Genomic DNA, 46,988 nt, shown 5'->3' with positions numbered 1-46,988 from the left:
CTACACCGACATCTTTGCGTTCATCGTGCTCATCATCATCCTGACGCTGCGCCCCTCGGGCCTGCTGGGTGAGCGTGTGGCCGATCGCGCCTGAGGAGCCTCACACCATGAAGATACAGAACACCAAAACCAACTGGATCCTCGGCGCCGTCGCGCTGCTGGTGCTGCCGCTGATCCTGCAATACTTTGGCAACGCCTGGGTGCGCATTGCCGACCTGGCCCTGCTGTACGTGCTGCTGGCCCTGGGCCTGAACATCGTGGTCGGCTACGCCGGCCTGCTGGATCTGGGCTACGTGGCGTTCTACGCCGTGGGCGCCTATCTGTTTGCGTTGATGGCTTCACCGCACTTGGCGGACAACTTTGCGGCGTTTGCCGCCATGTTCCCCAACGGGCTTCACACCTCGCTGTGGCTGGTCATACCGCTAGCGGCGTTGTTAGCGGCGTTCTTCGGTGCGCTGCTCGGGGCGCCCACGCTCAAGTTGCGGGGCGACTACCTGGCCATCGTGACGCTGGGCTTCGGTGAAATCGTCCGCATCTTCCTGAATAACCTCGACCACCCCGCCAACCTGACCAACGGCCCCAAGGGCCTGGGCCAGATCGACTCGGTCAAGATTTTCGGGCTGGACCTGGGCAAACGCCTGGAGCTGTTTGGCTTCGACATCAGCTCGGTGACGCTGTACTACTACCTGTTCCTGGTGCTCGTGGTGATCTCCGTGATCATCTGCTACCGCCTGCAGGATTCGCGCATCGGCCGGGCCTGGATGGCCATCCGTGAAGACGAAATTGCCGCCAAGGCCATGGGCATCAACACCCGCAACATGAAGTTGCTGGCCTTCGGCATGGGTGCTTCGTTTGGTGGCGTGGCGGGCGCCATGTTCGGTGCGTTCCAGGGCTTCGTGTCGCCCGAGTCGTTCAGCCTGATGGAGTCGGTCATGATCGTCGCCATGGTGGTGCTGGGTGGTATCGGCCATATCCCGGGCGTGATTCTGGGTGCCGTGCTGCTGTCGGCGCTGCCTGAAGTGCTGCGTTATGTCGCAGGCCCGCTGCAGGCCATGACGGACGGCCGTCTGGACTCCGCCATCCTGCGCCAGCTGCTGATTGCGCTGGCCATGATCATCATCATGCTGTTGCGTCCCCGTGGTTTGTGGCCAGCGCCCGACCACGGCAAGAGCCTCACGCAGAAGACCTGAACACCGCAGAAAGTCAGAACATGGCAGAGAACACTCACAATTCAGCCAAAGACGTGGTGCTGAAGGTTGCAGGCATTTCCAAGCGTTTTGGTGGCCTGCAAGCCCTCTCCGACGTGGGCATCACCATTGAGCGAGGCCAGGTCTATGGCCTGATCGGTCCCAACGGCGCAGGCAAAACCACGTTCTTCAACGTGATCACCGGCCTGTACACACCCGACAGCGGCACCTTCGAGCTGGCGGGCAAGCCCTACGAGCCCACCGCCGTGCACGAAGTGGCCAAGGCAGGCATTGCGCGCACCTTCCAGAACATCCGCCTGTTTTCGGACATGACGGCGCTCGAAAACGTGATGGTCGGCCGGCACATTCGCACCAAATCGGGGCTTCTGGGCGCCGTGTTGCGCACCAAAGGCTTCAAGGAAGAAGAAGCGGCCATTGCCAAGCGTGCACAAGAATTGCTCGACTACGTGGGCATCGGCAAGTTTGCCGACTACAAGGCGCGCACTTTGAGCTACGGCGACCAGCGCCGCCTGGAAATCGCCCGCGCTTTGGCTACCGACCCGCAGCTGATCGCCCTGGACGAACCTGCCGCAGGCATGAACGCCACCGAAAAGGTGCTGCTGCGCGAGCTGATCGACCGCATCCGCAACGACAACCGCACCATCTTGCTCATCGAACATGATGTGAAGCTGGTGATGGGCCTGTGCGACCGCGTGACCGTGCTCGACTACGGCAAACAGATCGCCGAAGGTACGCCTGCCACTGTGCAGAAGAACGAAAAAGTGATTGAGGCCTATCTGGGCACCGGAGGACATTGAGAATGGCCGAAAAATCCAACAAGGTACTGCTGCAGGTCAAGGGCCTGAAAGTGGCCTACGGCGGTATCCAGGCCGTCAAGGGCGTGGACTTTGAAGTGCGTGAGGGCGAACTGGTCTCGCTGATCGGCTCCAACGGCGCCGGCAAGACCACCACCATGAAGGCCATCACGGGCACGTTGCCCTTGGGCGACGGCAGCATTGAGTACCTGGGCGAAAGCATCAAGGGCAAAGGCGCCTGGGACCTGGTCAAGAAGGGCCTCGTGATGGTGCCGGAAGGCCGCGGCGTGTTTGCGCGCATGACCATCACCGAGAACCTGCAGATGGGCGCATACCTGCGCCGGGACAAGGCGGGCATCGTGGCGGACATCGAGAAGATGTTCACCATCTTCCCGCGCCTGCGCGAGCGCAAGGACCAGCTGGCCGGCACCATGTCGGGCGGTGAACAGCAAATGCTGGCCATGGGCCGCGCGCTGATGAGCCAGCCCAAGGTGCTGCTGCTGGACGAGCCCTCCATGGGTCTGTCCCCCATCATGGTGGACAAGATCTTTGAAGTGGTGCGCGATGTGTACGCCCTGGGCGTCACCATCTTGCTGGTGGAGCAGAACGCCAGCCGTGCGCTGGCCATTGCCGACCGCGGTTATGTGATGGAGTCTGGACTGATCACCATGTCCGGCCCCGGCCAGGACCTGCTGAACGACCCCAAGGTGCGCGCTGCCTACCTGGGCGAGTAAAACTACGCAGCCATCTGGCCTGCGTGCCGTGCCTCACAACGGCATTGAAAAAGGGCGCGATCCGCAAGGCTCGCGCCCTTTTTTGATCGAAACCGCTGCTGGTTGTCAGAAGCGGTACTGCACGCCCACCGTGGTCAGCTTGACGTCGGCATTGCCATCCGAGAACTTGAACTTGTGGTTCTCCCACTCCACCACAGCCGCCCATTGGGGCGTAAACGCCCAGCGGGCACCCAGGCCGTACGACAGGCCAAACCCGTCTTCCTTGCCCGTCTGCACGCCCGTGCCAGCCTGCGCCGAGGTGCGCGTGCGACCGTAGGTGGTACCCACCTTGCCGAACACGTCAAACTGCTCGCTCAGTGGCGCGCGGCCCACCAGGCTCAGGTTGAACCCGTGCGCTTTCGTGTCACCGCCCAGGCGGTGTGCTTTGCCCGCGTCGATATAGCCAAACTCCACGCCCATATTGGGATGGAAGAAACCGCCGGTGTAGAGCTTGAGTGCAGAGTCGGAATTGTCAGAGGCCAGACCCGCAGGGCCGCTGTTCAGATCGTATTTGGACCGGCCACCGCTGATGCCGACGTAGCCGTCCTGGGTGTACGGAACCCATGAGCTGCGGTCAGCGCGTGCGGGGGATGTGGAGGAAGAGGTCTGCGCCTGGGCGCTCATCGCTGCGCAAGCGACGGCCAGGGCGACAGGAAGAAAACGGAAAGAGGTTGTCATCGTTCGGGGTCCTTGGGGGCGGGGTCTCGTGGGAACACTAGGGTGAGAAAGCGCGCGTGACACCGCCGTTGCTGGTGGTTTATCGCGTCATCGCGCGCTGGGCGAACGTTCAATTTAGGGGCCATCCTGCCCAGAGCCTGTGGGCTCACGGGGTCCGTGTCCGTAGGACTGGGCTGACCTGCACGCCTGTACGGCGGAGGGGTATGTGGCAGGCGTAGCAAGTGAAACGGCGTGCGCAGAGGTGCTATGTTTTATATAGCTACTAGCGCTTTTGTATCAAGCGCTAGAGGCCATTTTTATACATAATCTGTCTTCCAGCAGTCCGCGCCCGTCCCGGTGCGGCGTTACGTCCCACTTCTCGCTCCACGCTTTGTAGGCCACCCTATGACCGCGCTTCAATCCTTGCCCATTTCTCTGCAGACCATCTTGCTTTTGGTGGCCAGCAACATCTTCATGACCTTCGCCTGGTATGGGCACCTCAAAAGCCTGGCCACCTCGCCGTGGTACATCGCGGCCTTGGTGAGCTGGGGCATTGCCCTGTTTGAATATCTGCTGCAAGTGCCTGCCAACCGCATCGGCTACACGCAGTTCAACGTGGGGCAGCTCAAGATCATGCAAGAGGTGATCACGCTGGCGGTGTTTGTGCCGTTTGCGGTGTTCTACATGGGGCAGCCGCTCAAATGGGACTATCTGTGGGCAGGCTTGTGCCTGGTGGGCGCGGTGTATTTCATCTTTCGCGGCGCCTGACCGCGCGGCAGCAGCCAGAGGGTTTGCCGCTTTTTGAAACCCCCATGGGCCGTCAGGGCACACGGTTAAACTCCGCGGGTCACAAAATAGTCATGCAATCGACATGGCTTTGTCATTGTTCAGAAATCTGACCCCGATCCAGGAGCTTCCATGCTGTTTGCCAAACTGTTGCCACGCGAAGGCAACTTTTTCGAAATGTTCAACCAGCATGCGGACCGCATCGTCGAGGCGGCCCGTGCCTTCTCGCAACTGGTGGCCAACTACAACGACCCGCACCTGCGCGACAAATACAACCAGGACGTGGACAACGCCGAGCGTGCGGCCGACCGCGTCACACACGACGTCAACAAGGCCATCCACAAGACGTTCATCACCCCCATCGACCGCGAGCAGATCCACACGCTGATCAACACGATGGACGACGTGGCCGACCTGATCCAGGATTCGGCAGAGACCATGGCGCTGTACGACGTGCGCCACATGACGGAGGAAATCACCCGCCTCACGGACCTGAGCTTGAAGTGCTGCGAGCGTGTGCGCGACGCCGTCAAGCTGCTCGACAAGATTGCCGACCCCGCCGTGGCCGAGGCCGCGCTCAAGACCTGTGAAGAGATTGACAAGCTGGAGTCGGACGCCGATCGCGTGATGCGCAGCGCGATGAGCAAGCTGTTCCGCGAAGAGCCCGATGTGCGCGAGGTGATCAAGCTCAAGGCCATCTATGAGCTGCTGGAAACGATCACCGACAAGTGCGAAGACGTCGCCAACTGCATCGAGGGCATCGTCCTCGAAAACTCCTGATTCCCGCGGGCTGATCAGCATGGAAACCGTACAAACGGCCCTGTGGGTTGTGGTGATGCTCGTGGCGTTGGCGATCCTGTTCGACTTCATGAACGGGTTTCACGACGCCGCCAACTCAATAGCCACGGTGGTGTCCACCGGTGTGCTCAAGCCCGGACAGGCAGTGTTGTTCGCGGCATTTTTTAATTTCATCGCGATTTTTGTCTTTCACCTCAGCGTGGCAGCTACCGTCGGCAAGGGCATTGTTCAACCCGGCATCGTGGACACGCACGTGGTTTTTGGTGCCTTGGTGGGGGCCATCAGCTGGAACGTGATCACCTGGTACTACGGCATCCCCAGCAGCTCGTCGCACGCGCTGATCGGTGGCATTGTGGGTGCGGTGATTGCGAAGGCCGGAGCGGGCGCATTGATCTCGTCCGGCATCCTGAAAACGGTGGCGTTTATCTTTGTGTCGCCGCTGCTCGGATTTTTGCTGGGCTCTCTCATGATGGTGGCGGTGGCGTGGATCTTCCGCCGGGCGCGACCCAGCCGCGTGGACAAGTGGTTCCGGCGCCTGCAACTGGTGTCGGCGGGCGCATACAGCCTGGGCCACGGCGGCAACGACGCGCAAAAAACCATCGGCATCATCTGGTTGCTGCTGATTGCGACGGGGTACACCGCGGCGTCCGACGCGTCGCCCCCCGTGTGGACCATCGTGAGTTGCTACGCCGCCATCGGCCTGGGCACTATGTTCGGCGGCTGGCGCATCGTCAAGACCATGGGCCAGAAGATCACAAAGCTCAAGCCTGTGGGTGGCTTTTGTGCCGAAACGGGCGGGGCGATCACGCTGTTTATGGCCACCATGCTGGGCATTCCGGTGTCCACCACCCACACCATCACTGGCGCCATCGTGGGTGTGGGCTCCACCCAGCGCGCCAGCGCGGTGCGTTGGGGCGTGGCGGGCAACATCGTGTGGGCGTGGGTGCTGACCATCCCGGCCAGCGCCTTTGTGGCAGCGGTGGCGTACTGGATCAGCCTTCAGATCTTCTGACCGGGTCGTGTTGTCTGTTGGTGAAATTGCTGCTATTTTGATAGCTATATGCGCAATGTAGATAAGCGCTAGAGCCCAATTTGATTCAAATTTCGCAGTCCGATAGGCTGAGCGCGTCGGCAGCGTTGGCTGCGACGCCGCTCGGTTTTATTGCGAAATTTTTCGGGCTTCTTCGATCTGGTACTCAAAGTACCTTTGAAAGCTGAACGCCAGGCTGGCCATGAGCACGGTGGTGCCAAAAAGCAAGGACACCACGATGGCGCCAATGGTGATCCACCGGGTTTGCCCGGCCGCCGCGTCGGTGGGGGTCGTGGGGTTGTAGCGCGCGTTCCACGCTTCGGGTGTCATCAGCGCGTACAGGATGGCGCGCAGCGCGCAGCCTGCAATCGTGAAGCCCAGCAGGGGGATCAGGATCCAGCTGTAGTGGTCGTCCTGCCCCAGTTCCTGCACCCGCTGAATGCCGTAGATGCCCAAAGCCGTTGGAATAGGCAGCAGCCAGCCGAGCATGTCGGTCAGGCCGTGCAGATAAAAGCGGTGCAGACCCAGCGGCCCGCCCACAAAGGCGAGCCAGGCCGCCACGGTTTTGTTTTTCATCGCCGGGCCGCCCCAAGATGAAAGACGGCCCCCTCAGGGGGCAGCGACCACACGAAGTGGGGAGCGTGGGGGTAATGTTTCATCGCCGGGCCGCCCCAAGATGAAAAGCGGCCCCCTCGGGGGGGGGCAGTGACCACACGAAGTGGGGAGCGTGGGGGTAATTTTTCATGGGCCGATTATTCAGGCGAAGTGGTGTCGCCTGCGCCAAGGGTCTTTTCCATCAGCACAATGTCGCGCCACGCGCCGAACTTCCAGCCTACCGAGCGCATGACGCCCACCTCGGTAAACCCAAGCGCCCGGTGTACGCCAATTGAGCCCGCATTGGCAGAGTCGCCAATCACGGCCAACAGCTTGCGCACACCCGCGGCCTCGGCCTGTACCGCCAGCTCGGTCAGCAGTTTGCGGCCCAGGCCCATGCCGCGGGCTTCCTCGGCCATGTAGATGGAGTCTTCGGCCGAAAAGCGGTAGGCCGGGCGTGGCTTGAACCAATTGGCATAGGCAAAGCCCAGCACCTTGCCGTCTTGTTCGGCCACCAGCCACGGCAGGCCACGCGCCAGCACATCGGCACGGCGGCCGGCCATGTCGGTTTCAGATGGGGGATCTATTTCGAAGGTGCCCGTGCCGTGGAGCACATGGTGTTGGTAAATGGCGGTCATTGCAGCGATGTCGCTGTCAGTGCTGGGGCGGATATTGAGCATGTCAGGGAGAAGTGGATATAATCGCGGGCTTTGCAGCGTGTCGCTGGCCGGGTGGCCATGTCGCGTGTCTCAAGCGTTGCGAATATGGTTGCGTACACAGTGGCTCAAGGCAAATGTTGCCGGAGTTCACCACCCGAAGGATAAATCATGGTCGTCATTCGACTTTCCCGCGGCGGCTCTAAAGGTCGTCCTTTCTTCAATATCGTCGTTGCTGACAAGCGCGTGCGCCGTGATGGCCGCTTCATCGAGCGCATCGGCTTCTACAACCCCACCGCCAAGGAAACCGAAGAAGGCCTGCGCATCGTTCAAGATCGCCTGTCCTACTGGGTTGGCGTGGGCGCTCAAACGTCGCCTACCGTGGACCGTTTGATCACGCAAGCTGCCAAGAAGGCTGCTTAATGCTCCCTTACATGGGCGGGTTCCGCGGGCATGCCCAGCGGAACCCGCCCTTTTCTTTTTGTATTGCGCACACCATGGCCACGACCCTGACCCTCGAACCCGCAGAACTTCCGCCCGATGCGATTGAGGTGGGGCATATTGCCGACGCCTGGGGCGTCAAAGGCTGGTTCAAAGTGGTTCCCTACAGCTCCAACGCTGAGGCGCTGTTCGCGGCCAAGCGCTGGTATCTGCAGCCTTCGGACCGGGGCGCCAAGTCCTTCACGGGTACTGCGCTGTTGTCGATCCGGCAAGCCAAGGACCACTCGGACACCGTGGTGGCCTGGGCCCAGGGTATTGACGACCGCAATGGCGCCGAGGCCTTGCGCGGCGCGCGCATTTTTGTACCGCGGTCGAGCTTTCCGTCCACCACCGAAGACGAGTACTACTGGGTCGATCTGATTGGACTGGATGTCATCAACCGCGAAGGTGTGGCGCTGGGCCAGGTGCGAGAACTGCTGTCTACCGGCCCGCAAACCGTGCTGGTTCTGGCGTATGAACAAGACGGAAAAGCGCACGAGCGCATGATTCCTTTTGTCTCGGCCTTTGTCGACAAGGTGGAGTTGCCCGAAAAGCGCATCACCGTCGACTGGCAGCCAGACTACTAAAGTCGCTTTGCCACGCCGTAGCGCTGCGCACCATGCGCTTTGACATCATTACCCTGTTCCCCGAGCTGTTCGCGCCCTTTTTGGCGAGCGGCGTAACCCGGCGTGCCTATGCCAGCGGACAGGTTGATGTGCGGCTATGGAACCCACGCGACCAGGCGGAAGGCAACTACCGCCGCGTGGATGACCGGCCTTTCGGCGGTGGCCCGGGCATGGTCATGATGGCCGAGCCTCTGGCGCGGTGCCTGGCGGCCATCCGTGCTGAGCGCGGCGAGGATGTGGCATCGCAGGCGCCCGTGGTGCTGTTTTCCCCCATCGGTGAACCCCTGAACCACGGCGCGGTAGAGCGCTGGTCTGCCAGCGCTGGTGCGGTGTTGCTGTGTGGACGCTACGAAGGCATCGATCAGCGATTCATCGATGCACACGTGAATGTGCAGATTAGCCTGGGCGACTTTGTGTTATCCGGCGGTGAAATTGCTGCCATTGCACTGCTCGATGCGGTGGCCCGTTTGCAGCCAGGTGTGCTCAATGACGAGGGCAGCCACCAACTCGACAGCTTTAATCCCGCATTGGATGGCCTGCTGGATTGCCCCCACTACACACGCCCCGAAGAGTGGGCCGGGCAGCAGGTGCCTGCCGCGCTGATGTCGGGCCACCACGCGCAGATTGAGCGTTGGCGGCGCGACCAGCGCCTGGCGATTACGGCCCGGCACCGTCCGGATCTGATTGACGCAGCCCGCCAGGCAGGGCGTCTGGGCAAGGCGGATGAAGCGGTATTGGCCAAGCTCGCTTGAATTGTTATAATCAGAGGCTTTTCGATCCTCTGGCCGGCCGTTTTGACAGGGAGTTCTCCCGCAAAACACTGAGACGTCAATCCCGACGCAGCCATTTTTGGCGCGGACAAGATCGTTGGACATCAAACATGAACCTGATTCAGACCCTGGAAGCGGAAGAAATTGCCCGCTTGAACAAGACCATCCCCGAATTCGCCCCTGGTGACACCGTCATCGTGAGCGTGAACGTGGTGGAAGGTACCCGCAAGCGCGTGCAGGCTTACGAAGGCGTGGTGATTGCCAAGCGCAATCGCGGCCTGAACAGCGGCTTCACCGTGCGCAAGATCTCCAGCGGTGAAGGTGTGGAGCGTACGTTCCAGACCTACAGCCCGCTGATCGCTGGCATCGAAGTCAAGCGCCGTGGTGACGTGCGCCGTGCCAAGCTGTACTACCTGCGTGACCGCAGCGGCAAGTCGGCACGTATCAAGGAAAAGCTGCCTTCGCGCGTCAACAAGGTCAAGGCTGCAGCCACCGCCGCATAAGGCGCGGGCTCGTCCTGACCCTAGCCGCTACAGCATCTGCCTGTAGCGGCTTTTTGCTTTTTGCGGTCGTCTTTTGTTTTGTACTGAATCCCTTGTCGTGAACCCGTCTCCCACCCCCGCGTCATCGGTGATCGCGCCTCTCTCGACGCTTCCCGATTTTGATCCCCGCCTTGTGCCCGTGCTGGGTGTGGATGCGCACTTGCCAGCGGTACCTCGCGAGGCGCAGACGCCAGAGGCCCTGCGCGCCCGTTTTGCGCAGCCACCCCGGTGGGAGCCCGAGGTGGTGCTGGAGAAGAAGTTCATGAACCGCGAGCCCGCCCACGCGTCGGTGCTGCTGGCCATCGTGCTGCGCGAGGAACCGATGGTGCTGCTGACCGAGCGCACGGCGCACCTGTCAACGCATTCCGGGCAGGTGGCTTTTCCGGGCGGCCGCGCCGACCCGGAAGATGCATCGCCTTCAGACACCGCCTTGCGCGAAGCCTACGAAGAAGTTGGATTGGGTCGGGAGTTTGTCGAGGTGCTGGGCCATTTGCCCCTCTACGTGACGGGCTCGTCGTTCATCATTACGCCGGTGGTGGCGCTGGTGCAGCCCGATTGCGTGCTCACCCCCAATCCTTACGAAGTGGCAGATCTGTTTGAAGTGCCGCTGGCTTTTCTGCTCAATCCGGCCAACCACCAGCGCCATGTGTTTGACAGGGACGGTGTGCACCGGGAATGGTTTTCCATGCCGTATCAGGATGGTCCCAAGAACCACTACATCTGGGGCGCCACCGCGGGCATGTTGCGCAACTTCTATCGCTTCATGCAGGCTGGATGAAGCCCCCCTGAGTCGCTTCACGCCTTCCCCCGGAGGGGGACGCCCCCAGCGCGGCGGGGCGGCCCTTGCGCGGGGACACTGGCTTAGGTCGTGCCAGTCTTGCGGGCTGTGGGTGTGTTGCAGAGGTTCTGCGTAAACACGTGCTCCTGTGACTTGGCCCCAGTATCATTGCCCCCCATGAGTTTCTTCGCCATTCTGTTCGCTTTGCTGATCGAGCAGGCACGACCTCTGGCACGCAGCAACCCCATTCATGCAGGCCTGCGCGCCTGGGCGTTGTCCGTGAGCCGCAATTTTGATGCGGGCAAATCCCACCATGGCTGGGTGGCCTGGAGCCTTGCGGTGCTGCTCCCTGCGTTGATCACGCTGGCCATCCATTGGTTGTTGTTGTGGGGGCTCGGCTGGCCTTTTGCGGTGCTTTGGAGTGTGGCGGTGCTGTACGTCACGCTGGGGTTTCGCCAGTTCAGCCACCATTTCACGGGGATTCGGGATGCGCTGGAAGAGGGCGACGAAGATGCCGCCCGCGAGCGTTTGGCGCATTGGCAACAAGTCGATGTGGGCGCACTGCCGCGCAGCGAAATCGTGCGCCACGTGATCGAGTATTCGGTGCTGGCCGCGCACCGGCATGTGTTTGGGGTGCTGGCGTGGTTTTCGGTGCTTGCTGCCTTGGGGCTTGGACCCACCGGTGCCGTGTTGTACCGGCTGGCGGAGTTTGTATCGCGCTACTGGCACTACAAGCGGCGTGCAGGCGCGCAGCCTGCGAGCGAGTCGCTTCAGAGCGCTTCTGCTCAGGCCTGGACGGCTGTTGACTGGCTGCCTGCCCGACTCACCGCCTTGAGCTTTGCTGTGGTGGGCAGTTTTGAAGAAGCCATCGAAGGCTGGCGTTTTCATGCGCAGCGTTTTCCCAACGACAACGACGGCGTGGTGCTGGCGGCTACGGCGGGAGCCATCAACGTGCGCCTGGGTGGCGAGGCTTTGAAGGCTCGCACTGAACTGCACACCCCCCAGGGCCTCGAGATTGACGCCGACATGGCAGACAGCGACTCCACCCCCGGGCGCGCGCCTGAAGTGGCGCATCTGCGCAGCGTGGTGGGGTTGGTGTGGCGCTCTGTGGTGGTCTGGATGCTGCTGTTGGCGTTGTTAACCCTGGCCCGGTTGCTGGGCTAACTAAGCTGGCGGCATCGTTTGATGCCGGAGCCGATGCGCAGTCTGCTCCGCTGGAGTCAATAGCGTCAGTAGCGTGTGTGACTGAGTTCGTCAAATAGATCACTATAAATTTTATAGCGTGTAGCGCTTATTCCACCTGCGCTAGCGCCTGTTTTGACTGCATCAAGTACTCCGCAGCCTGGCTCGTGCAGGTGGGTGCAGTTGTAGAACTTGCAGTGGGTGGCGTGTGCGGCAATGTCAGGCATGCACGCGGCCAACTGCATGGGCGCAATGTGATGCAGCCCAAACTCCTGAAAACCTGGCGAATCGATCAGCGCTGTAGTGCGCTCTTTGTCCATCCAGTACCAGTGCGTGCTGGTGGTCGTGTGTTTGCCTGAGTTCAGTGCCTGCGAGATCTCGCCGGTGAGCACGGTGGCTCCCGGCACCAACAGATTGATCAACGTGCTTTTGCCTGAGCCCGAGGGGCCCAGCACCAGCGTGGTCTTGCCAGCAAGATGCTCCATCAGCAAGGCGCGGTCGACATCGCTGGAGAGCGCCAGCGACAGTGGCAGCACGCCATAGTGCTTGCCTTCCCCCATGTGGCGGTAGGGCAGCAGCCGCTCCCAGGCGCGGGCGAACGGCTCGACCAGGTCACTCTTGTTCAGCGCAATGATGGGTGTGATGCCCTCGGCTTCTGCCGCAATCAAGGCCCTGGCCAGCTGGCTTTCAGAAAACACGGGCTCGGCAGCAATCAGGATGAGTACCTGGTCCAGGTTGGCGGCAAACGACTTGGTGCGGATCTCGTCCTGGCGGTAAAAAAGATTGCGGCGCTCCTTGACCTTTTCGATCGTGCCTTCTTCGCCTTGGCCAGGGGGGGGCGCCTGCCACAGCACATGGTCGCCCACCACCGCCTGGCTTTTTTTGCCGCGGGGGTGGCATATGCGTCGCGCGCCGTCTGGCGTTTCGACCATGCAATGGCGCCCATGGCTGGCCACCACGGTTCCTTCCATGAGGGCGCTGCGTTCAGCCATGGGGTGTGTGTTGGGTCATGCGGTCAGGCCACCAGCGCGTCAAACTGGGTGGCGCACTCAAAGTCGGTGGCCGAGATTCCGTTCACATCGTGAGTGTTCAGGCGCACCACGCAGCGGTTGTAGTGCACTGACAGGTCGGGGTGGTGGTCCTGTGCGTTGGCAACAAAGGCCAATGCGTTCACAAACGAAATCGTTTCGTAGTAGTTGGCAAAGTGATACGTCTTCTCGATGGCTACGTCGGCACCATCGCCGGTCAGTTTCCAGCCTTCGATTTTGGCCAGGTTTGCTACAATTTCTGTAGCTGTCAGCGCACGTCGAGTAAGCGCTGACCAGTCTTTTTTCTTCAGCATAGTGGTCATGGTTGTGCAGGTAGTTGCATGCGTGCCAGCCGTTCGGTGGCGGGTGGATGCGAGTAGTAGAACTTCACGTACACCGGGTCGGGTGTGAGGGTGGAGGCATTGTCTTCGTACAGTTTGAGCAGTGCCGACGAAAGGTCGGTGCCACTGGCTTGGGCGACGGCGTAGGCGTCTGCTTGAAACTCATGGCGACGGGAGAGCTGCGAAAAAACGGGGGAGATGAAAAAGGTGAAAACGGGCAGCACCAGCATGAAAAGCAGCAATGCCAGCGCATCGTTGGGCGCTGCAGCAGCCACTGCCGCGTCGAAGGAGATATTGGGCGCCACGCCCAGGCCTGTGTAGAACCACACCTGTGTGGACAACCAGCCCAGCAGCGCAAACCCTGCCAGGCTCAGTCCAAACATGGTCACGATGCGCTGAATGATGTGCCGGTGCTTGAAATGCCCCAGCTCATGGGCCAATACCGCCTCGACTTCACCCGGGGCCAATTGCCGCAAAAGCGTGTCGTAGAAAACCACACGCTTGGCCGCGCCAAACCCTGTGAAGTAAGCGTTGGCATGGGCACTGCGGCGGCTGCCATCCATCACAAAAAGTCCTTTGGCCGAAAAGCCGCAGCGTTGCATCAACGCCGTGACGCGCGCCTTCAGGGATTCATCCTCCAGGGGCTGGAACTTGTTGAACATGGGGGCAATAAAGGTGGGGTAGATCACCATGAGCAGCAGGTTGAACCCCATCCAGAACGCCCATGCCCATAGCCACCAAACCGGGCCCGCTGCGCCCATCAGCCAGAGGATCAGCGCAGCCACGGGCAAACCGATGATCGCTCCGACCACCAGGCCTTTGAGGGCGTCTGCCAGCCACAGGCGCCAGGTCATTTTGTTGAAGCCAAAGCGTTCTTCCACCACAAAAGTCTGGTACAGCGACAGAGGCAGGTCGATAGCGCCACTGATGGCTGCAAACGCTACCAACAACGCCAACTGCTGCCAAAAACCACCGCCCAGTACGGCAAGCAAGACCTGGTTCAGGGCATCCAAACCGCCGAGCAGCGTCCAGCCGAGCAGCACTGCAGCCCCCAGGGCCATCTCCAGCATGCCCAGCCGGGCTTTGGTGATGGTGTAGTCGGCTGCTTTTTGGTGCGCGGCCAGTGCAATCCGCTCGGCAAAGGGGGCGGGGACCTCGGCGCGGTGGCGCGCCACATGGCGAACCTGGCGGCTTGCAAGCCAGAATTTGAGCGCGAGACCCAGTACAAGTGCGGCGGCAAACGCCAGCGTGAGCGCCACGGAAGGCGAAAAAGTGTCGGTGAATGGGTCTATGGTGGGCATGTGCGGCGAGTTTAGGCCATCGGCGACAATGCGCGCCATGTCAGAAGCCAACAACCCCACCCCTCCCGCGCTTGCGAAATCCGACCAGAACCTTGTCTGGCTCGACTGCGAAATGACGGGCCTTGAACCCGATACAGACCGTTTGCTGGAGATCGCCGTTGTCGTGACGGGTCCCAGTCTGGAGCCTCGCATCGAAGGCCCTGTTTTTGTGATTCACCAGTCAGATGAACTGTTGAACAAGATGGACGCCTGGAACAAAGGCACCCACGGTCGCAGCGGTCTGATCGACAAGGTGAAGGCATCTACCGTGACCGAAGAAGAGGCCGAGCAGCAGATCATCGCGTTCTTGAGTCGCTACGTGCCCAAGGGCACAGCGCCGATGTGTGGCAACAGCATTGGTCAAGACAGGCGCTTTCTGGTGCGCTATATGCCCAAGCTCGAAAGGTTCTTCCATTACCGCAACATCGATGTCAGCACCCTGAAGGAGCTGGCCAAGCGCTGGAAGCCTGAGGCCTACACCAGCTTCAAGAAGGCCCAAAAACATACCGCATTGGCAGATGTGCACGAATCCATCGAGGAGTTGGCGCATTACCGGCAACACCTGTTGTCGGTGTAGGTTGCCCAGGAGGCGTCGGCCAGAGCGACGTCGTTCTGGCGCTTCTTTGTAAAAGGGTATTGCGGGGAAACCCTAAAGCATGCAATAATCGCTGGCTGCGCAGGAATCACTACGCAGATTGTGCATCTCCCCTCACACACCGGGCTTGCCAGCCGACTGTTTTGACAGTTCAGGACTGGCGAATAACGCCCACCCGCACCGACCTTCAGCATAGAGTCAGCGCAGGTTTCGTTTGATGGTTGATGTTTTTTAACCATTTAACGAAGCCACTCACGGGCTGCGCCTGTGATCGTCTTCGTGAGAGAAAAATCATGACCGACACCTCTTTGGTGCAGGGCGAATTCGCGCCTGCAGATACTTCCTTTGCTGCCGACCTTTCTGTGCAGTCTTCCCCTCTGGATGCAGTGATTGCTTCCGCCGACACTGAAGCCGATGCGGCTGTCACCGCCGAACCCAATGGCTTCGTCGAGCTGGGCCTGGCCCCTGAACTCGTTCAGGCCGTAGCCGACCTGGGCTACACCCAGCCTACAGGCGTGCAACTCAAGGCCATTCCCCTGGCCATGGGCGGTGGCAATGACTCCACCAAATTCATCGACCTGATGGTCTCCAGCCAGACAGGCTCTGGCAAGACTGCCGCCTTCCTGCTGCCTGTGCTGCACACGCTGATCAACCAGCAAGCCGCTGCCGAAGCCGAAGAACGCGCTGCTTTCGAGCGCTCCGTGGCTGAAGCCGCTGAGCGTGGCGAACCGGCTCCCAAGCGCGCCAAGCGCAAGGACCCCACCAGCTCGCGCAACTTCAAGGCCGCCACCCCAGGTGCTCTGATCGTTTGCCCCACGCGCGAATTGGCGCAACAGGTTGCACATGACGCCATCGACCTCGTCAAGCATTGCCGTGGCCTGCGCGTTGCCAACGTGGTGGGCGGCATGCCTTACCAGTTGCAGATCGCCAAGCTGCAGAACGCCGACCTGGTGGTCGCCACCCCCGGCCGCCTGCTGGACCTGCAGCGCTCGATGCAGATCAAGCTCGACAAGGTGCAATTCCTGGTCGTCGACGAAGCCGACCGCATGCTCGACCTAGGTTTTTCGGACGATCTGGCCGAACTGAATCAGCTGACCAGCCAGCGCAAGCAGACCATGATGTTCAGCGCCACATTCGCGCCCCGCATCCAGCAACTGGCTATGCGCGTGATGCACGACGGCGGTTCGTCGGTCCAGAAGGTGACCATCGATTCTCCGCAAGAGAAGCACGCCAACATCAAGCAGATGCTGTACTGGGCCGACAATGCCCAGCACAAGCGCAAGCTGCTGGACCACTGGCTGCGTGACACCACGATCAACCAGGCCATCGTTTTCGCCAGCACCCAGGTGGAGTGCGACGGCCTGGCCAATGACCTGCAGCAGGAAGGCTTCTCGGCCGTGGCACTGCACGGTGCCCTGAGCCAGGGCCTGCGCAACCGCCGCCTGATGGCGCTGCGCGCCGGCCAGGTGCAGATCCTGGTGGCGACCGATGTGGCTGCGCGCGGCATCGACGTGCCCACGATCACCCACGTGTTCAACTTCGGCCTGCCCATGAAGGCAGAGGACTACACCCACCGCATCGGCCGTACCGGCCGTGCCGGCCGCGACGGCCTGGCTGTGACCTTCGCCGAGTTCCGCGATCGCCGCAAGATTTTCGACATCGAAAGCTACAGCCGCCAGCAGTTCAAGGCAGAAGTGATTGTCGGCATGGAGCCTTCACAGCGTTCGCCCCAGGCACCTCGTGGTGGCGATTTCGGCGGTGGCGGTGGCCGTGGCGCCCCAGGCCGTTCGTACGACAACCGTGAGAATCCATCGCGTGGCCGTTTCGGTGGTCCGGCCCGCAGCGGCGGTGACCGTGGTGGCAATGACCGTGGCGGTTTCGGTGGTGGCTTTGGCGGCGGGTTCGCTGGCCGTGGCAGCGACAACCGCGGCGCCCCCCAAGGTGGTGGCCGTGAAGGTGGCTACCAGGGTGGCAATGGTGGCGGCGGCTACGGCGCTCCCCGTGAAGACCGCGGCTTTGGTGGCGGCGCTCCCCGCCGTGACGCTGGTGACAGCTATGGCCGCAAGCCAGGCTTTGGCGACGCCGGCCAGGGCCGCTTCGCTCCCCGCGCCGACGCAGGTGCCCCACGTGGTGACTTCGCTCCGCGCAAGCCCGCTTTCTCCAAGCCAGCTGGCGCTGGAGGTGCCAAGCCGTTCGTGGCACACGACGCCCGCAAGCGTCCTGCACGTCCCGCACGCTGATCTTCTGTGCTGAACCCTGTTTGCAGGGTTTACAAAGGGCTGGCTCCGCAAGGTGTCAGTCCTTTTTTGCGTGGGTGCTGCACTCAGGCTCGGTTTTCGCCAGCCATGTCGTCAATAATTGCCCACGGAGGAAATTGTAGTGGTGTCATCTCTATCCTCGGGGGCCGATTACGAGCACATGTTCGAGTTGACGCCCGTGTCGTTGTGGCTGGAGGACTTCAGCGAACTTAAGCAGCTGTTCGACGGTTGGCGCGCGCAGGGGGTGACAGATATCCGTGCCCATCTGGCCCAGGACCGGGCCCGCCTGCGCCAGTGCAGTGGCTCTTTGCGCGTCCTGCAGGTCAACCGCCGCACACTCGAGTTGTTCTCTGCCGACAGCCTGGAACATCTGGTCGCCAACCTCGACAAGGTCTTTCGCGACGACCGGCACGATACCGCCGCGCACGAGCTGGCGCAGCTGTGGGACGGGCAGCTGGAGTTCTCCAACCAGACCGTGAACTACGCGCTCGATGGCCGGCGCCTGGACGTGCAGGTGCGTGCGCGCATCCTGCCCGGCCACGAGCACGACTGGAGCCGTGTGCTCGTTTCGCTCGAAGACAACACCGTGCAGTTCAACGATGCGCGCCGCATCCAGCGCAGCGAGCAGTACGCGCGCGACCTGTTCGAGCATTCGCCCGTGTCGCTGTGGGTCGAGGACTTCAGCGCGGTCAAGAACCTGCTCGATGGCGTGCGTGCCCAGGGCATCGGCGATTTCAAGACCTTCCTCAAGGTGCACCCGGACTTCGTGGCCCGCTGCATGCAGGAGATCCGCGTCATCGACGTGAACCAGCAGACCTTGCGCATGTTCGGTGCCTCCAGCAAGGAGATGCTGCTCAACAGCATCGGCCGCGTGTTCCGTGGCGAGATGCACGAGTCCTTTGGCGAGCAGCTGCAGGACCTGTGGGAGGGCAAGACCTTCCAGCAGCGCGAGGTGGTGAACTATTCGCTCTCGGGCGATGCGGTGAACATCCACATGCAGTTCTCGGTGCCCGACAGCCACCGGCACGACTGGGGCCTGGTGCTTCTGTCGCTGGTGGACATCACTGCGCGCAAGAAGGCCGAAGCCTACCTCGAGTACCTGGGCAAGCACGACGTGCTGACCCAGTTGCGCAACCGCGCCTTCTATGCCGAAGAACTCAACCGGCTCACGCGCAAGGGGCCCTGGCCGCTGTCCATCATCGCCATCGACCTCAACGGCCTCAAGGTCGTCAACGATGAGCAGGGCCATGCAGCCGGCGACTCCATGCTGCGCCGGGTCGGCGAGGTGCTGGCCAAGGCCGTGGATGCCCCGGCCTGCGCGGCACGCATCGGTGGCGACGAGTTCACCGTGCTGCTGCCGGGCACCGACGAGCGTGGCGCCGTGGCATTGCAGGAGCGCATCATCTCCATGCTGGACCTGAACAACCAGTTTTACCCCGGCCAGCACCTGAGCCTGGCCATGGGCATCGCCAGCTGCCAGTCCGGCGATGCGGTGGAGGCCACCATCAATCGTGCCGACCAGGCCATGTACGCGGAAAAGAACCGCTACTACCAGCAAAAGAACATCGACCGCCGGCAACCGGGGTCGTGATGCCGGAGCCGGTGCTGGGGCGGGTCAGAGATTGATGGGCATGCGGCCGATGTCGGGCCAGCGGTGGTGCAGGTAGATCCAGGCCAGCATGCCGATGCCCATCATCAGCAAGGATGACAGGGCCAGCAAAATGGTCGAATGCATCACCAGCGGGGCGATCACGCCCGCCACCAGTCCGTTGGCAGTGGAACCCACAAAGGCCTGCATCGACGAGGCCATGCCCCGCCGCTCGGGGTACAGGTCCAGCACCAGCAGGGTCACCACCGGCACCATGAGGGCCCAGCCAAAGGCAAACACCGCAATCGGCAGCAGTGCCCACCAGGCATGCACAGGGAGCAGCAGGTTGGCCGCCAGGTTCAGCAGTGCCACCGTGAACATGATCAGAAAGCCGTGGCGGATCTGCCGCTTGGGCGGAATGCGCCCCGCCAGGCGCCCGCTGAGCCACGCTCCGCCCATGATGCCCGAGATGGTGAGGATGAAGAACCAGAAGAACTGCGTGGGCGCCAGCGACAGGTGATCGCCCAGGAAGGCTGGCGCCGACAGCACGTACAGGAACATGCCATTGAAGGGCACACCGCTGGCCAGCGCCAGCAGCACGAAGCGCGCGCTCGAACCCAGCTGCATGTAGCCCTGCATCAGGTGGCGCATGTTGAAGGGCTGGCGCTGCTCGATGTGCAGCGTCTCAGGCAGCAGCCGGTAGTTGGCCGTCCACAGCACCACGCCCACCAGGGTCAGGAACCAGAAGATGCTGTGCCAGCCGGTGTGCACGAATAGCCAGCCACCCACGATGGGCGCGATGGCCGGGGCCACGCCGAAGTAGATCGTGACCTGGCTCATCACCTTCTGGGCCTGGGCGGGCGGGAACATGTCGCGGATCACCGCCCGCGAGACCACGATGCCCGCGCCCGTGGACAGGCCTTGCAGCGCACGGAACACCACCAGCTGACCGATGGTCTGCGATAGCGCGCAGCCCGCCGATGCCAGCGTGAACACTGCAATGCCCCAGAGGATTACCGGCCTGCGGCCGAAGCTGTCGGCCAGCGCGCCGTGGAACAGGCTCATGAAGGCAAAGCCGAACAAGTAGGCCGACAGCGTCTGCTGCATCTCCACCGGCGTGGCACCCAGCGCCGCCGCGATGCCCGAAAACGCCGGGATGTAGGTGTCGATGGAGAACGGCCCCAGCATGCCCAGCACCGCCAGCAGCACCGCCAGGGCCCAACGGGGTGCTTTCCAGAGCAGGTGGGCTTGTGGGTTCATCGTTGGATGGTATGTCGCTTGGGCAATAAAAAAGCCTGCTACTTTGGGTAGCAGGCTTTTTATGCCCGAGGGCTTTGATTTGGTGGGTCCTGAGTGACTCGAACACTCGACCTACGGATTAAGAGTCCGCTGCTCTACCAACTGAGCTAAGAACCCAAATCTAAAATTTGTCTGCGTTGCTGCAGAGCCTCGAATTATGCATCAGTTTTTTGGTGCTTGGCAAGTAGCCCCCAATTTATTGCATTGCATTGCGGCTGGCAAGCTCTACAAAAAGTCCGCTGTGGTCCAGCTCGCCCAGTCCATGTTCGACACCCTCTGCGTACAGATTTTCGAAAAGCGCCGTGATGGGTGCGTCAAAGCCAATCTCGCCTGCTGTGGCGAGGGCGTTGCGCATGTCTTTGAGTTGTACCGCCATGCGGCCGCGCGGGGCGAAATCTCGGTCCACCATGCGCTGGCCGTGCAGTTGCAGGATGCGGCTGTCGGCAAAACCGCCGCTGATGGCCTCGCGCACCTTGGCCATGTCGGCACCGCCTTTGGCTGCGAACAACAGCGCTTCGGCCACGGCACCGATGGTGATGCCAACGATCATCTGGTTGGCCAACTTGGTCAGTTGGCCCGCGCCATGGGGACCGACGTGGGTGGCGCGGCCAAAGGCGGCAAACACGGGTTGCGCCCGCGCAAAGTCTTCGGCCCGCCCGCCCACAAGGATGGCGAGGGTTCCGTTTTCAGCGCCCACCGTACCGCCGGACACTGGTGCATCCAGGTGGGTTAAACCCATTTCCCCTAATCGCGCCGCATGGTCGCGGGCTTCGCGGGGCTGAATGGACGCCATGTCGATAAATAGTGCGCCTTTGCGCATGGCCTGCGCAGCGCCCATCTCAAACAGCACTTGCCCCACCACTGGGCCACTCTCCAGCAGGCTCACCACCATGTCAGCACCGCGTACCGCATCGGCCGCGGCGGAGTGCACGGCGATGCCGAATGCCTCCAGCGGCTCGGCTTTTGCCCTGGTGCGATTCCAGGCGTGAACCTGGTGTCCGGCCTCTTGCAGGCGGCACGCCATGGGGCGCCCCATCATGCCGATGCCCAAAACAGCGATGCGAAGCGGTGTGGTTGTCATGGCGTCATTCTCTTTTTTGAACGTTGTCTCTGAACGCATCATGGGCTTTTTTGGTGCGTGTCCCTGTCAAGGAGCTTGCAGCGTGGCCTGATTGCAAAGATGATGGCCGCGCAACGAGGGTTTCATCCAAAGGAGACTTCACCCATGACCTTGCCCCTGAACGACCCCGCCTGGCTGGAGCGCATGTACAACAACCGCGCGCTGGTGCCAGACCACATGGACTACCTGCAGCGCTGGGCCCTGGATTCGGCCCAGGTGCGTGCCAATGTGCCGTGTGTGCTGGATGTGGCCTATGGCCCGGGTTTGGGCGAGACGTTGGACATCTTCCCATCCGCGCGTGCGCCTGCTGCGCCCGGGGCGGGCGTCCCGGTGCTGGTATTCATTCATGGCGGGTACTGGCGATCGCTCGACAAATCAGACCATTCGTTCATCGCGCCCCCGTTCACGCAAGCGGGGTTTTGTGTCGTCAACCTGAACTACGCGCTGTGTCCGGGAACGCCAGAAGCGCCCGTGACGATTCCTCACATCGTGCGGCAGATGGAGAAGGCGCTGGGTTGGGTCTACAACCACATTGCAGGCCATGGAGGCGACCCCAAACGCATCACCGTGGCAGGACATTCGGCAGGCGGGCAGTTGGCCGCGATGCTGTTGACCAGTGTCTGGCCTTTGATCGGCAAAGGCCTTCCGGACGGGCTGGTGCGCAATGCGCTGTCCATCTCGGGCGTGCATGATCTGGATCCGATCATGTACACCCCGATGTACCAGTCGGTCTTGCATCTGACCGAACAGCAGGTGCTGCAATGCAGCCCCTCCCGGCTGCTGGAGCCGCCCGCAGGGCAGTTGTATTGTGTGGTTGGGGGTGACGAAAGCCCCGAGTTCTTGCGGCAGAACCAACTGATGCAGAACGCCTGGGGCAGCCACTTTGTGCCCCGCAGCCAAGCCTTGCCAGGGCTGCACCACTTCAGCATCGTGGATGCCTTGGCGAAACCCGGACATGACCTGCACCACATGGCGCTGAATCTGCTGCGCGCCTGACCCTTGGCGCGCAGCAAACGCAGGGTTCACATCAACAGGTGCTCGCCTGCGTTGTCGCCGCCCAGGATTACGTAGTTCACCTTGCGGACATCCATCAGCTTTTTGCCACCCGCATAGCTGATGGAGCTTTGCACGTCCTGCTCCATCTCGATCAGCGTGTTGGCCAGCTTGCCCTTGATGGGTTCCAAGATGCGCTTGCCTTCGACGTGTTTGTATTCGCCCTTGTTGAAGTCGCTGGCCGAGCCGTAGTATTCCTTGAACAGCGCGCCATCCACTTCCACGGTCTCACCGGGTGACTCCTCGTGGCCCGCAAACAGCGAGCCGATCATCACCATGCTGGCGCCGAAACGGATGCTCTTGGCGATGTCACCGTGGCTGCGAATACCGCCGTCGGCAATGATGGGCTTGGTCGCCACGCGGGCACACCACTTGAGGGCTGACAGCTGCCAGCCGCCCGTGCCAAAACCCGTCTTGAGCTTGGTAATACACACCTTGCCCGGGCCCACGCCCACCTTGGTGGCGTCGGCGCCCCAGTTCTCCAGGTCGATGATGGCTTCGGGCGTGGCCACGTTGCCTGCAATCACAAACGCCTTGGGCAGCTTGGCCTTGAGGTAGCCAATCATGTTCTTCACGCTGTCGGCATGGCCATGGGCGATGTCGATCGTGATGTATTCGGGAGTGAGCCCCAGTGTCACCAATTGGTCCACGGTGTCGTAGTCGGGCTTTTTCACGCCCAGCGAGATCGACGCGTAACAGCCCTTAGCATGCATGTCTTTCACGAACTGGATGTTGTCCAGGTCGAACCGGTGCATCACATAAAAGTAGCCGTTCTCGGCCATCCAGGCGCAGATTTTTTCGTCCACCACCGTTTTCATGTTGGCGGGCACCACTGGGATGCGGAACGAGCGGCCGCCCAGTTCCACGCTGGCGTCGCATTCCGAGCGGCTCTCCACGCGGCATTTGCGGGGCAGCAGCAAAACGTTGTCGTAGTCGAAGATTTCCATCAGATTCCAAGCTCCATCAAGGGACGCAGCAAAACAATTTCTGCTGCGGTGGGCGCTTGGCTTTCAGACCGGCTTTGTGAGCGTGAACGTGATAGTCCACACCGAACCCTGCTGAGCGCAGGCACAAAAAAACCGGACGTCAAGAAACTTGGGCCCGGTGATTGATTCTACCCGCCTCAAAAATGGCCGTCATAACGGCGGCGGTATTACCTGCATACGGACTGGGCTGCTGCCACGATGCGGCCTGTGGGGTCTTGCACCCAGCCCACCAAGTGCAGCCGTTCTGCATTGGCGCCCTCGGCGATGCGCATGGACCGGGCCTCCATCCAGCGGTGAGCGCTGCCCTGGGTGGGCTTGTCTTGGGGGCCCCAGGTGCCCTGCAGCATGTTTCTGACGATCTGGCGGGGCACGGCGGTCCCATCTGTGCCTGCAGGAACAGCTTCGACCAGCAGAAGATGAAAACTCCAGCGGCTGTCCGGTGTGTTGTGCCGCGGCGCCGCGCGCGACGGGGTGAACGCGATCGCAGTCCCCAGGTAGTCGTTGAACGGCAAACCTTGGGCCACCCGCAGCTTGGAAGGGGATGGCGCTTCCACCGTGGCGATGTGCACATCGGTGGTTGCGGGCAGCTTGCGGCCCAAGGCTTGCAGGCGCACCAGGGCATCGTTGGTGGCGGCGGCCGACAGCGGGGCGTCGTCAGCAGCGCGGCCCGGCACGATCCAGTCCAGCACCATCGCACCGGCCGCGGCAGAGGGTGCGGGTGTTTTTGCGTCGCTCCAGCAGGCTTCGCAGTCGGCGCTGATGAAGCGTTCGAACACAACCACGGGCTGGGGTGCGCCGTCGCTGCTGCAACTGGCCTGAGCCAGCGCGTAAGGGGCATTTACCAGCGCCAGCAGAGCGGCCAGGGTGGGGGCAATGTTTTTCATGGGGCAGGGCGGTGGGGAGCGGGCGCTTTCTACAATGGCCGCATGTTCCCACAAGACCCGTTTTCGGGCGCGCCAGATGCCCTGGTGCCCCCACACTCCGGTGCCGCCTCGGCCGCATCGCCCCTTCTGGCCCATCTGAACGACGAGCAACTGGCCGCCGTCACGCTGCCCGCAGGCCACGCACTGATTCTGGCGGGTGCAGGCTCAGGCAAGACCCGCGTGCTCACCACCCGCATCGCCTGGTTGATGCAAAACGGCTACGCCACGCCCGGCGGCATTCTGGCCGTTACTTTCACCAACAAGGCCGCCAAGGAGATGGTGGCGCGCCTGTCGGCCATGTTGCCCGTCAACGTGCGCGGCATGTGGATTGGCACCTTCCACGGCCTGTGCAACCGGCTTTTGCGCGCGCACCACAAGGCGGCGGGGCTGTCTCAGTCTTTCCAGATCCTCGATACGCAAGACCAGCTCTCCGCCATCAAGCGCCTGTGCAAGCAGCACAACGTGGACGACGAGCGTTTTCCGCCCAAGCAGCTGTCCTACTTCATTGCCAATTGCAAGGAAGAAGGACTGCGCCCCGGCGATGTGGAGACGCATGACAGCGATGCACGCAGAAAGGTCGAGATCTACCAGCTGTACGAAGAACAATGCCAGCGAGAAGGCGTGGTGGATTTTGGCGAGCTGATGCTGCGCAGCTACGAGCTGCTGCGCGACAACGACCCGATCCGCGAGCACTACCAGCGCCGCTTTGCGCACATCCTGGTCGATGAGTTCCAGGACACCAACAAACTGCAGTACGCCTGGCTCAAGCAACTGGCGGGTAACGAAGTGGGTGGGCGTTTTGAAGCCCGCGGCAGCGTGATTGCCGTGGGCGACGACGACCAGAGCATTTACGCGTTTCGCGGCGCACGCGTGGGCAACATGACCGACTTTGTGCGTGAGTTTGACGTGCAGCGCCAGATCAAGCTGGAGCAGAACTACCGCAGCTACAGCAACATTCTCGACTCGGCCAACGCCCTCATCAGCCACAACAGCCGCCGCCTTGGCAAGAACCTGCGCACCACGCAGGGCGCGGGCGAGCCCGTGCGTGTGTACGAGGCCAGCTCCGACCTGGCCGAGGCGCAGTGGATGGTCGATGAGATCAAGCAACTGGTGAAGAGCGACGGTTTTGAGCGCAAGGAAATCGCCGTGCTCTACCGCAGCAACGCGCAAAGCCGGGTGATCGAATCGGCGCTGTTCAATGCCAGCGTGCCCTACCGCGTGTACGGCGGCCTGCGCTTCTTCGAGCGCGCCGAAATCAAGCATGCGCTGGCCTACCTGCGCCTGCTGGAGAACCCGCACGACGACACCAGCTTCACGCGGGTCGTCAATTTTCCACCGCGTGGCATCGGCGCGCGCAGCATCGAGGTGCTGCAGGACGCCGCCCGCGCCGCAGGTTGCTCGCTGCACGATGCGGTGAGCGCCGTGCCCGGCAAGGCGGGCGCCAACCTGGGCGCGTTTGTGGCCATGGTGGATGTCCTGCGCGAGCAGACGCAGGGCCTGAACCTGCGCGGCATCATCGAGCAGATGCTCGAATCCACGGGCTTGCTGGAGCACTTTCGCACCGAGAAGGAAGGCGCCGACCGCATTGAGAACTTGCAGGAACTGGTCAACGCCGCCGAGAGTTTTGTCACGCAAGAAGGCTTTGGGCGCGATGCTGTAGCGCTGCCGCTCGATGAGCACGGCACACCACTAACCCAAAGTGCGCAAAGCCCGGTCAGCCAAGGAATCGACCCCAATGCCCCCGTTCTGGACGAACCGCTCAAACCTGCCATTCCCGGCATCGTGGACATCGACACCGGCGAAACCCTGTCGCCCCTGGCCGCCTTCCTGACCCACGCCGCACTGGAGGCGGGCGACAACCAGGCCCAGGCCGGTCAAGACGCCGTGCAGCTCATGACCGTGCACGCCAGCAAGGGCCTGGAGTTTGATGGCGTGTTCATCGGCGGAATGGAAGAGGGCCTGGTCCCGCATGAAAACTCCGCCAATGAGCGCGACGGCCTGGAAGAGGAACGCCGCTTGATGTACGTGGCCATCACCCGCGCCCGCAAGCGCCTGTACCTGAGCCACTCGCAAACACGCATGCTGCACGGCCAGACGCGCTACAACATCAAGAGCCGTTTCTTTGACGAGCTGCCTGAGGCCGCGCTCAAGTGGATCACGCCCAAGCAACAGGGGTTTGGATCGTATGCTCCTAATTCAGGAGCTGGTAGCGCTTATGGATCAAGCGCTAGAGGCCAATTTGGCTTTAAATCCGAGACATTCGCCAGCCCGCCCGTGCCGGTGCAGAAGACCGCACCATCCCACGGCCTGCGCGCAGGCACCAACGTGTTCCACACCAAGTTCGGCGAAGGCAAGGTGCTGGTCATTGAAGGCACGGGCGACGATGCGCGTGCGCAGGTCAACTTCCCGCGCCACGGCACCAAGTGGCTGGCGCTCAGCGTGGCCAAGTTGACGGTGGTGGAGTAAGCGCTCCATCTGAAAAGGGCGGGTGAGCACACCCGCCCGTAAGTGAATGAATACAAATTGGACGATCCATAGATAGGGATTGGACGGTTGAAGAATGCGGTTTGGACGACTGTTTGATCCATAATGGACGCATTCTTAATGCGCATTGGACGAACTCATGAACCTGATTGAACGGCACATCGCCGGCCCGGTCAGAACGGCGTTGAAAGACACGCCCGCAGTCTTGGTCAACGGCCCTCGCCAAAGCGGCAAAACCACGCTGGTTCGCCAACTGGCCGGGCAGATGAGCTACTACACACTGGACAACCCCTCTACGTTGTCCGTGGCGGAAAACGACCCGGTGGGTTTTGTCGAAACGTTGGACCGGGCTGTCATCGATGAAATCCAGCGTGCTCCGAAGCTCATGCTGGCGCTCAAGATGTCCATCGACCAGGATCGCCGCCCCGGTCGCTTCCTGCTCACAGGCTCCGCCAACATCCTGGCCCTGCCACAGATTGCCGACAGCCTGGCTGGGCGCATGGAAACCCACGCCCTGCTGCCGCTGTCGCAGGCAGAACTGCAAAACCGCCCCAACGATTTTTTGCACCGCGCCCAGGCGCAGGACTGGCCCCCCCTGCACACCCGCAGCAACCTGCAGGAAGTGGCCTTGGCGGGCGGCTACCCGGAGATGCGCGAGCGTGCCACCCTGGCGCGGCGCCAGGCCTGGGCCAGGGCCTATATCGCCCACCTGGTGGAGCGCGACGTACAAGACGTTGCCCACATCGACCAGCTCACCCAAATCCCGACCCTGCTGGCCGTACTGGCCACGCAATGCGCCCAGTTGCTCAACTACACCCAACTGGGGGGGCAACTGGGGCTCAACGCCAAGACCGCCGACAAGTACATCGGCATCCTGGAGAGCCTCTTCCTCGTGGGGCGTTTGCCTGCCTGGAGTCGGCACGAAAACAGCCGCCTCGTTAAAACCCCCAAGCTCCATTTTCTGGACGCAGGTCTGCAAGCCACCCTCACACGCCTCACGCCTGACCTGTTAGCCACGCACCGGGAGCGCTGGGGAGCCACGCTGGAAACTTGGGTGTATGCCGAGCTGCGAAAAGCCCTGGCGCTCAGTGACGACGCCTGGTACCTCTCGCACTACCGCGACAAAGACCAGGTCGAAGTGGATTTCGTGCTCGAAAACCCCATGCGCCAGCTCATCGGTATCGAGGTCAAGGCCGCCGCCACCGTGCAGGCGAAAGATTTCAAGGGCCTGCGCAGGCTCAAGGCTCAGACGGGCGCTGACTTTCTCACTGGCATCGTTCTCTACGATGGCACCCACGCCCTGCCCTTTGGAGAAGGCATGTGGGCCGTGCCTTTGGGCGCCCTGTAAGCATTACGACCTGTCGAACCCCGGACGCAGAGACAGCGTCCCTTCCAAACAATCCACTGAAGGAATGGTGGGAGTCAAAGCCCAAGTCCACAACATCTCGAAACTGAAGGACTACTACTTTCTCGTCCCCGACTACCAGCGTGAATACGTCTGGAAGGCGGACGATCCGCCAGCCGTCACGGGCACTGGCTGGCTCAGGGTGGCGAAGATGGACTGGGCGTAGCGCGCATCGGTCGGTGGGATCAGGCTGCCATGTGCGTCAGCAGTAGGTATGTGGGTTGTTTGCTATATTTTTAATAGCTGCTAGCGCTTATCCATAAAGCGCTAGAGGCATTTTTTATCTAAATTCTCTGCGCCAACACCCAGTGGTTGTCCAGCCGCACGCCTTGCAGGCTGCGCCCATGCGGGTGGCCGACTGGCGCTGCGGCCTGCGCGTTCTGCAGGCTGGCGCCCAAACCGCCCGCCCACAGCGCACCGCCGTGCACGGCCAGCGGGCAGACATCGCGCAGCGGCACCAGCCCCCGCCATTCGCCCTCAGGTGTGTACGTGGCAATGCCGTTGGCGCGGGGGCAGCTGACGGCCCAGCCCGCAGGCGTGGCGGCCATGCTGCCGCCGTAGCCGTGGATGCTTTGCGCAATGCGCTCGGGCGTGGGCACCACCCGCAAGGCCGTGCCGTCGAACAGGGTCAGCACGGGGGCGGCGTCTTTGGTGGCGGTGTCGTCATGCTCTGCCTGAAGGGCGATACCGAGCGTAGTGCTGTCAGGGCTCCAGGCCAGGTGGCGCAGGCTCAGGCGCTGGTCTTGCAGGCGCCATTGGCCCAGCAGGCGGCCGGTGTGGCCATCCAGCCGCACGATGGACGAATCCATGCTTTGCAGGTCACGCTTGACCCGGCCGGTTTCGGGGGCGGTGGGCACACCCCCGTTGGCAACGATGAGGGTGGGGGCGCCGTTGTGGGTGGTGCGCGTGTCCCAGGTCAGCTCGTGGGCGTCGATGCCGTGGGTGGGCCATTCGGCGGTTTTTTGCAGGGTGCGGGCGTCGCGCACGCCGATCCAGCTGGCACCGGTTTCCACATCGGTTTCGGTGGTGACCAGGTGGGTGCCGTCGGGGCTGGCGAGGACGTGGCCGTTGAAGCTGCGCTCGCCGTCCTGCCAGAGCCATTGCGGCTCGGTGCGTTGGCCGGGCCACCAGCGCACCAGCCAGTCGCCGGGGCGGCGGGCGGTGGCCAGCACCGAGCCATCGGGCAGGACAAAAAGGCCGTGGGCGCGGGTGGGGACTTCCAGCGATGCGTGGATCTGCAACGGCTGCCCGGCGCCCGGTTGGGTGGACAGCAGACCGATGTGGAAGCTGCCTTCGCGCTCCCACGCGGCAGCCAGGTGGATGGGAAGGCCTTTGGTACTGGCCCATGCCGTGTTGGGCGCTATGGCCCAGGCGCCAAGGCTTGCCAGAGTGAGCAGCGTGTGGCGGCGATGGAACTGCGGGAAGCGGGGGGCGCGGCCCAAGGCGGGGGCCACCGCAGAACCGGCTTGGCCGGGCTGCGGGTGGCGTCCCCCTGGGGGTATGGCGCGCAGCGCCTCAGGGGGCGCTTCCAAGCTAGTCACCATCGGCGTCCGAGAATCCAATGCTCACCTGCAGCGCAGGCGCCACTTCGGATTCGGCCAGGAACTTGAGTGCGGCCAGGTCCTTGGCGGTCTGCTGGATGGCCGCCTTGTTCTGCACACCCGCTTTTTGCACCTGCGCCATCGACGCGTCCACCTTGCCGGTGGCCTGGTGCAGTTTGTCGGCCAGTGGGTTCAGGCCTTTGCCGCGCAGGTACATCTCCAGCGGCACCAGCGCCTCGCCGGGCGTGGGTGTGGCTGCGTCTGCTGGCAAGGCCGTCACGCTGCGCAGGCCCGCCCAGGTGGCGGCCCAGGCGGCCAGGGTGTCGCCGCTGGCGGCGCGGGGGTACTCTGGTGCGCGCGTGCCCTGTGCTGCACGCAGGGGCTTGTCCATCTGCGCCCAGCGCAGGCGTTCAATGCCGCCCACCCACTGGTTCACAAACTCGCTGATGGCCTGGGTGGATTGCTCCTGTTCGTCCTCAGCGCCCCAATCGGTGCCTGCGGCGGTGGTGAAGGCGGCTTGCAGTGCAGCGGATTCGCGTGCCACGTCTTGCGCCACTTCGTGTGCGTAGCTGCAGGCAGGGCTGTTGGGGGATACGGGGCGCGTCCACAGCAGCCATTCCAGCGCGGGCAGGCCCTTGGCGGGTGTGCCGACGCGCTCGAACGCCTTGGCGCCCTGGGGCTGGGTGACGATGGCTTTTTCGATCAACGCGGGGCGGGTGGGTGTGAAGTCGATGGCGCGCTGGCTGCGGCGGGCGATGACGGGGCCAATCGACACGGCCGCCAGTTGCTCCCACGCGCGTGCTGTCGTTTGCCAGGCGGTACGTGCCTTGGCCAAGGCCGCCTTGCTGTCGCTGGCCGGGGCTTGGCACAGCGCAGCCAGCGCAGGCGCCAGGGCGCGGGCGCTCTGGTCAAAGTCTTTGGCGCGGGGCAGTGCCCAGTGGCCATAGATGCCTTGCAGCGCGTGCACGGTGTCGTAGAACGGCACGGCCTCGCGTTGCCAAGCGGGGGCTGCCGTCGAGGGTTGGGCTTGTGCCGCTACGGGCTGCAATGCAGCCACTACAGACGCCAGCAACAGCGCCGAGGCGCGTGTCGCTGTGCGAATGGTCTTTGGAGCGAGGGTGGTCATAGCGACTCCACAAATTTCACCAGGGCGTCCCGGTCGGCCTTCTTCATTTTCAGCACCTGGTCCTTGGCCTCTTCGGCCTCCCCGCCGTGCCACAGCACCGCCTCCAGCACGCCGCGTGCACGTCCGTCATGCAAAAGGCGCGTGTGGCCGTTCACGTCCTTGATCAGGCCAGTGCCCCACAGTGCGGGCGTCTTCCACTGGCGGCCATTGGCGCCAAAGTCGGGCCGGTTGTCCGCCAGGCGTTCGCCCATGTCGTGCAGCAGCAGGTCGGTGTAGGGCGAGATGCGCTGGCCGTTCAGTGCCTTGCTCGACAGCGCTGGGAACGGGCCTTCCTTGGTCACATAGCTGGGCCGGTGGCAGGTGGCGCACTGGGCTTGTGCAAACAGGGCCTGGCCGCGCAGCACCTGCGTGTCGTTCACGTTGCGGCGGGCGGGGGGCGCCAGCGTGGCTTGGTAGAAGATCACGTCGGCCAATGTCTTGTCGTCGATCTCCACACCCGGTTGGCCTTGCACGCTGGCGCTTTTGCCGCTGGGTGCTGCCAGGCAGTCCTTTTGTGCAGGGGTGCAGGTCTCTTGCGCAAAGTGGCGGGACGTGATGCCCATGTCACCCAGGAAGGCGCCACCCGTCTGGTGCGCAATGGTGGCGACGTTGGCCTTCCAGCCAAAACGGCCCAGCATCATGCCGCCCGAGGGCGCGTCCCACACCTTGTTGGCTTGCCCCTTGATGGGGCCTGGGGCGGCAGCCTGATCGGCCGCGTTGGACAGGATGTCGGCCTCGGCAATGGCTTCGAGCAGGCCCACGCCGATGATTTGCGGCGCAATGCGCGGGCTCGCCATCACGTCGGGGTGCATGGGGCCGTAGCCCAGGTCGGCAAAGCCGTACACCGGCTTTTGCAGTGTGTAGGGTGTGCCGTCGGCAAACTTGCCTTGGATGGTTTCGTAGCGCAGCGTGACGCGGCCTTCGGGCTTCACGCCCTGAATGGCGGCGTTGTTGAACTGGTCGCCGTAGACCGGGTCGGGCTTGGGGCCGCCGTGCGCATCTTTGCCCGGGATGGACAGGCGGATCAGCAGCGCCACCGTGGGGTCTTTGGTCTCGCCCAGCCGGTTGAAGATTTCTGGCGGCTCGCCGCGCCCGTCCTGCACATGGCAGCCGCCGCACGACCGGGCAATGAAGTGCGGGCCCAGCCCGTCGCGCGCCTTGGTGGAGGCAGGCGCCTCGACCCAGTTGCGCTTGAAGAACGAGTTGCCGATGACAAACCGGGTGCGCTCGGCGTCTTCCAGATTGGCGGCGGGGAAGGAGAAGGCGTTGCGGCCGGTGGCGTACACCGTGGTCTCGCCCCCGGTTTTTTCACCCAGCGGGTCGGGCTGGGGGGCTGCCACCAGGGCGCTGATCCCACCCAAGGCCCCCAGGGCAACGACGCCGATGCTGGCTGCCGCCAGGCGCAAGGAGCGCTGGCGGTTTTTGGCTTGCGGGAGTTGCATGTTCAAGGCTGGACCAGCGTCAACTTGGTGATGCCAATGGCGTTGGCGGCAGCGACCAGGTCTTTGCTTTGTTGTGTGAGGCTGTCGATGGTCTTCTGAATGCGCTGGCGGCCTGGGGCGTCCTTGCCGCCGATGATTTCGCGGTCGAAGGGTGCCTGGATGCCTTCTGCGGCGGCCACCGATGCAGCGATCTGCTTGCTGGTTTTGTCGGCCAGCGCAGCGTCCTTGGCGGCCACCAGGTCGCGCAGCGAGGGGCCCATCAGCACGGTGCCGTTGGCCTGCTTGTACTGGCCCAGCCACACGTTCTGGATGCCTTGGGCATTGGTCACCGCGTCGCGGTGTGTGTTGTCCGAAAAGCACGAATGCTCGTCTTCCTGGTCCTGGCTGTTGACCGCCACTTCCAGCCGCTCGCCCGCCAGTTCACCGCGCGAGAGGGAGCCCAGGCCCACCAGCATCTTGCGCACCGATTCCTGTCCGCCTTTGGCGAACCGGGCGCGGTAGTTGTTTTTGGTGTCGGGTGCCCAGGCCTTCACCAGCGTGCCCAGGTCGTCGATGAGCAAGTCGGTGACCACGTTGAGGTATTGGCGGCGGCGGTCGGCATTGGGGGCCTTTCCATCTACAAAATCTTCAAAGTTACGGTTGCCGGGGCCGGTTTCCGACAGGTCCTGGCCCCACAAAAAGAACTCGATGGCGTGCCAGCCGGTGGCAATGTTTTCTTCGCCACCGCGCTCGTTTTGTGCACTCAGGTTCTTCTTGTTGATGGTGAACTTGCGGTTGTTGACTAAGCCTGCATTGGGCTTGCCTTCCACGCTGTCCACAAACGATTCGTCCATGGGCCAGGCGTTGATGCGGCCTTCGGGGCCGTTGTCGTTGTCGATAGGCCCGCCGTAGAAACGGAAGGCTTCTGTCTGGCCGTAAAACTCGCGTGCGGCCAGCCAGGTTTTGCGCGCCTGCGCCAGTGTCTCTACCGAGGGCTGGGCGGTAAACGCCTGGATGGCTGTGCGCATGCTCTGGGCGCTGGTCAGCGTATCGGCGTAGTTGGTGTGCACCAGGTGGGCGTAGTGGGCTGCCACGGCATTGTGGTTGACAGCCGGGGCTTGTGCTGTGGGTGCTGTGGCCGTGCTGCCTGTCTGCGCAGCCACAGGGGCGCTCAAAGTGCCGAGGGACAGTGCGGCAACCAGGATCGAAGTCTTCAGGGCGGGGAATGTCATGCAGTGGTCTCCTGGGATGGGGCATGCAGTGGCACTGAGGCGTGTGCATGAGCGGCCGGTGGCCGGACGGTCATGGCACTGCGATGAAATGCAATGGATGGGGAGGCCGCACTGGCTCTGACGGAGCCCACGCATCGAAACGCGCAGGTGGCATGGCTGGGTGGGCAAAAGTGAATCTCGATTATACAAATGCTAGTGATTCCTATTTGAATGACTCTTCAAAACCCCAGGCATTCGACCTGTCATTCAATCGACATGAAAGCTTCACGTTCACGTCACAGGCGGTTTCTACGCTCCAGTGGTTTTGCAACCCACAACCCAAGGAACCCCGATGAACCACCGCGTGGATGCGCCCGAGCAGGCGATTGACTTCAACAACGAAAACTCCAACACCTCTGCCAACCCCACGTTCGACTCCGTGCTGGGCGCACGCCTGTCGCGCCGTGGCCTGCTGCGGGGTAGCGTGGGTTCGGTGGGCACGGCGGTGCTGGCCGGTTTTGGTGTGACTGCTTGTGGTGGCAGTGATGACCCAGCGGTCGTGGAGCCACCCGCAGCGCCCAAGCTGCTGGGCTTTGGCGCCGTGCCCAAGAGCCTTGCCGACGTAGTGGCTGTGCCTGCGGGCTACACCGCCAGCGTGTTGTTTGCGCTGGGTGACCCCATCGCCTCTGGCGTGGCTGCGTACAAGAACGACGGCACCGATGGCGACTTTGACAAGCGCGCGGGTGACCACCACGACGGCATGGAGTGGTTTGGCCTGGGCGCCGACGGCAAGCGCAACGACAACGCCACCGAGCGCGGTCTGCTGGCCATCAACCACGAAGCCACCACGGACGAAAAACTGTCGTCCTTCTTCCTGCACGCCAATGGCGGCACCTCGACGCTGCCACGCCCCGCCGCTGAAGTGGACAAGGAAACCGACATCCACGGTATCGCCGTGATCGAAGTGGCCAAGAGCGGTGGCAAGTGGTCGTATGTGCAGAACTCTGCGCAGAACTTCCGCCTGACTGCGCTGAGCGCCATCGAAATTGCTGGCCCCGCCCGCGGCAATGCACAGCTCATCACCAAATATTCGCCCACCGGCACCATGACCCGCGGCACGCTGAACAACTGTGGCACGGGCAAGACGCCTTGGGGCACCTTCCTGACCGGCGAAGAAAACTGGTTTGGCTACTTCACCCGCGGCGCAGCCGACGATGCCGCCCGTGGCAACGACAAGAGCGTGACATCGCTCAAGCGTTATGGCCGCAACCAAGGTGCTGCATCGCGCCACGGCTGGGAAACCGGTGGTGCCGACGACAAATACCAGCGCTGGAACAACAGCAAGACGGGCGCGTCGGCCAACGGTAGCGACGACTACCGCAATGAAATGAACGGCATGGGTTTCATCGTCGAGATCGACGCCTATGACAAGACCCGCGTGGCCAAGAAGCGCACGGGCCTGGGCCGCTTTGCCCACGAAAGCGCCGCGTTCGGCAAGGTCGAAGCAGGCAAGCCACTGTCCATCTACATGGGCGACGATTCGCGCGGCGAATACATCTACAAGTTTGTGTCCACCGCCACGTGGAACGCGGCCGACGCCAATGCCAACGACCGCATGGCCATCGGCGACAAGTACATGGACAGCGGCAAGCTCTACGCTGCCAAGTTCAACGCAGACGGCACGGGCACCTGGGTGGAACTGTCGCTGTCCAACACGGCCATTTCGGGCTACACCGCCTACAGCTTTGCGGACGCTGCCGACATCGCCATCAACACCCGCATTGCGGCAGACGCTGTGGGCGCCACCAAGATGGACCGCCCCGAGTGGAACGCGGTGAACCCTGCCAACGGCGAGATCTACTTCACGCTGACCAACAACAGCAACCGCAGCGTGAACCCCGCCAGCGGCCAGTACCTGCCCGACGCAGCCAACCCACGCGCCTACACCGACATGAAGGGCACCTCTGCCCAACCCGGTAACCCCAATGGTCACCTGGTGCGCATGAAAGAAGGCTCGTCCACCACCAGCTTCAGCTGGGACGTGTACCTGTTCGGTGCTGAAGCCGGTGCCGACAAGGCGTTGGTCAACATCTCGTCACTGACTGCAGACCAGGACTTCTCCAGCCCCGACGGCCTGGTGTTCAGCAAGGCCACGGGCATCTGCTGGATCCAGACGGACGATGGCGCCTACACCGATGTCACCAACTGCATGATGCTGGCCGCTGTGCCCGGCAGCGTGGGCGACGGCGCCAAGAAGACGCTGAGCTACACCAAGGCCGACGGCAGCAAGATGGACATCGTCACCCCAGTGGGAAAGGCCGCCACGGACAGCACCCTCAAGCGCTTTCTGGTCGGGCCCAAGGGCAGCGAAATCACCGGTCTGGCCGAAACGCCCGACGGCAAGGCGATCTTCGTCAACATCCAGCACCCTGGCGAAGGCACCGGCATGGCCAACGTGGGCGATGCCACCAAGTTCCAGAGCCAATGGCCATCGAATGCTGGCTACGGTGCGGGCAAACGCCCCCGCTCGGCCACCATCGTGATCACCAAGAACGACGGCGGCGTGATCGGAAGTTAAGGTGTTTTAGGGCTCTAGCGCTTATCCAGTAAGCGCTGGTAGCTATGATTTTTAATCGATTGATCTCATAGATCTGGTTGATCTATGGAGTCGGATGGATCGACGAAACAAAGGCCGCCCGAGGGGCGGCCTTTGCTTTGGGGCAAGGCCCGTGCGTCGGTCAGTATCCGCTTCGCCCGGTGCCGTCTTTGCTTCCCTTGACCCCCGTGATCTGCCACGCAGTGCGCTGGTTGATCAGACCCGCCAGAAACTCCAGCTCATCGTCGGTGTGGTTGATGGCCCCTGCGGGGCGCAGCAATTTCCCATCGCGCGGCTCGGCTTCGGCCCAGAAGGATTGGTGATAGGACGATTGGCTGAGCACGCTCTCGCCGCCAGCATCCACCGCCACCGTGCCGTAGCAATTGCACAGGTAGCCGCGAAAGGCCTGCTCAGGGAAGACCTCGACATAGACGCCTGTACCGCGAATGCCTGCCGTGGCAGTGGGCAGCACCACCTGCCGCTCGGGGCCTCGCCCCCAAACGCTGGCCACCGCGCCCGTGAGCAGGCGCAGTGCCTTCACGGCCGTGGGGGTGTCGCCATCAATGGAAAGGCGCGAGTTCTGCCGCACCATGAAAGCGCTGTTGCCCACGGCAAACACTGCTGTGGAGTCAGGCCCGGTCTGGATGCTGTCACCGGCTTCAACGCGCTGATCAGGCGTCAGCTTCTGGCCGTTGCGAAGCACGTCGCCCCGCAGCTCCACGATGTTGCTGCGCCCCTGGGCGTGTGCAGATATAAAGCCGCCGGCTGCTACCCAGAGGCCCGCAGCCTGAATAAGACCGCGCCGCTGGAACCAGGCCAATTCATCTTCACTGCGCCCCAGGAGCTGAGTTGTCTGGTGGTTCGTCGGATGCAGTGCTGGAGGTTGTTGCATGGGGCGCCTCTGTTGCTGGGGTGGTTGGGGGCTCGAAACAATCACGGAAGGTGAAGACCACCGAGGTGAAGAACATGGCGGCCATCATCATCGCTGTGCCCACCATGATGCCCCCTGCAGCCGAACCCGCAAGGCCCGCCACCGCAAGCAGGGTCGAAACCAGGGCCACCACCAGCCCGCCGATGAGAAACACGCCCAGCCAGCCCAGGCCATACACGGTAAATGCGCCAAAGTTGCGCACGCAGGCCACGATGCTGAAGAACAGCGCTTTGACTGGCGGCACGCCATGCCAATGCACCAGCCCCGGGGCATGCCAGAACAGCAGCGACAGCGGCAAATACAGAATCATCGACAGCCACATGGCGCTTTGAAACGCGGGGTTTTCGGCCACTTCTTTGGTCAGCGGTGCGCCGCCCAGGTACACCTGTGCAAACTGACCGCCGTCCAGCAGGGCCGACAGGCCCATCACGCCCAAAAATCCCACCGCATACAGCGCACCCAGCACCAGCATGTCGCGCAGCCGCTGGCGACCGGTGCGAAACGCCACCAGCAGCAGCGCGGGCGTTGGAAACTGCCCCTGCGAGGCCTGCGCCGCCGCCACCATCATGGCCAGCGTGGCCGAAGGCAGCAGCGCAAGCGCAATGGCCGGGCCCACCAGTGGAACCATGGTGGCCAGCGACATGGCGGCCATGGTCATGAAGAACAGCGCCGCCAGGGCCATGGGCTGCCGCCAGAACGCCCGGATACCTAGCTTGACCCAGGCCATGCCGGTGCGTGCGGGGACGATTTGGAGTTTCATGAATGCGTTGGAGAGATAAGGGAGCCCGCGCCCGGGGTGGGGTGCGGCAAGGGCCTACCTGCGCCGGGTGTCAGCGCAATGGCGTCGAATTTACCCCAGTGCAGGATTTCGCAGGTGGGGCCATGGGTAAGTGGTGGCGGATGTGGGCCGTCGTCGGCCGTCTTTCGCCCGCTGCACGGCCTTGTGGCTATCGTGCGTGCCGAGGCGGGTTTACGCGTGAACCGGGTTGGCAATGCGTCCGCGCAGCACCCGCTCGAAATGGGTGGGGTCGTGCGGGGTGAGCATGGACGCCTCGCGCGGCAAATAAAAGTCCCACAGGCGCGAGATCCAGAACCGCAGGGCCCCTGCGCGCAGCATGGCGGGCAGCAGTTCACGCTCGGCCGCGTTGAGCGGGCGCACGGCCTGGTACGCGTCGAGCATGCGGGTGGCGCGTTCGGCGTCGTGCGCACCTTGCGCCAAGTCAATGCACCAGTCGTTCAGGCACACGGCCAAGTCAAACAGCCAGGTGTCGACGCCTGCGAAGTAAAAGTCGAAGAAACCGGTGAGTTCTTCGCCGTCAAACATCACATTGTCGCGGAACAGGTCGGCATGCACGGGGCCGCGGGGCAGGGCGGTGTAGGCCGATCCGGCCGCCACATGGTTCTGGTAAGCCAGCTCGGACCGCAGCAGCGCGGCCTGGCCTTCGTCAATGTGGGGCAGCACCACGGGCACGGTCTGGTTCCACCAGGGCAGGCCACGCAGGTTGGGCTGGTGCCGGTCAAAACCACGCCCGGCCAGGTGCATGCGCGCCAGCATGGTGCCCACGGCGGCGCAGTGCACGCCTTGTGGGGCCAGTTGGCTTTTGCCCCGCAGCTTGCTCACCACTGCGGCGGGTTTGCCGCAGACCGCATGCAGGATGTCGCCGTTTTTGTCGGCACGCGGGTCAGGCACGGGCACGCCGCCGTGCGCCAGATGCTTCATCAGATACAGGTAAAACGGCAACTGCTCGGCCGTCAGGCGCTCGAACAGCGTCAGCACAAACTCGCCCTGGTCGCTGGTCAGAAAGTAGTTGGTGTTCTCAATGCCGCCTTCGATGCCGCGCAGCTCCACCAGCTCACCGAGTTGCAAACGGCGCAGCAGTTCGCGCGCCTCTGTGTTGGAGACTTCGGTAAAAACGGCCATCGCTCAGAAGGGTCGAAAGTGGGTGGGGTGGGAAAAGACTGCAACAACGGGGCGTGCAGGGGCTGCGGTGCAGCGGACAGGCGGGAGGACGGGGCGACCGGCCTGGGCGCGTCAGAACTTCAGCACGTTCCAGACGCGGGGGGCGGTATTGGTTTCAGCGCCGTTCTGGCTGCCAGCGCGGCTGCGCGCACCATCGGGCGACTGCACTTCGTAGCTGGGCATGTTGCCCGCCTTGGGTTGCACCGAAATCGTCTGCGTCTGGCCGCCTACGCGCAATTCGTCGACCCGGCTGCCCGCGTCTTCGATCTGGATGCGCTCCGTGCGCTGGTTGCCACGGCCCGACAGTTGCTCAGGATTTTGTAGCGCTTCGCCCATGCCAGGATTGCCTGGAACAGAATTGGGAGTGGAATTCTGGGCAAAGACCGGGGTGGTGGACAAAGCCAGCAGGAGCAAGAGGTGTGGGGCGCGCATGGGCGAATTGTAGGGCTGCACACCCAGCCGACACACTTGGCACTGGGAGTCCTGCGCCTTGGCGGTCCGCGGCGGTCTGGGCCGGGGCGCCATACTGAACGCCCAAGCCGATATCCACTGCGCCTTACTGCTTTTGTGCAGGCGCTGTACCGGCTGTGCTTGCCGCCTCGTCATCCACCGCCTTTTGCACCGTGCGGTAGAACGCCTCGCGGCCTTGAAAAGCCACGGGCTCGCTGGCCCCGCCCGCCCAGTTGGCATTCGACACGATCACCAGTTTGCGCGCGGGGTCGATGAAGATGCCCTGGCCGAAGATGCCGCGCGCGGCGAAGCTGCCGGTGTCATACGTCCACCACTGGTAGCCATAACCCCGTCCGGGCTGACCGATGGGAGTGCGACTGGTGGTGGCATCGGCCATCCAGCCGTCCGGCACGATGCTCTGGCGGTTGACGGTGGCGCCGTTGAGGATGAACTGACCAAACCGCGCAAAGTCGCGGGCGGAGGCCTGCAGGCAGCAGCCGCTGATCTCTTGCCCTGTTTTGTTCAGCAGCCACGTGGCCTGCTGCTCCATGCCAGCGGGTTGCCACACCTTCTCGGCCAGGTAGTCGGCCAAAGGCTTTTTGGTGGCCTGGCTGACCAGGATGCCCACCAGGTTGGTCTCGCCCGTGCTGTAAAGCCAGCGCGTGCCAGCAGGCACGTCGCGTGGCAACTGGCGCATGTAGCTGACCAGCGCGTCCACCCCGGCTTCGGGCTTGTGGTTGTTGAACCGGGCCACATCAGAGTTGGGGTCGCCATAGTTTTCGTTCCAGCGCACGCCCGAGGTCATGGTGAGCAACTGGCGCACGCTCACATCGTCATAGGCTGAGCCCTTCATGTCCGGGATGTAGGTGCTGACTTTGTCGTCCAGGCTTTGGATAAAGCCGTCTTTCACGGCCGCGCCCACCAGGGTGGAGGTGAAAGACTTCGCCACCGAAAAACTTGTCCAGCGCCCATCCTTGTCAAACCCGAGGCCGTAGCGCTCCAGCCGCACCTTGCCGTTGTGCAAGATCAGCAGCGCGGCGCTGCGTTGCTCTGCCATGTAGGTGTCCACGTTGATCGGCAGGGTCAGTGGCGGGCCGGGTGGCAGGGGCGAAGGCGCCGTGCTGGCCGGTATCACGTGCCACTTGGCCAGCAGCGAGATGCGGTCAAGCGCCCTGAAGGCGGCATCGCGCTGTGGCACCGACCAAAACAGCAGGTCGCGGTTGGTGGGCACGGTCTTGAGCAAGGCCCGTGTTTCCTTGTCCAGGCTGAGCCAGCCCGCGGTGCCGGCCACGGCGAGGACCAGCAAGGCCCCGAGGGCGATGTTCCTGAATTTCAACGCATGTCTCCTTGGTGTTTGGTTTTTGTTCTGCGATGGGACAGAACCACGCCTGCCCGCACCCCAGTGTATTTGCCAGGGCTGCAGCCCAAGGTGATGCCGGGCCGCTGGCATCGTGTGCACAATTGTCGGATGAGCAATAAAAAGACCTTGGTGCTGGTGGACGGCTCCAGCTACCTCTACCGCGCCTACCACGCCATGCCCGACCTGCGGGCCGTGCCGGGTGACATGACCAGCGCCGCCACAGGCGCCATCCGCGGCATGATCAACATGATGCAGGCGCTGCGCAAAGAGGTGGCTGCCGACTATGCCGTCTGCGTGTTCGACGCCTCGGGCCCCACCTTCCGCGATGCCCTTTACACCGAATACAAGGCCACGCGCTCGCCCATGCCCGACGACCTGCGCAGCCAGATCGAGCCCATTCACGAGGTGGTGGACCTGCTGGGCTGGAAGGTAGTGGCCGTGCCTGGCGTAGAGGCCGACGACGTGATCGCCACCTTGGCTAACCTGGCGGCCGCACAGGGCATTCAGGTCATTGTGTCGAGTGGCGACAAAGATTTGAGCCAGCTGGTCAACGAACACATCACCATCATCGACACCATGAGCGGCAAGCGCCGCGACGTGGCGGGCGTGACGGCGGAGTTTGGCGTGCCGCCTGCGCTGATGGTGGACTACCAGGCGCTGGTGGGCGACACCGTGGACAACGTGCCCGGCGTTGCCAAGGTAGGGCCCAAGACGGCCGCCAAGTGGCTGGAAGAATTTGGCTCGCTCGACAACCTGATTGCCAATGCCGATGCCATCAAGGGCGTGGCGGGCAACAATCTGCGTGAGGCGATTGCCAGCGGTCAGCTGGCTTTGAGCCGCCAGCTGGTCACCATGAAGACCGATTGCGCGCTGGCCGACTACATCCCCGGCCTGCCCGCGTTTGACGAAATCACGCTGGACGCGGCGGACAGCGTCGGCCTGCTGCCTTTTTACGAAAAATACGGCTTCAAGGGCCTGGCCAGCGCCATCAAGGGTGCCGCGGCCCCCGCCGCTACAGCCCCCCCGGTCGCCATGCCCGGCCAAAGCGGCGATTTGTTTGCCGACCATTCCGCCAGCACCGTGGCCGAAGAGGCCCAGCAGCGCTCCGTGGTGTACGACACCATCTTGAACTGGGCCGACTTTGACCAGTGGCTGGAGCGCCTGCACAAGGCATCGCTGACCGCCATCGACACCGAAACAGACTCGCTCAACGAAATGCGCGCGCAGATCGTGGGCATCTCGTTCAGCGTGCAAGCAGGCGAAGCCGCCTACATCCCCCTGCGCCACGAAGGCCCCGACGCGCCCGCGCAACTGCCGCTCGACGAAGTGCTCGCCCGCCTCAAGCCCTGGCTCGAAGACGCCAAGCACCCCAAGCTGGGCCAGCACATCAAATACGACCGCCATGTGTTCGCCAACCATGGCATCGAGGTTCAGGGCTACGCGCACGACACCATGCTGCAAAGCTACGTGCTTGAAGTGCACAAGCCCCACAACCTGACCAGCCTGGCCGAGCGCCACACCGGCCGCAAAGGCATCACCTACGAAGACCTGTGCGGCAAGGGCGCGCACCAGATCCCGTTTGCGCAAGTGCCAGTCGACAAGGCCGCGGCCTATTCGTGCGAAGACTCTGACCAGACCCTGGACGTGCACAATGCGCTGTGGCCGCTGCTGCAGGCGGACGACAAACTGCGCTTCATCTACGACCTGGAAATGACCAGCAGCGAAGCGCTGTACCGCATCGAACGCAACGGCGTGCTCATCGACGCGCCCACGCTGGCCAACCAGAGCCACGAGCTGGGCCAGCGCATCTTGCAGCTAGAAACCGAGGCGTACGAGATTGCAGGCCAGCCCTTCAACCTGAGCAGCCCCAAGCAGCTGGGCGAAATTTTCTTCGACAAGCTCGGCATGCCCGTGGTCAAGAAGACCGCTACCGGCGCGCGCAGCACCGACGAAGAAGTGCTCGAAAAGCTGGCCGAGGACTACCCCCTGCCCGCCAAGCTGCTGGAGCACCGGGGCCTGGTCAAGCTCAAGGGCACCTACACCGACAAGCTGGCCCAGCTGGCGCTGCCGCGCACTGGCCGCGTGCACACCCACTACGCGCAGGCCGTGGCCGTCACTGGGCGCCTGTCCAGCAACGACCCCAACCTGCAGAACATCCCCATCCGCACCCCCGAAGGCCGCCGCGTCCGCGAGGCCTTTGTGGCCCCTGCAGGCCGCGTCATCGCCAGTGCCGACTACTCCCAAATCGAGCTGCGCATCATGGCCCACCTGAGCGGCGACCACTCGCTGCTGCACGCCTTCCACGCCGGTCTGGACGTGCACCGCGCCACCGCCGCCGAAGTGTTTGGCGTAGAGGTAGATCAGGTCTCCAGCGAACAACGCCGCTACGCCAAGGTCATCAACTTTGGCCTCATCTACGGCATGAGCAGCTTTGGCCTAGCCAAGAATTTAGGCATCGAGACCAAGGCCGCCGCCGCCTACATCGACAAATACTTCCAGCGCTACCCGGGCGTGAAGCAGTACATGGACGAAACCAAGGCCCTGGCCAAGTCGATGGGATACGTCGAAACCGTGTTCGGCCGCCGCCTCTACCTGCCCGAAATCAACTCCCCCAACGGCCCCCGCCGCGCTGGCGCCGAACGTGCCGCCATCAACGCGCCCATGCAGGGCACGGCGGCCGACCTGATCAAACTGGCGATGGTGGCGGTGCAAAAGGAACTGGACGCGCACAAGCCGGACATCCAGATGATCATGCAGGTGCACGATGAACTGGTGTTCGAGCTGCCGGAGGGTGAGGTGGAGTGGGTGCGGTCACATATCCCTCGCCTGATGGCGGAGGTGGCTGCGCTCAAGGTGCCGTTGTTGGCGGAGGTGGGGGTGGGGGCGAATTGGGATAAGGCGCATTGAGGCGAGGAGACACGCATGAGGGGGCGAAATTTTTAGTGTTTTTGGCCTCTTGCGCTTATCTGGAAAGCGCTGATAGCTATCAAATTTAAGTGGTTTGGGGCATCGCTCAGTCTATGGCGGAGTGTTGCCTCCCAAAAAGGTTAGGGAAACAAGATGAGCAAAGGTGGCAAATCAAAGAAACGCCGTTCAGACGCGGCAAGAGGCCCTTTCTTTGCGAGTCACCCGTTGAATGGCGTGCAACTCGACATCCGACGCGAGTTTGTTCTAGAGATTGCGCGCCAAGAGAAGACAAAATTTGATGAACTCTTGCCCAAGCTGATTGATTTGGTATCCCGTGTTGATGCGCTGCACGCCGTGGGACTGATGTCTTGCTACGGCCTGATGGCTGTCCCAAACGAGAAAGAGTCGAAGCTCACCCGAGCGCGCTTGGAGGTACAGCAGGGGCACATAGAGTTCCTTCAAGCGCTTGGGCTTAGAAACCACCTACATAAGGGTATGCAGTTTCCAGAGCCCGATTCGATTCAGAAAATATTTGACTGGTTGCCCCCACTGTTCTCCGCGTATCAGCAGATGCATGCGGGCACGAACCCAGCTCCAAGCGAAGTTTCTGCTGGTGTCCCTGACGCGAACCTGGCTCAAGTGCAGGCTTTCTTGAGGGCGCATACCTCTGTGGTTCGCAATTGGGGCTACTTCGGTAGCGTGACGCGGATATCGAGAGATTTGTTTTCCCGGATCGACGCCGATTACGAGCGCGTGGCGGGTATGAAGCTCACAAAGGTGGTGGACGTGTTTGAGTGGCTGATCCGGCGGCATGAAGACAAAGCGAATGCGCATGGAAAAAAATTCCATAACGTTTTCCAGGAAAAGACGATGCAGCAGATCGTCGACGCGTTCTTCGCTGCTTTTAAGTTCACCGGAGATGTCGACGTCTATCGTCACGGACTATCTCAACCAGGTATGACAAAGCGGCATGCCATGGCAGCCCTGATGCCTTTGGCAGATCGCCATTTCGGTGCTGAGTGCATCGTCACCGACGAAGAAATCGCGAAAGAAAATGGCCTGGAGCTTGAAGCCGTTTCGATCCTCACCAACCGATTAAGTCTTGCCCCCGGCGATTTGAGCGATGCAGAGCCTGAGAGCTTCTTCCTAAACAATCCCGTGTGGCTTCGGCCGCTGGTCTACATGGGAAAAGGCTCCTATTTCTGCGCGCTACCGCAGACCCTGATGAGTTTCATTTTTCCTATCGCCGACGAACTTCTAAAGCCATTCGAGCGGCTACCGGAAAAGATGAGTGGCGCACGGGCAACTTACTTAGAGGATGAGGTAGTACGTTTATTTGCTAGCGCTTTTCCCGAAGCAAGCTTTCGTCGCGGGTTCAAGTGGCGTGAAGGGACGCAGGAGTTTGAGAGTGACCTCGTCATTCGTTTTGATACCACTATCTTGCTCATAGAGGCCAAATCAGGAAAAGTGTCATGGCCCGCCCTTCGAGGTGCACCCGCAAGGCTGATTGAGCATGTGAAGAAGCTGATCGTGGAGCCTTCTGATCAATCAGGTCGATTGGCCATGCGCATCGAGGAGGATATCTCCCGTCTCGGTAACGGAGAAACTCCACTTCTAAACTTCCCGCTCTCACTGCAAGGTGCGACCTGTGTTGTTCGCATATCAGTCACTTTGAATGATTTCGCAACAATTCAAAGCGTTCCTGGAATGCTTTCAGAAGCCGGGATTCTAAAAACTTCCTATCCGCTGGCCCCCTGTTTTTCACTCGCAGATTTGGACGTGATGCTGGATATGCTGGGGTCGACATACCTTCGACTCCACTATCTTCGAAGGCGCGCTGAACTCGCCCTCTCGCTCAACACCATAGGCGACGAACTGGACACTTTAGGTCTGTACCTCGACACGTCGCTCAACCTGGGAGCGTTGGCGCCGAAGAAGAGCAGCATCATCACGGCAGGTTACTCGCAGAAGATTGATCGTTACTACACAGCAAGAGATGAAGGATTGCATGCGAGAAAGCCAAAACCGGCTGCGTCGGATTGGTTCATACGCCTCTGCCAACAGGCTCTGGAGCGCAACAGGCCCGGTTGGAGTGAAATTGCATGCACTTTGCTTTCCATCGCTCCGGTGGATCAACGTGATCTTGAAAAACGCGTTCGAGCGCTGGCAGTGAGAATCCGAAATGGAAAGAAGTTGAAGGAAGGGCAAGACACAATTGTTCTTATCCCACCGCCATGGCTCCATCAAGCAGTTGCGGTACAGGTCAAGTGCAATGACAGCGCAGGCCCATACGGAATCAATGCAGAAAATATCGCTCAGCAAGCCTTCGAAAAGAAGCATGTCACGCGCTGCATGGTTCTTGTTGTGGACGCGCTGCACTCTTATCTTCCCTACCTTAGCGTGAGCAATTGCTCGGCAACGCAAGGGGAGGCGCCGAACGCTGTCTTTCTACCGATCAACAAAGAGGCAGGCGAAAGACGCGTCGTGAACGAGACTGGGATTTGAGAAGGCATAACCGTTTCGGTAGAGCCCCCCCGCGCCTCGTCCCCGTCCAGCGTACCCATAGCCCGCATCGCTAAACTCATCCGACAACTGCTTGCACCCCCGCCAGCTTCCCTCTCTTCGCAGGGAGCCCGGATGTCCAACCCCACTCCCTACACCCCACCCGTCATCTGGCAACAGAACAAGGAAAACGGCGGTCAGGTCGCCAACATCAACCGCCCCATTGCCGGTGCGACGCACGACAAGGAATTGCAGGCGGGCGAAGTGGGCGCGGGGCTGAACGGGGTTCCAGCACACTGATTTATAGTGTTTTTGGCCTCTAGCGCTTATCCATAAAGCGCTACCAGCTATCTTTTTGATAGTTCGATATTCAATCCCCCATAAAAAATGGCTCCCGACGAGAGCCATTTTTTCTGTGTGTGCATTTCAGCAGCGTTGTGGAAACACTCCCCATGGCAGCAGCCCCTCGCCAACGCGAGAGACCACCACCATGGGAAGGCCCGCAAACTGCGTCTACTACAGGGTCACCTGATTACATCGCGCTGAATTCGCCGTGAGGGATCTGGCCCGTGCGCAGCGCTTCAGCAGCCTGTGCACGCACAGCAGCGCGGTCCGCGGTGGACGAGTAAGTCACCACACGCGAACCTGCTGGCTCGATGGAGCGGGTCTGTGCCACGGTAGCGGCTTCAGCAGCCACTTCAGCGCGGGTGCGGTTGGTCTCGAACTTCAGTGCGAATTGCGAGCCATCGGCTTCGTCAGCGTGCGCACCAAAGGCGGTGAAAGCAGCCACAGCGGCGAGGGAGAGGAAACGTGCAGTCTTGTTCATGGTGAAACTCCTGAAAAATCAAAA

At 62.3% G+C, this 46,988-nt stretch carries 43 protein-coding genes and 1 tRNA gene; 23 read left to right on the top strand and 21 right to left on the bottom strand.

The window, feature by feature from the left end; all coding sequences use genetic code 11:
- Window positions 1–107: 107 nt before the first annotated feature.
- From ACK41V_RS15220 to ACK41V_RS15210, 3 genes are read left to right on the top strand one after another with little or no spacing between them, the layout of a single operon-like run.
- The gene (locus ACK41V_RS15220; protein WP_409783444.1) at window positions 108–1,190 is read left to right on the top strand and encodes an ABC transporter permease subunit; all 1,083 of its coding nucleotides are present in this window, start codon (window positions 108–110) and stop codon (window positions 1,188–1,190) included.
- Between the two features lie 20 nt (window positions 1,191–1,210).
- Window positions 1,211–2,005 carry an ABC transporter ATP-binding protein gene (locus ACK41V_RS15215; protein WP_409783443.1) on the top strand — a complete coding sequence of 265 codons (795 nt, stop codon included), beginning with the start codon at window positions 1,211–1,213 and terminating at the stop codon, window positions 2,003–2,005.
- 2 nt (window positions 2,006–2,007) lie between these two features.
- Window positions 2,008–2,736, top strand: coding sequence for an ABC transporter ATP-binding protein (locus ACK41V_RS15210; RefSeq protein WP_409783442.1), 729 nt, complete (start codon window positions 2,008–2,010; stop codon window positions 2,734–2,736).
- A 105-nt stretch (window positions 2,737–2,841) separates the two neighbouring features.
- Here the strand turns inward: ACK41V_RS15210 and ACK41V_RS15205 are convergent, their stop codons facing one another.
- Complete coding sequence (locus ACK41V_RS15205) at window positions 2,842–3,453, bottom strand: outer membrane beta-barrel protein (protein ID WP_409783441.1); 612 nt, start codon at window positions 3,451–3,453, stop codon at window positions 2,842–2,844.
- 384 nt (window positions 3,454–3,837) lie between these two features.
- Between ACK41V_RS15205 and ACK41V_RS15200 the strand changes: the two genes are divergently transcribed.
- The 3 genes from ACK41V_RS15200 (at window position 3,838) to ACK41V_RS15190 (ending at window position 6,028) form a co-directional block, all read left to right on the top strand.
- The gene (locus tag ACK41V_RS15200; RefSeq protein ID WP_409783440.1) at window positions 3,838–4,200 is read left to right on the top strand and encodes a DMT family protein; all 363 of its coding nucleotides are present in this window, start codon (window positions 3,838–3,840) and stop codon (window positions 4,198–4,200) included.
- Between the two features lie 150 nt (window positions 4,201–4,350).
- On the top strand, window positions 4,351–4,998 hold the full coding sequence (locus ACK41V_RS15195; RefSeq protein WP_409783439.1) for a DUF47 domain-containing protein: 648 nt from the start codon (window positions 4,351–4,353) through the stop codon (window positions 4,996–4,998).
- Window positions 4,999–5,017: 19 nt separating this feature from the next.
- Window positions 5,018–6,028: an inorganic phosphate transporter gene (locus ACK41V_RS15190; protein ID WP_409783438.1), complete on the top strand. Its 1,011-nt coding sequence runs from the start codon at window positions 5,018–5,020 to the stop codon at window positions 6,026–6,028.
- A gap of 147 nt (window positions 6,029–6,175) precedes the next feature.
- Here the strand turns inward: ACK41V_RS15190 and ACK41V_RS15185 are convergent, their stop codons facing one another.
- Entirely contained in the window at window positions 6,176–6,622 is a 447-nt protein-coding gene (locus tag ACK41V_RS15185; RefSeq protein WP_409783437.1) for a hypothetical protein, read from the bottom strand.
- A 176-nt stretch (window positions 6,623–6,798) separates the two neighbouring features.
- The gene (locus ACK41V_RS15180) at window positions 6,799–7,320 is read right to left on the bottom strand and encodes an N-acetyltransferase family protein (protein WP_409783436.1); all 522 of its coding nucleotides are present in this window, start codon (window positions 7,318–7,320) and stop codon (window positions 6,799–6,801) included.
- Between the two features lie 147 nt (window positions 7,321–7,467).
- Between ACK41V_RS15180 and rpsP the strand changes: the two genes are divergently transcribed.
- The 6 genes from rpsP to ACK41V_RS15150 all read left to right on the top strand — a co-directional run bounded on the left by rpsP (window position 7,468) and on the right by ACK41V_RS15150 (window position 11,656).
- A complete protein-coding gene (gene rpsP / locus ACK41V_RS15175) occupies window positions 7,468–7,719 on the top strand; it encodes a 30S ribosomal protein S16 (RefSeq protein ID WP_409783435.1) in 252 nt (83 codons plus the stop codon).
- Window positions 7,720–7,793: 74 nt separating this feature from the next.
- Window positions 7,794–8,363 (top strand): ribosome maturation factor RimM, encoded by a 570-nt coding sequence (gene rimM, locus ACK41V_RS15170; RefSeq protein WP_409783434.1) that lies wholly within the window; start codon window positions 7,794–7,796, stop codon window positions 8,361–8,363.
- A gap of 32 nt (window positions 8,364–8,395) precedes the next feature.
- Window positions 8,396–9,154 (top strand): tRNA (guanosine(37)-N1)-methyltransferase TrmD, encoded by a 759-nt coding sequence (gene trmD, locus ACK41V_RS15165; RefSeq protein WP_409783433.1) that lies wholly within the window; start codon window positions 8,396–8,398, stop codon window positions 9,152–9,154.
- A gap of 128 nt (window positions 9,155–9,282) precedes the next feature.
- Window positions 9,283–9,675: a 50S ribosomal protein L19 gene (rplS, locus tag ACK41V_RS15160; RefSeq protein WP_409783432.1), complete on the top strand. Its 393-nt coding sequence runs from the start codon at window positions 9,283–9,285 to the stop codon at window positions 9,673–9,675.
- 97 nt (window positions 9,676–9,772) lie between these two features.
- Window positions 9,773–10,492 (top strand): CoA pyrophosphatase, encoded by a 720-nt coding sequence (locus ACK41V_RS15155; protein WP_409783431.1) that lies wholly within the window; start codon window positions 9,773–9,775, stop codon window positions 10,490–10,492.
- Between the two features lie 177 nt (window positions 10,493–10,669).
- Entirely contained in the window at window positions 10,670–11,656 is a 987-nt protein-coding gene (locus tag ACK41V_RS15150) for a CobD/CbiB family protein (protein WP_409783430.1), read from the top strand.
- A gap of 65 nt (window positions 11,657–11,721) precedes the next feature.
- Here ACK41V_RS15150 and rsgA read toward each other — a convergent pair whose 3' ends face one another.
- Genes rsgA through ACK41V_RS15135 form a run of 3 tightly spaced genes read right to left on the bottom strand, consistent with a single transcriptional unit; the run spans window position 11,722 to window position 14,344 of the window.
- Window positions 11,722–12,666 (bottom strand): ribosome small subunit-dependent GTPase A, encoded by a 945-nt coding sequence (gene rsgA, locus ACK41V_RS15145; protein ID WP_409783429.1) that lies wholly within the window; start codon window positions 12,664–12,666, stop codon window positions 11,722–11,724.
- 23 nt (window positions 12,667–12,689) lie between these two features.
- Entirely contained in the window at window positions 12,690–13,025 is a 336-nt protein-coding gene (locus ACK41V_RS15140) for a 4a-hydroxytetrahydrobiopterin dehydratase (protein ID WP_409783428.1), read from the bottom strand.
- Window positions 13,022–14,344, bottom strand: coding sequence for a M48 family metallopeptidase (locus ACK41V_RS15135; protein ID WP_409783427.1), 1,323 nt, complete (start codon window positions 14,342–14,344; stop codon window positions 13,022–13,024). The genes ACK41V_RS15140 and ACK41V_RS15135 overlap by 4 nt, the downstream gene beginning before the upstream one ends.
- Before the next feature lie 37 nt (window positions 14,345–14,381).
- Between ACK41V_RS15135 and orn the strand changes: the two genes are divergently transcribed.
- The 3 genes from orn (at window position 14,382) to ACK41V_RS15120 (ending at window position 18,827) form a co-directional block, all read left to right on the top strand.
- Complete coding sequence (gene orn, locus ACK41V_RS15130) at window positions 14,382–14,960, top strand: oligoribonuclease (protein WP_409783426.1); 579 nt, start codon at window positions 14,382–14,384, stop codon at window positions 14,958–14,960.
- A gap of 311 nt (window positions 14,961–15,271) precedes the next feature.
- On the top strand, window positions 15,272–17,218 hold the full coding sequence (locus tag ACK41V_RS15125; protein WP_409783425.1) for a DEAD/DEAH box helicase: 1,947 nt from the start codon (window positions 15,272–15,274) through the stop codon (window positions 17,216–17,218).
- Window positions 17,219–17,357: 139 nt separating this feature from the next.
- The gene (locus ACK41V_RS15120) at window positions 17,358–18,827 is read left to right on the top strand and encodes a diguanylate cyclase domain-containing protein (protein ID WP_409783424.1); all 1,470 of its coding nucleotides are present in this window, start codon (window positions 17,358–17,360) and stop codon (window positions 18,825–18,827) included.
- A 24-nt stretch (window positions 18,828–18,851) separates the two neighbouring features.
- Here the strand turns inward: ACK41V_RS15120 and ACK41V_RS15115 are convergent, their stop codons facing one another.
- From ACK41V_RS15115 to ACK41V_RS15105, 3 genes are all read right to left on the bottom strand, one after another.
- Complete coding sequence (locus ACK41V_RS15115) at window positions 18,852–20,084, bottom strand: multidrug effflux MFS transporter (RefSeq protein WP_409783423.1); 1,233 nt, start codon at window positions 20,082–20,084, stop codon at window positions 18,852–18,854.
- Window positions 20,085–20,164: 80 nt separating this feature from the next.
- Window positions 20,165–20,240 (bottom strand) — tRNA-Lys (locus ACK41V_RS15110).
- 79 nt (window positions 20,241–20,319) lie between these two features.
- Window positions 20,320–21,243: an NAD(P)-dependent oxidoreductase gene (locus ACK41V_RS15105; protein ID WP_409783422.1), complete on the bottom strand. Its 924-nt coding sequence runs from the start codon at window positions 21,241–21,243 to the stop codon at window positions 20,320–20,322.
- 105 nt (window positions 21,244–21,348) lie between these two features.
- Here ACK41V_RS15105 and ACK41V_RS15100 point away from each other — a divergent pair, with 105 nt between their 5' ends.
- Window positions 21,349–22,239: an alpha/beta hydrolase gene (locus ACK41V_RS15100; protein WP_409783421.1), complete on the top strand. Its 891-nt coding sequence runs from the start codon at window positions 21,349–21,351 to the stop codon at window positions 22,237–22,239.
- A gap of 26 nt (window positions 22,240–22,265) precedes the next feature.
- Here ACK41V_RS15100 and ACK41V_RS15095 read toward each other — a convergent pair whose 3' ends face one another.
- A complete protein-coding gene (locus ACK41V_RS15095; protein ID WP_409783420.1) occupies window positions 22,266–23,243 on the bottom strand; it encodes a GMP reductase in 978 nt (325 codons plus the stop codon).
- Window positions 23,244–23,449: 206 nt separating this feature from the next.
- A complete protein-coding gene (locus ACK41V_RS15090; RefSeq protein ID WP_409783419.1) occupies window positions 23,450–24,166 on the bottom strand; it encodes a hypothetical protein in 717 nt (238 codons plus the stop codon).
- Between the two features lie 42 nt (window positions 24,167–24,208).
- On the opposite strand from ACK41V_RS15090, the gene ACK41V_RS15085 reads away from it, so the two are divergent.
- The 3 genes from ACK41V_RS15085 (at window position 24,209) to ACK41V_RS15075 (ending at window position 28,260) form a co-directional block, all read left to right on the top strand.
- Window positions 24,209–26,671: a UvrD-helicase domain-containing protein gene (locus ACK41V_RS15085; protein ID WP_409783418.1), complete on the top strand. Its 2,463-nt coding sequence runs from the start codon at window positions 24,209–24,211 to the stop codon at window positions 26,669–26,671.
- A gap of 157 nt (window positions 26,672–26,828) precedes the next feature.
- On the top strand, window positions 26,829–28,037 hold the full coding sequence (locus tag ACK41V_RS15080; protein ID WP_409783417.1) for an ATP-binding protein: 1,209 nt from the start codon (window positions 26,829–26,831) through the stop codon (window positions 28,035–28,037).
- A 64-nt stretch (window positions 28,038–28,101) separates the two neighbouring features.
- The gene (locus ACK41V_RS15075) at window positions 28,102–28,260 is read left to right on the top strand and encodes a hypothetical protein (RefSeq protein WP_409783416.1); all 159 of its coding nucleotides are present in this window, start codon (window positions 28,102–28,104) and stop codon (window positions 28,258–28,260) included.
- A gap of 118 nt (window positions 28,261–28,378) precedes the next feature.
- Here ACK41V_RS15075 and ACK41V_RS15070 read toward each other — a convergent pair whose 3' ends face one another.
- The 4 genes from ACK41V_RS15070 to ACK41V_RS15055 all read right to left on the bottom strand — a co-directional run bounded on the left by ACK41V_RS15070 (window position 28,379) and on the right by ACK41V_RS15055 (window position 33,453).
- On the bottom strand, window positions 28,379–29,536 hold the full coding sequence (locus tag ACK41V_RS15070; RefSeq protein ID WP_409783445.1) for a DUF1513 domain-containing protein: 1,158 nt from the start codon (window positions 29,534–29,536) through the stop codon (window positions 28,379–28,381).
- 91 nt (window positions 29,537–29,627) lie between these two features.
- Window positions 29,628–30,761 (bottom strand): imelysin family protein, encoded by a 1,134-nt coding sequence (locus ACK41V_RS15065; RefSeq protein ID WP_409783415.1) that lies wholly within the window; start codon window positions 30,759–30,761, stop codon window positions 29,628–29,630.
- Window positions 30,758–32,242 carry a di-heme oxidoredictase family protein gene (locus ACK41V_RS15060; RefSeq protein WP_409783414.1) on the bottom strand — a complete coding sequence of 495 codons (1,485 nt, stop codon included), beginning with the start codon at window positions 32,240–32,242 and terminating at the stop codon, window positions 30,758–30,760. The genes ACK41V_RS15065 and ACK41V_RS15060 overlap by 4 nt, the downstream gene beginning before the upstream one ends.
- A 2-nt stretch (window positions 32,243–32,244) precedes the next feature.
- Entirely contained in the window at window positions 32,245–33,453 is a 1,209-nt protein-coding gene (locus ACK41V_RS15055) for an imelysin family protein (RefSeq protein ID WP_409783413.1), read from the bottom strand.
- A gap of 331 nt (window positions 33,454–33,784) precedes the next feature.
- Between ACK41V_RS15055 and ACK41V_RS15050 the strand changes: the two genes are divergently transcribed.
- On the top strand, window positions 33,785–36,010 hold the full coding sequence (locus ACK41V_RS15050; RefSeq protein ID WP_409783412.1) for a PhoX family protein: 2,226 nt from the start codon (window positions 33,785–33,787) through the stop codon (window positions 36,008–36,010).
- A gap of 160 nt (window positions 36,011–36,170) precedes the next feature.
- Here the strand turns inward: ACK41V_RS15050 and ACK41V_RS15045 are convergent, their stop codons facing one another.
- The 5 genes from ACK41V_RS15045 to ACK41V_RS15025 form a co-directional block, all read right to left on the bottom strand.
- Window positions 36,171–36,920 carry an iron dicitrate transport regulator FecR gene (locus ACK41V_RS15045; protein ID WP_409783411.1) on the bottom strand — a complete coding sequence of 250 codons (750 nt, stop codon included), beginning with the start codon at window positions 36,918–36,920 and terminating at the stop codon, window positions 36,171–36,173.
- Window positions 36,856–37,719, bottom strand: a complete 864-nt coding sequence (locus tag ACK41V_RS15040; RefSeq protein ID WP_409783410.1) for a BPSS1780 family membrane protein — start codon at window positions 37,717–37,719, stop codon at window positions 36,856–36,858. The genes ACK41V_RS15045 and ACK41V_RS15040 overlap by 65 nt, the downstream gene beginning before the upstream one ends.
- A gap of 210 nt (window positions 37,720–37,929) precedes the next feature.
- A complete protein-coding gene (locus ACK41V_RS15035; RefSeq protein WP_409783409.1) occupies window positions 37,930–38,880 on the bottom strand; it encodes a homoserine kinase in 951 nt (316 codons plus the stop codon).
- A 111-nt stretch (window positions 38,881–38,991) separates the two neighbouring features.
- The gene (locus tag ACK41V_RS15030) at window positions 38,992–39,351 is read right to left on the bottom strand and encodes a hypothetical protein (RefSeq protein WP_409783408.1); all 360 of its coding nucleotides are present in this window, start codon (window positions 39,349–39,351) and stop codon (window positions 38,992–38,994) included.
- 124 nt (window positions 39,352–39,475) lie between these two features.
- Window positions 39,476–40,705, bottom strand: coding sequence for a serine hydrolase domain-containing protein (locus ACK41V_RS15025; RefSeq protein ID WP_409783407.1), 1,230 nt, complete (start codon window positions 40,703–40,705; stop codon window positions 39,476–39,478).
- Between the two features lie 132 nt (window positions 40,706–40,837).
- Between ACK41V_RS15025 and polA the strand changes: the two genes are divergently transcribed.
- From polA to ACK41V_RS15010, 3 genes are all read left to right on the top strand, one after another.
- Complete coding sequence (gene polA, locus ACK41V_RS15020; protein ID WP_409783406.1) at window positions 40,838–43,636, top strand: DNA polymerase I; 2,799 nt, start codon at window positions 40,838–40,840, stop codon at window positions 43,634–43,636.
- A gap of 234 nt (window positions 43,637–43,870) precedes the next feature.
- The gene (locus tag ACK41V_RS15015; RefSeq protein WP_409783405.1) at window positions 43,871–46,141 is read left to right on the top strand and encodes a hypothetical protein; all 2,271 of its coding nucleotides are present in this window, start codon (window positions 43,871–43,873) and stop codon (window positions 46,139–46,141) included.
- Between the two features lie 132 nt (window positions 46,142–46,273).
- Complete coding sequence (locus tag ACK41V_RS15010) at window positions 46,274–46,438, top strand: hypothetical protein (protein ID WP_409783404.1); 165 nt, start codon at window positions 46,274–46,276, stop codon at window positions 46,436–46,438.
- Window positions 46,439–46,670: 232 nt separating this feature from the next.
- On the opposite strand, the gene ACK41V_RS15005 is transcribed toward ACK41V_RS15010, so the two are convergent.
- Window positions 46,671–46,964 carry a DUF4148 domain-containing protein gene (locus tag ACK41V_RS15005; RefSeq protein WP_409783403.1) on the bottom strand — a complete coding sequence of 98 codons (294 nt, stop codon included), beginning with the start codon at window positions 46,962–46,964 and terminating at the stop codon, window positions 46,671–46,673.
- Between the last annotated feature and the right edge of the window lie 24 nt (window positions 46,965–46,988).

This window comes from Acidovorax sp. (assembly GCF_046291265.1).
Classification (GTDB): domain Bacteria; phylum Pseudomonadota; class Gammaproteobacteria; order Burkholderiales; family Burkholderiaceae_C; genus Acidovorax.
This window is presented reverse-complemented; position numbering and strand designations above follow the sequence as displayed.

Bases quoted from the DNA above. Each gene is read 5' to 3' on its own strand.
- ACK41V_RS15220 (WP_409783444.1), top strand. From the start codon at position 108: ATGAAGATACAGAACACCAAAACCAACTGGATCCTCGGCGCCGTCGCG.
- ACK41V_RS15215 (WP_409783443.1), top strand. From the start codon at position 1,211: ATGGCAGAGAACACTCACAATTCAGCCAAAGACGTGGTGCTGAAGGTT.
- ACK41V_RS15210 (WP_409783442.1), top strand. From the start codon at position 2,008: ATGGCCGAAAAATCCAACAAGGTACTGCTGCAGGTCAAGGGCCTGAAA.
- ACK41V_RS15205 (WP_409783441.1), bottom strand. From the start codon at position 3,453: ATGACAACCTCTTTCCGTTTTCTTCCTGTCGCCCTGGCCGTCGCTTGC.
- ACK41V_RS15200 (WP_409783440.1), top strand. From the start codon at position 3,838: ATGACCGCGCTTCAATCCTTGCCCATTTCTCTGCAGACCATCTTGCTT.
- ACK41V_RS15195 (WP_409783439.1), top strand. From the start codon at position 4,351: ATGCTGTTTGCCAAACTGTTGCCACGCGAAGGCAACTTTTTCGAAATG.
- ACK41V_RS15190 (WP_409783438.1), top strand. From the start codon at position 5,018: ATGGAAACCGTACAAACGGCCCTGTGGGTTGTGGTGATGCTCGTGGCG.
- ACK41V_RS15185 (WP_409783437.1), bottom strand. From the start codon at position 6,622: ATGAAAAACAAAACCGTGGCGGCCTGGCTCGCCTTTGTGGGCGGGCCG.
- ACK41V_RS15180 (WP_409783436.1), bottom strand. From the start codon at position 7,320: ATGCTCAATATCCGCCCCAGCACTGACAGCGACATCGCTGCAATGACC.
- rpsP (WP_409783435.1), top strand. From the start codon at position 7,468: ATGGTCGTCATTCGACTTTCCCGCGGCGGCTCTAAAGGTCGTCCTTTC.
- rimM (WP_409783434.1), top strand. From the start codon at position 7,794: ATGGCCACGACCCTGACCCTCGAACCCGCAGAACTTCCGCCCGATGCG.
- trmD (WP_409783433.1), top strand. From the start codon at position 8,396: ATGCGCTTTGACATCATTACCCTGTTCCCCGAGCTGTTCGCGCCCTTT.
- rplS (WP_409783432.1), top strand. From the start codon at position 9,283: ATGAACCTGATTCAGACCCTGGAAGCGGAAGAAATTGCCCGCTTGAAC.
- ACK41V_RS15150 (WP_409783430.1), top strand. From the start codon at position 10,670: ATGAGTTTCTTCGCCATTCTGTTCGCTTTGCTGATCGAGCAGGCACGA.
- rsgA (WP_409783429.1), bottom strand. From the start codon at position 12,666: ATGGCTGAACGCAGCGCCCTCATGGAAGGAACCGTGGTGGCCAGCCAT.
- ACK41V_RS15140 (WP_409783428.1), bottom strand. From the start codon at position 13,025: ATGACCACTATGCTGAAGAAAAAAGACTGGTCAGCGCTTACTCGACGT.
- ACK41V_RS15135 (WP_409783427.1), bottom strand. From the start codon at position 14,344: ATGCCCACCATAGACCCATTCACCGACACTTTTTCGCCTTCCGTGGCG.
- orn (WP_409783426.1), top strand. From the start codon at position 14,382: ATGTCAGAAGCCAACAACCCCACCCCTCCCGCGCTTGCGAAATCCGAC.
- ACK41V_RS15125 (WP_409783425.1), top strand. From the start codon at position 15,272: ATGACCGACACCTCTTTGGTGCAGGGCGAATTCGCGCCTGCAGATACT.
- ACK41V_RS15115 (WP_409783423.1), bottom strand. From the start codon at position 20,084: ATGAACCCACAAGCCCACCTGCTCTGGAAAGCACCCCGTTGGGCCCTG.
- ACK41V_RS15105 (WP_409783422.1), bottom strand. From the start codon at position 21,243: ATGCGTTCAGAGACAACGTTCAAAAAAGAGAATGACGCCATGACAACC.
- ACK41V_RS15100 (WP_409783421.1), top strand. From the start codon at position 21,349: ATGACCTTGCCCCTGAACGACCCCGCCTGGCTGGAGCGCATGTACAAC.
- ACK41V_RS15095 (WP_409783420.1), bottom strand. From the start codon at position 23,243: ATGGAAATCTTCGACTACGACAACGTTTTGCTGCTGCCCCGCAAATGC.
- ACK41V_RS15090 (WP_409783419.1), bottom strand. From the start codon at position 24,166: ATGAAAAACATTGCCCCCACCCTGGCCGCTCTGCTGGCGCTGGTAAAT.
- ACK41V_RS15085 (WP_409783418.1), top strand. From the start codon at position 24,209: ATGTTCCCACAAGACCCGTTTTCGGGCGCGCCAGATGCCCTGGTGCCC.
- ACK41V_RS15080 (WP_409783417.1), top strand. From the start codon at position 26,829: ATGAACCTGATTGAACGGCACATCGCCGGCCCGGTCAGAACGGCGTTG.
- ACK41V_RS15075 (WP_409783416.1), top strand. From the start codon at position 28,102: ATGGTGGGAGTCAAAGCCCAAGTCCACAACATCTCGAAACTGAAGGAC.
- ACK41V_RS15065 (WP_409783415.1), bottom strand. From the start codon at position 30,761: ATGACCACCCTCGCTCCAAAGACCATTCGCACAGCGACACGCGCCTCG.
- ACK41V_RS15060 (WP_409783414.1), bottom strand. From the start codon at position 32,242: ATGCAACTCCCGCAAGCCAAAAACCGCCAGCGCTCCTTGCGCCTGGCG.
- ACK41V_RS15055 (WP_409783413.1), bottom strand. From the start codon at position 33,453: ATGACATTCCCCGCCCTGAAGACTTCGATCCTGGTTGCCGCACTGTCC.
- ACK41V_RS15050 (WP_409783412.1), top strand. From the start codon at position 33,785: ATGAACCACCGCGTGGATGCGCCCGAGCAGGCGATTGACTTCAACAAC.
- ACK41V_RS15045 (WP_409783411.1), bottom strand. From the start codon at position 36,920: ATGCAACAACCTCCAGCACTGCATCCGACGAACCACCAGACAACTCAG.
- ACK41V_RS15040 (WP_409783410.1), bottom strand. From the start codon at position 37,719: ATGAAACTCCAAATCGTCCCCGCACGCACCGGCATGGCCTGGGTCAAG.
- ACK41V_RS15035 (WP_409783409.1), bottom strand. From the start codon at position 38,880: ATGGCCGTTTTTACCGAAGTCTCCAACACAGAGGCGCGCGAACTGCTG.
- ACK41V_RS15030 (WP_409783408.1), bottom strand. From the start codon at position 39,351: ATGCGCGCCCCACACCTCTTGCTCCTGCTGGCTTTGTCCACCACCCCG.
- polA (WP_409783406.1), top strand. From the start codon at position 40,838: ATGAGCAATAAAAAGACCTTGGTGCTGGTGGACGGCTCCAGCTACCTC.
- ACK41V_RS15010 (WP_409783404.1), top strand. From the start codon at position 46,274: ATGTCCAACCCCACTCCCTACACCCCACCCGTCATCTGGCAACAGAAC.
- ACK41V_RS15005 (WP_409783403.1), bottom strand. From the start codon at position 46,964: ATGAACAAGACTGCACGTTTCCTCTCCCTCGCCGCTGTGGCTGCTTTC.